General features: G+C 68.3%; 46 protein-coding genes (1 of these 46 running past the window's edge). 23 read left to right on the top strand and 23 right to left on the bottom strand.

The window, feature by feature from the left end; genetic code table 11:
• Positions 1-307 precede the first annotated feature (307 nt).
• Positions 308-2,029 carry a gamma-glutamyltransferase gene (ggt, locus tag WS57_RS07505; protein ID WP_009694475.1) on the top strand — a complete coding sequence of 574 codons (1,722 nt, stop codon included), beginning with the start codon at positions 308-310 and terminating at the stop codon, positions 2,027-2,029.
• A 97-nt stretch (positions 2,030-2,126) separates the two neighbouring features.
• Here ggt and WS57_RS07500 read toward each other — a convergent pair whose 3' ends face one another.
• The 6 genes from WS57_RS07500 to WS57_RS07475 form a co-directional block, all read right to left on the bottom strand.
• The gene (locus tag WS57_RS07500; protein ID WP_009694474.1) at positions 2,127-2,738 is read right to left on the bottom strand and encodes an ANTAR domain-containing response regulator; all 612 of its coding nucleotides are present in this window, start codon (positions 2,736-2,738) and stop codon (positions 2,127-2,129) included.
• A gap of 5 nt (positions 2,739-2,743) precedes the next feature.
• Positions 2,744-3,886 (bottom strand): transporter substrate-binding domain-containing protein, encoded by a 1,143-nt coding sequence (locus WS57_RS07495; protein WP_009694473.1) that lies wholly within the window; start codon positions 3,884-3,886, stop codon positions 2,744-2,746.
• A 31-nt stretch (positions 3,887-3,917) separates the two neighbouring features.
• Positions 3,918-5,474: a nitric oxide reductase activation protein gene (locus WS57_RS07490; RefSeq protein WP_069243980.1), complete on the bottom strand. Its 1,557-nt coding sequence runs from the start codon at positions 5,472-5,474 to the stop codon at positions 3,918-3,920.
• A complete protein-coding gene (locus WS57_RS07485) occupies positions 5,471-6,304 on the bottom strand; it encodes a CbbQ/NirQ/NorQ/GpvN family protein (RefSeq protein ID WP_059515796.1) in 834 nt (277 codons plus the stop codon). The genes WS57_RS07490 and WS57_RS07485 overlap by 4 nt, the downstream gene beginning before the upstream one ends.
• A complete protein-coding gene (locus WS57_RS07480; protein WP_059515711.1) occupies positions 6,304-6,786 on the bottom strand; it encodes an AmiS/UreI family transporter in 483 nt (160 codons plus the stop codon). The genes WS57_RS07485 and WS57_RS07480 overlap by 1 nt, the downstream gene beginning before the upstream one ends.
• Positions 6,787-6,848: 62 nt before the next feature.
• On the bottom strand, positions 6,849-7,886 hold the full coding sequence (locus tag WS57_RS07475; RefSeq protein ID WP_009692321.1) for an aliphatic amidase: 1,038 nt from the start codon (positions 7,884-7,886) through the stop codon (positions 6,849-6,851).
• Between the two features lie 678 nt (positions 7,887-8,564).
• Here WS57_RS07475 and ppk2 point away from each other — a divergent pair.
• Positions 8,565-9,515 carry a polyphosphate kinase 2 gene (gene ppk2, locus WS57_RS07470; protein WP_009692322.1) on the top strand — a complete coding sequence of 317 codons (951 nt, stop codon included), beginning with the start codon at positions 8,565-8,567 and terminating at the stop codon, positions 9,513-9,515.
• Positions 9,516-9,563: 48 nt separating this feature from the next.
• On the opposite strand, the gene WS57_RS07465 is transcribed toward ppk2, so the two are convergent.
• Positions 9,564-10,151, bottom strand: a complete 588-nt coding sequence (locus WS57_RS07465) for an IMPACT family protein (RefSeq protein ID WP_059515709.1) — start codon at positions 10,149-10,151, stop codon at positions 9,564-9,566.
• A 252-nt stretch (positions 10,152-10,403) separates the two neighbouring features.
• Here WS57_RS07465 and WS57_RS07460 point away from each other — a divergent pair, with 252 nt between their 5' ends.
• From WS57_RS07460 to WS57_RS07450, 3 genes are all read left to right on the top strand, one after another.
• Positions 10,404-11,198, top strand: a complete 795-nt coding sequence (locus WS57_RS07460) for a hypothetical protein (protein WP_059515707.1) — start codon at positions 10,404-10,406, stop codon at positions 11,196-11,198.
• Positions 11,199-11,209: 11 nt separating this feature from the next.
• Entirely contained in the window at positions 11,210-11,626 is a 417-nt protein-coding gene (locus WS57_RS07455; protein ID WP_155741165.1) for a DUF4087 domain-containing protein, read from the top strand.
• A gap of 198 nt (positions 11,627-11,824) precedes the next feature.
• Positions 11,825-13,375 carry a phospholipase D family protein gene (locus tag WS57_RS07450; RefSeq protein WP_059515703.1) on the top strand — a complete coding sequence of 517 codons (1,551 nt, stop codon included), beginning with the start codon at positions 11,825-11,827 and terminating at the stop codon, positions 13,373-13,375.
• 87 nt (positions 13,376-13,462) lie between these two features.
• On the opposite strand, the gene WS57_RS07445 is transcribed toward WS57_RS07450, so the two are convergent.
• Positions 13,463-15,664 (bottom strand): glycoside hydrolase family 3 C-terminal domain-containing protein, encoded by a 2,202-nt coding sequence (locus tag WS57_RS07445; protein ID WP_069244354.1) that lies wholly within the window; start codon positions 15,662-15,664, stop codon positions 13,463-13,465.
• Between the two features lie 861 nt (positions 15,665-16,525).
• On the opposite strand from WS57_RS07445, the gene WS57_RS07440 reads away from it, so the two are divergent.
• Positions 16,526-18,370, top strand: coding sequence for an alpha/beta hydrolase (locus WS57_RS07440; protein ID WP_069243979.1), 1,845 nt, complete (start codon positions 16,526-16,528; stop codon positions 18,368-18,370).
• Between the two features lie 115 nt (positions 18,371-18,485).
• Here WS57_RS07440 and WS57_RS07435 read toward each other — a convergent pair whose 3' ends face one another.
• Positions 18,486-18,926, bottom strand: a complete 441-nt coding sequence (locus tag WS57_RS07435; protein ID WP_009692331.1) for a hypothetical protein — start codon at positions 18,924-18,926, stop codon at positions 18,486-18,488.
• 125 nt (positions 18,927-19,051) lie between these two features.
• Here WS57_RS07435 and WS57_RS07430 point away from each other — a divergent pair, with 125 nt between their 5' ends.
• The 3 genes from WS57_RS07430 to WS57_RS07420 are packed head-to-tail and all read left to right on the top strand — an operon-like array spanning position 19,052 to position 23,863.
• On the top strand, positions 19,052-20,281 hold the full coding sequence (locus tag WS57_RS07430; protein WP_060249749.1) for a polysaccharide biosynthesis/export family protein: 1,230 nt from the start codon (positions 19,052-19,054) through the stop codon (positions 20,279-20,281).
• Between the two features lie 55 nt (positions 20,282-20,336).
• A complete protein-coding gene (locus WS57_RS07425) occupies positions 20,337-22,610 on the top strand; it encodes a GNVR domain-containing protein (protein ID WP_069243978.1) in 2,274 nt (757 codons plus the stop codon).
• A complete protein-coding gene (locus WS57_RS07420; protein ID WP_069243977.1) occupies positions 22,607-23,863 on the top strand; it encodes a right-handed parallel beta-helix repeat-containing protein in 1,257 nt (418 codons plus the stop codon). Before WS57_RS07425 ends, WS57_RS07420 begins: the two co-directional genes overlap by 4 nt.
• 75 nt (positions 23,864-23,938) lie before the next feature.
• Here the strand turns inward: WS57_RS07420 and WS57_RS07415 are convergent, their stop codons facing one another.
• Together WS57_RS07415 and WS57_RS07410 are read right to left on the bottom strand one after the other, a co-directional pair.
• Positions 23,939-25,528, bottom strand: a complete 1,590-nt coding sequence (locus WS57_RS07415) for a mannose-1-phosphate guanylyltransferase/mannose-6-phosphate isomerase (RefSeq protein WP_059515693.1) — start codon at positions 25,526-25,528, stop codon at positions 23,939-23,941.
• A complete protein-coding gene (locus WS57_RS07410; RefSeq protein WP_069243976.1) occupies positions 25,525-26,109 on the bottom strand; it encodes a drug:proton antiporter in 585 nt (194 codons plus the stop codon). The genes WS57_RS07415 and WS57_RS07410 overlap by 4 nt, the downstream gene beginning before the upstream one ends.
• 1,331 nt (positions 26,110-27,440) lie before the next feature.
• On the opposite strand from WS57_RS07410, the gene WS57_RS07405 reads away from it, so the two are divergent.
• Positions 27,441-28,832, top strand: coding sequence for a sigma-54 dependent transcriptional regulator (locus WS57_RS07405; RefSeq protein ID WP_040129444.1), 1,392 nt, complete (start codon positions 27,441-27,443; stop codon positions 28,830-28,832).
• A 33-nt stretch (positions 28,833-28,865) separates the two neighbouring features.
• Here WS57_RS07405 and WS57_RS07400 read toward each other — a convergent pair whose 3' ends face one another.
• The 6 genes from WS57_RS07400 to WS57_RS07375 all read right to left on the bottom strand — a co-directional run bounded on the left by WS57_RS07400 (position 28,866) and on the right by WS57_RS07375 (position 35,795).
• Positions 28,866-31,343, bottom strand: a complete 2,478-nt coding sequence (locus tag WS57_RS07400; RefSeq protein ID WP_069243975.1) for a glycoside hydrolase family 2 protein — start codon at positions 31,341-31,343, stop codon at positions 28,866-28,868.
• Positions 31,340-32,395, bottom strand: coding sequence for a DUF1839 family protein (locus tag WS57_RS07395; protein ID WP_009691752.1), 1,056 nt, complete (start codon positions 32,393-32,395; stop codon positions 31,340-31,342). Before WS57_RS07395 ends, WS57_RS07400 begins: the two co-directional genes overlap by 4 nt.
• Positions 32,392-33,366, bottom strand: a complete 975-nt coding sequence (locus WS57_RS07390) for an amino acid--[acyl-carrier-protein] ligase (RefSeq protein WP_060334386.1) — start codon at positions 33,364-33,366, stop codon at positions 32,392-32,394. Before WS57_RS07390 ends, WS57_RS07395 begins: the two co-directional genes overlap by 4 nt.
• Entirely contained in the window at positions 33,363-34,559 is a 1,197-nt protein-coding gene (locus WS57_RS07385) for an acyl-CoA dehydrogenase family protein (RefSeq protein WP_040129438.1), read from the bottom strand. The genes WS57_RS07390 and WS57_RS07385 overlap by 4 nt, the downstream gene beginning before the upstream one ends.
• Positions 34,556-34,807 (bottom strand): acyl carrier protein, encoded by a 252-nt coding sequence (locus WS57_RS07380; RefSeq protein ID WP_009691747.1) that lies wholly within the window; start codon positions 34,805-34,807, stop codon positions 34,556-34,558. Before WS57_RS07380 ends, WS57_RS07385 begins: the two co-directional genes overlap by 4 nt.
• A 205-nt stretch (positions 34,808-35,012) precedes the next feature.
• Entirely contained in the window at positions 35,013-35,795 is a 783-nt protein-coding gene (locus WS57_RS07375) for a Crp/Fnr family transcriptional regulator (RefSeq protein ID WP_009691746.1), read from the bottom strand.
• 921 nt (positions 35,796-36,716) lie between these two features.
• Between WS57_RS07375 and WS57_RS07370 the strand changes: the two genes are divergently transcribed.
• The 4 genes from WS57_RS07370 (at position 36,717) to polX (ending at position 41,552) form a co-directional block, all read left to right on the top strand.
• A complete protein-coding gene (locus WS57_RS07370; protein ID WP_009691745.1) occupies positions 36,717-37,499 on the top strand; it encodes a Crp/Fnr family transcriptional regulator in 783 nt (260 codons plus the stop codon).
• Positions 37,500-37,501: 2 nt separating this feature from the next.
• The gene (locus WS57_RS07365) at positions 37,502-38,917 is read left to right on the top strand and encodes an undecaprenyl-phosphate glucose phosphotransferase (RefSeq protein WP_081337588.1); all 1,416 of its coding nucleotides are present in this window, start codon (positions 37,502-37,504) and stop codon (positions 38,915-38,917) included.
• A gap of 332 nt (positions 38,918-39,249) precedes the next feature.
• Positions 39,250-39,642 (top strand): TraR/DksA family transcriptional regulator, encoded by a 393-nt coding sequence (locus tag WS57_RS07360; protein WP_009694664.1) that lies wholly within the window; start codon positions 39,250-39,252, stop codon positions 39,640-39,642.
• Positions 39,643-39,779: 137 nt separating this feature from the next.
• Positions 39,780-41,552: a DNA polymerase/3'-5' exonuclease PolX gene (gene polX / locus WS57_RS07355; protein ID WP_059515682.1), complete on the top strand. Its 1,773-nt coding sequence runs from the start codon at positions 39,780-39,782 to the stop codon at positions 41,550-41,552.
• Between the two features lie 37 nt (positions 41,553-41,589).
• On the opposite strand, the gene ald is transcribed toward polX, so the two are convergent.
• On the bottom strand, positions 41,590-42,705 hold the full coding sequence (gene ald / locus WS57_RS07350; protein ID WP_059515681.1) for an alanine dehydrogenase: 1,116 nt from the start codon (positions 42,703-42,705) through the stop codon (positions 41,590-41,592).
• Positions 42,706-42,767: 62 nt separating this feature from the next.
• Positions 42,768-43,163 (bottom strand): hypothetical protein, encoded by a 396-nt coding sequence (locus WS57_RS07345; protein WP_009694670.1) that lies wholly within the window; start codon positions 43,161-43,163, stop codon positions 42,768-42,770.
• Positions 43,164-43,533: 370 nt separating this feature from the next.
• Between WS57_RS07345 and WS57_RS07340 the strand changes: the two genes are divergently transcribed.
• From WS57_RS07340 to WS57_RS07320, 5 genes are all read left to right on the top strand, one after another.
• Entirely contained in the window at positions 43,534-43,950 is a 417-nt protein-coding gene (locus WS57_RS07340) for a DUF3995 domain-containing protein (protein ID WP_059515679.1), read from the top strand.
• Between the two features lie 587 nt (positions 43,951-44,537).
• The gene (locus tag WS57_RS07335; RefSeq protein WP_009687948.1) at positions 44,538-45,269 is read left to right on the top strand and encodes a gluconate 2-dehydrogenase subunit 3 family protein; all 732 of its coding nucleotides are present in this window, start codon (positions 44,538-44,540) and stop codon (positions 45,267-45,269) included.
• Positions 45,269-47,047 (top strand): GMC family oxidoreductase, encoded by a 1,779-nt coding sequence (locus WS57_RS07330; protein WP_059603012.1) that lies wholly within the window; start codon positions 45,269-45,271, stop codon positions 47,045-47,047. The genes WS57_RS07335 and WS57_RS07330 overlap by 1 nt, the downstream gene beginning before the upstream one ends.
• A complete protein-coding gene (locus WS57_RS07325) occupies positions 47,044-48,468 on the top strand; it encodes a cytochrome c (protein WP_059603009.1) in 1,425 nt (474 codons plus the stop codon). Before WS57_RS07330 ends, WS57_RS07325 begins: the two co-directional genes overlap by 4 nt.
• Positions 48,469-48,686: 218 nt before the next feature.
• Complete coding sequence (locus WS57_RS07320; protein ID WP_040129414.1) at positions 48,687-50,402, top strand: cation:proton antiporter; 1,716 nt, start codon at positions 48,687-48,689, stop codon at positions 50,400-50,402.
• Between the two features lie 39 nt (positions 50,403-50,441).
• Here WS57_RS07320 and WS57_RS07315 read toward each other — a convergent pair whose 3' ends face one another.
• The 3 genes from WS57_RS07315 to WS57_RS07305 all read right to left on the bottom strand — a co-directional run bounded on the left by WS57_RS07315 (position 50,442) and on the right by WS57_RS07305 (position 53,415).
• A complete protein-coding gene (locus WS57_RS07315) occupies positions 50,442-52,340 on the bottom strand; it encodes a peptidoglycan D,D-transpeptidase FtsI family protein (protein WP_069243973.1) in 1,899 nt (632 codons plus the stop codon).
• Positions 52,341-52,767: 427 nt separating this feature from the next.
• Entirely contained in the window at positions 52,768-53,115 is a 348-nt protein-coding gene (locus tag WS57_RS07310) for a DUF3564 family protein (RefSeq protein WP_069243972.1), read from the bottom strand.
• A gap of 87 nt (positions 53,116-53,202) precedes the next feature.
• Positions 53,203-53,415, bottom strand: coding sequence for a hypothetical protein (locus WS57_RS07305; RefSeq protein WP_069243971.1), 213 nt, complete (start codon positions 53,413-53,415; stop codon positions 53,203-53,205).
• Positions 53,416-53,702: 287 nt separating this feature from the next.
• Between WS57_RS07305 and WS57_RS07300 the strand changes: the two genes are divergently transcribed.
• Positions 53,703-54,923, top strand: a complete 1,221-nt coding sequence (locus WS57_RS07300; RefSeq protein ID WP_069243970.1) for an SDR family oxidoreductase — start codon at positions 53,703-53,705, stop codon at positions 54,921-54,923.
• A 71-nt stretch (positions 54,924-54,994) separates the two neighbouring features.
• Here WS57_RS07300 and hpaR read toward each other — a convergent pair whose 3' ends face one another.
• On the bottom strand, positions 54,995-55,438 hold the full coding sequence (gene hpaR / locus WS57_RS07295; protein WP_009691213.1) for a homoprotocatechuate degradation operon regulator HpaR: 444 nt from the start codon (positions 55,436-55,438) through the stop codon (positions 54,995-54,997).
• Between the two features lie 152 nt (positions 55,439-55,590).
• Here hpaR and WS57_RS07290 point away from each other — a divergent pair, with 152 nt between their 5' ends.
• The 3 genes in view from WS57_RS07290 to hpaE are tightly spaced (at most 22 nt apart) and all read left to right on the top strand, a layout consistent with a single transcriptional unit that may run on beyond the window.
• The gene (locus WS57_RS07290) at positions 55,591-56,280 is read left to right on the top strand and encodes a fumarylacetoacetate hydrolase family protein (RefSeq protein WP_059515672.1); all 690 of its coding nucleotides are present in this window, start codon (positions 55,591-55,593) and stop codon (positions 56,278-56,280) included.
• A complete protein-coding gene (locus WS57_RS07285) occupies positions 56,277-57,041 on the top strand; it encodes a fumarylacetoacetate hydrolase family protein (RefSeq protein ID WP_009691211.1) in 765 nt (254 codons plus the stop codon). The genes WS57_RS07290 and WS57_RS07285 overlap by 4 nt, the downstream gene beginning before the upstream one ends.
• A 22-nt stretch (positions 57,042-57,063) precedes the next feature.
• Positions 57,064-57,671 carry the beginning of a 5-carboxymethyl-2-hydroxymuconate semialdehyde dehydrogenase gene (hpaE, locus tag WS57_RS07280; protein WP_040129401.1) on the top strand. It continues 856 nt past the right edge of the window, so the window shows 608 of its 1,464 coding nt (coding positions 1-608); the start codon lies at positions 57,064-57,066; its stop codon lies beyond the right edge, outside the window.

Raw genomic sequence — 57,671 nt, 5'->3', positions numbered from 1 at the left:
GCGCTATCTTCGCAGATCGGTGCGCGCAGCGGAGCGCTTTCCCGCAGATTTTTTGCATGGGCTGCGGACCCGCCGCGCAGTTTGCAACTTTCGGTTTCGTGCACCGCGCCATCGCGCCGCAGCATGCGCGCGCCGGCGCCGGTGCGTGACCGGGCGCACACAATCGACGGCTTTTCGAGCGCGTCGCGTGTTCGACCCTTTTTGTGCCCCTATACTACGAAACCGGCGTATGGCTGTCGGCGCGCCAGCGGCCATAAACGGATCAGGCCCATTCCTGCCTGAAGGAGATCCATATGGGGGACATGCAATGACTACGCTGAATCGCTTCAAATCATCCGCTGTCGTGCTCGCGACGGCGGCCGGCATCGGTTTCCTGCCGAACGCGCCCGTCTACGCGAAAGGGCCGCAGCCGGCGGTCCTGACGAGTTCCGCGGTCGCGGTGGCCGACAAATACAGCGCGGATGCCGCGGAGCGGATCTTCAAGGAAGGCGGCAACGCGATCGACGCGGCCGTCGCGATCGCGTTCACGCTCGCCGTCACGTACCCGGAAGCCGGCAATATCGGCGGCGGCGGCTTCATGACGATCTACAAGGACGGCAAGCCTTACTTCATCGACTACCGCGAGCGCGCGCCGCTCGCCGCGACCAAGGACATGTACCTCGACAAGGACGGCAACGTCATCAAGGGCATGAGCCTCTACGGCCCGCGCGCGGCCGGCGTGCCGGGCACGGTCGCAGGCATGTGGGAAGCGCAGAAGCGCTTCGGCAAGCTGAAGTGGAAGCAGGTGCTCGCGCCGGCGATCCACTATGCGCGCGACGGCTTCATCGTCGACGAGCAGCTTGCGCAGCGCGGCGTCGACGCGTCGAAGGAGTTCGGCGGCAAGACCAACTTCGACAAGTACTTCTCCGGCCTGAAGGCCGGCGCGAACTTCAAGCAGCCCGATCTCGCCGACGTGCTGACGCGCATCGCGAACAACGGCGCGGAAGGCTTCTACAAGGGCAAGACGGCCGAGTTGATCGCCGCGTCGATGAAGACCGGCGACGGCAACGGGCTGATCACCACCGAGGATCTCGCGCAGTACCGCGCGGTCTGGCGCCAGCCGGTGCAGGCGAAATGGAACGGCTATGACGTGATCACCGCGCCGCCCCCGAGTTCGGGCGGCATCGGCCTCGTGCAGCTGCTGAAGATGAAGGCCGACCTCAAGCAGGATTTCGAAGGCGTGCCGCTGAATTCGCCGCAGTACATCCACCTGATCGCCGAAATCGAGAAGCGCGTGTTCGCCGATCGTGCGCAGTATCTCGGCGACCCCGACTTCTACAAGGTGCCGGTCGCGCAGCTGACCGACGACGCCTATATCGCGAAGCGCGCGGCCGAGGTCAATCCGACGCAGATCGCCGACACCAAGAGCGTGCAGCCGGGCCTCGGCACGACGATGCCGGAGAAGGCCGAGACGACGCACTTCTCGGTCGTCGACAAGTGGGGCAACGCGGTGTCGAACACCTACACGATCAACGGCTATTTCGGTTCGGGCGTGGTCGCCGACGGCACCGGCATCGTGCTGAACGACGAGATGGACGACTTCTCCGCGAAGCCGGGCGTCGCCAACATGTTCGGCGTGGTCGGCAGCGACGCGAACGCGATCGAACCGAAGAAGCGGCCGCTGTCGTCGATGTCGCCGACCATCATGACGAAGGACGGCAAGGTGTCGCTCGTGATCGGCACGCCGGGCGGCTCGCGGATCTTTACGTCGATCTTCCAGGTGATCAACAACGTGTACGACTTCAAGATGCCGTTGAAGGAGGCAGTCGGCGCGATGCGCTTCCATCACCAGCTGCTGCCGCCGAACACGATCTTCTGGGAGCCGTACCACCCGATCGAGGGCGAGCTTGCCAAGCAGATCGAGGCGCGCGGCTATACGCTGAAGGGGCAGGATTTCAGCGGCGACATCCAGGTGATCAAGATCGACGGCAATACGCCGGAAGCGGTGGCCGATCCGCGCGGGCGCGGCGTCACGCGGATCATCCGCTGAGGCGATACGTTCGCACGAGCATGCACGCGATCGCGTGAACGCGATGTTATGGACGCCGGGCCCGTGCCCGGCGTTTTTCATGATCGAGCGGCCGTCGTCACCGCTTCAGCAGCGCATGCGCGTGCACGATCTGCTCGGCGAGCTGGTTGATCGACACGCGCCGCTCCATCGCCTGCGAGCGGATCTGCTGGTAGGCCTCTTCCTCGCTGATGCCGTTGTGCTGCATCAGCAGCGTCTTCGCGTCCTGCAGCGTGCGCGCGGACATCACGCGCTGTTCGAGCTGCGCGATGCGGCGCCGGTACTCGTCGTGCCGACGGCTCTGGTGGCATGCGAGCGCCATCGCGCTCAGCAGCCCGAACGAGCGCACGGGTGTCGTGACCGCGCTCTGCGCGTCGATGCGCAGCATCAGTTCGAGGATGGTCGGGCTTTCGTAGGTCGTCACGGCGATCAGCGGCGGCCGCGCATCGTCCTCCAGCCACGGGATCGACAGGTGCAGCAGGTCGGGCCGCACCGCGAGGATCACGAGATCGACGCTCTCCGGCAGCGCGGCGGGCGGCGGCCAGCGCTGCTCGCTCGGGCAGCCGATGCGCGACAGTTGCTCGATGATCAGCAGGCCGTTGTCGTCGTCCGGGTAGTAAACCATCACGCGCAGCGAACGAAGTTCGGCGAGCAGGCGCGGCGTCGAGCGGATCGGGGTGCGGGCGCGCATCGTCGTCAGGCCTTCAGTTCGTCGGGCGTGTGCACGCGGTCGCCGAGCGAGTGCGTGACGAGATACGGATCGGGATGCACGCGCCGCGTCGCCTCGCGCACGATCGTGAAATCGCCGTCGGCCGTCGCGCAGCCGATGCGCGGATACAGGCACGTGTGCTGCGTGAGCCGGTCGATCTTCACGCGTCCCTGCGGCGCGTCGAATTCCGCATCGGCGAGATGCTCGACGAGGCGGTCGCGCTGGTCGGTGCCCGCGCGCGCGAGTGCATTCGCGAACAGATGAACCTGGAAATAGGCGGCCTCCCACGGTGCGGACGCGCGGGCGTCGTCGCCGAAGCGCGCCTTCAGCTGCGCGATGCAGCGCCGGTTTACGTCCGAATCGACGGTCTGGAAGTAGGGTGACGACGTGTAATGGCCGGCCGCCGCCGCGCCCATCTGATGGAGCTCGATCTCCGACGTCGTCAGGCTCGCGATCGGCATCCTGCGCGCATCGAGGCCCGCCTGCGCGTATGCGCGGTAGAACGCGGCGGTGCTGTCGCCGACCAGCGTGCTGAACACGAAGTCGGGCGCCTTCGCGCGGATGTCCGCGACGACCGGCGCGAAATCCTGTTCGGACGCGACGAGCGGCATGTACACCTCGCCGAGGATCTGGCCTTCCGGATGCTGCGTGACGAGATCGATCATGATGCGGTTCGACTCGTACGGGTAGATGTAGTCGGACCCGACGAGATACACGCGCGCGCCGAACTGCGCGGTCATGAACGCGGCGAGCTGCACGCTGTTCTGGTTCGGTGCGGCGCCCGTGTAGATCACGTTCGGCGAGAACTCGAAGCCTTCGTAGAGAGTCGGGTAGAACAGCAGCTTGTCCCACTTCTCGACGATCGGAATCAGCGCCTTGCGGCTGCTCGACATGTACGCGCCGAACAGCACGTTCACGCGCTCGGTCGCGATCAGTTCCTCCGCGAGCCGCGCGTAGACGGCCGGGTCCGAGCACGCGTCGCGCACGACCGGCACGATCTCGCAGCCGTTCGCGCCGCCGGCCTCGTTGATCTCGGCGATCGCCTGCAGCGTGCCGCGCAACTGGCTCTGGCCGAGGTGCGACGTGCATCCGCTCTGCGAGAACAATACGCCAACCTTCACACTCTTCATCGGGTCTGTCCTGTTTCTGCTGATGAGGCCGTCAGGCGGTCAGGCGCCCGGCCGTTCGCGCGACGATCGCGGGCAACGCGTCGCCGTTCGCCGCGTGCACGCAGTGCGGGCCGCCGCCGAGTATTGTAGACAAGCCGGGCGGCGCGCCGAACGACAGGCCCGCGATCGCGACGCCGCGCTGCCGGCCCTGGCGCGCGGCATGGCGTGCATCCTCGACGAGGTAGCGCGGATCGAACACGTCGATGTCGGCGGCCTCGCCGTCGCCGATCATCAGCACGGCGGCCCGTTCGGACGCCGTCTCGCGGCGCAGCAGCGCCAGCGCATGGCGCAAGGCCGCGCCGGTGCGCGTGCTCATGCCGGCGTCGGCCGTCAGCAGCGCCGTGCGGCGGCCTGCGTCGAACGCGTCGCCGAAATCCTTGAAGCGCGCGTAGTACACGCGATGCCGGCCGTCCGACGTATAGCCGTGCACGGCCCAGCGCCGGCGCTGCCGGTCGAACAGGTCGCCGAGCACGAATGCGGCGCGCTTCTCGAGCGCGGCGACCTGCGCGGCCGTCGACGCCGACAGGTCGAGCAGGATCAGCACCGGCCCGCGCGCATCGTGCGGCGCGCGGCGGCGGAACACGCGCGGATCGGCTGCATGCCCGGCGCGTCGGGCGATGCGCGCCGCGATTGCCTCATCGATGTCGAGCGCGTCGCCGTCGAGCTGGCGGCCGATGCGTCGCATCGGTTCCGACGCACGGGGGCTCGCGATGCGTTTCGCGGCGCGCCGGTCGGCGTCGATCAGCGCGGCCAGCGCAGGCGACGGCGCGGATGCGGTCGGCGCGCGTTCGACGATCGTCGTCCAGTCGGGCCGTTCGCGCTGCGTGTGGCAATTCCATTCCGGATAACGCGGCGCATCGGGCGCGGGCGGCGCTTCGTCGTCCTGCGTACCGCCCGCGCTACCGGTCGCGGCCGACGTCTCGATGCCTTCGTTGCCGGCGCGTTCGGCGGCAGCGGCCGGCTGCGCCCACAGCCGCGCGTTGTCGTCGCGATACGGCAGCCAGCTGCCGTCGTCGGGCTCGTAGCGCACGCGCATCTGGCCGAGATCGTTCGCGAGCCGCGACGCGATCGAGCGAAACGCGCGGTAGTCGTCGAGCGCGTCGCGCCGCGCGTCGAACAGCCGCGCGCCCTTGTCGACCCAAGGGTTGCCGTCGCGGTACGACGGATCGAACAGCGCCTTCGCAAGCCGCGCGCAGAGACGGCCGAACGTGAGTCCTTCGCGCTCGATCGGCGCGAACGCGGGCGCCCAGAAAGTCGCGAGCCCCGGCCACTCGGCGGCGAGCAGCGTTTCGACGCGCGCGTCCTCGATCAGCCCGGCGATCGCGACGCCGATCGGCGTCAGTGCGTCGACGGGCTCGCCCGACGGCGAATGGCGCCAGTGCGCCAGCGCGTGCGCGGCCGCCGCGACCCGGGCGTCGGGTGGCAACGCGCGCGGCACATGCAGGGCGGCATGGCCGAGCGTCGCGCGCGGCGCGGCATCGTCGAGCCGCACGTCGGTCTCGCGCGCGGTCATCCCGTGCAGGAAGCGGGCAAGCTGCAGCGCACTCATGTCGCGAAGTGCGCGGCGGCCATCGTGTGCAGCGCGGCGCGCGTGTCGGGATCGTCGGTGGCCGCGTCGCAGATCGCGATCCGGCACGCATCGAGCGGCGCGAGCCCCGCGACGATCAGCCGGGCCGCGTGCACGAGCAGGCGCGTCGATGCGCCTTCGTCGAGCCCGTTGCCGGCCAGCGCGCGCGTGCGCTGCGCGAGATCGACGAGCCGGCCCGCGGTGTCGCGGTCGGCGCCGCTTTCGCGCACGACGACGTCGGTTTCGTGCGCGGCATCCGGATAGCCGAAGTCGATCGCGACGAAGCGCTGCCGCGTGGACGGCTTCAGCCGCCGGTGCTCGCCGTGATAGCCGGGGTTGTACGAGATCACCAGATGGAAATCCGGATGCGCGTGCACGACCTCGCCGAGCCGGTCGAGCGGCAGCACGCGCCGCGAGTCGGTCAGCGGGTGGATCACGACCGTCGCGTCGGGGCGCGCCTCGACGATCTCGTCGAGATAGCAGATCGCGCCATGCCGCGCTGCGAGCGTGAGCGGCCCGTCGGCCCAGTAGGTGCCGTTGGCGTCGAGCAGGTGACGGCCCGTCAGGTCCGCGGCCGACGTATCGTCGTTGCACGCGACCTGGATCAGCGGCAGGCCCATGCGCCACGCCATGTACTCGACGAAACGGGTCTTGCCGCAGCCGGTCGGCCCTTTCAGCAGCACCGGCAGATGCTGGCGGCAGGCCGTCTCGAACCAGTCGGCCTCGGCGCCGGCCGACTGGTAGAACGGCGCGTCGGCGATGCGGTGACCGGCAAGCGGATCGGCAGCGAGCGGCGTATCGCGTGCGGTCATCACCACCTCCCCGTCATCATCAGCATCCCGGGCAGCCAGCAGGTGCCGACGCCGATCGCGATCGTGTAGCCGGGCAGGAAGCGCACGCGCCGCTTGAGTCCGAGCGCGACGAAGAACAGGAACCACAGGCTCGACCACAGCAGCCACATCGCGCCGAACCGCACGTCGTGCGACGTGCCCGCATAGACGAGCGCGCTGATCGCGACGAACAGGCAATACCAGCCGAGCCCCGCGCCTTGCAGCCCGCGCCACTGGACGGCCGCGAGATACAGGTAGGTGAACGCGAACAGCAGGCCGCCGGCGCTCGCGAAATACTGCGCCGGCGCGGACGCCTGCGCGAGGCCCGCGAGATTGATCAGCAGCGCAAGCAGCCCGACGAGCAGGTTCAGGCCGGCCGCATCGCGCGGCTCGATGCGGCCGGTCAGCGCAACGCCGTTGACGACCAGCACCGCGCCGATGAAGAAGAGAGCGACACCGAGCATGACGAAAACTCCGGAAAGGGCGGGCGCCGTTCGCGCTCGCGGCGCGAACGGACGGGCGGCGTTCAGCGATGCGCGGGCGCTTCGGACGGAATGCCGTCGATCGGGCATTCGGGCGTGCCGGGCGTCGCGCGCGTGAGCCGCTCGACGGCCTGGCGCGTGCCGTCGGGGTCGTTCACCCAGTTCGCATAGAACTCGAACGGGCACTGCGCGACGCCGTTCGGCGCTTCGCCGGAACCGATCTTGCCGGTGTAGCCGCGATGCAGCAGCTTGTACAGGTGGTTCTGCGACTGCATGTTGCGGCGCGCGTCGCGAATCAGGCTGACCGACAGCTCCGCATACTGCACGCCGTTCTCTTCCTCGCCGCATTCGCCGAGCGTGCGGCCGTCGAAGCCGACGATCGCCGAGTGGCCGAAATACGAGTACACGCCGTCGAATCCGGACGCGTTCGCGACCGCCACGTAGCAGTTGTTCATGAACGCCATCGCCTTCGACACGAGCACCTGCTGGTCCTTCGCCGGGTACATGTAGCCCTGGCAGCGCACGACCAGTTCGGCGCCGCGCATCACGCAGTCGCGCCAGATCTCCGGATAGTTACCGTCGTCGCAGATGATCAGGCTGATCTTCAGTCCCTTCGGCCCCTCGGCGACGTACGTGCAGTCGCCCGGATACCAGCCTTCGACGGGAACCCACGGCATGATCTTGCGGTACTTCTGCACGATCTCGCCGTGATTGTTGATCAGCACCAGCGTGTTGTAGGGCGCCTTGTTCGGGTGTTCCTCGTGACGTTCGCCCGTCAGCGAGAACACGCCCCACACGTTGGCCTTGCGGCACGCGGCCGCGAAGATGTCGGTTTCCTCGCCGGGGATCGTCGACGCGGTGTCGTACATCTCCTTCGCGTCGTACATGATCCCGTGCGTCGAATACTCGGGAAACACGATCAGGTCCATGCCGGGCAGGCCGCGCTTGATGCCGACGACGCGCTCTGCGATCTCGCGCGCGTTTGCGATCACGTCGGCGCGCGTATGCAGGCGCGGCATCTTGTACTGGACGACGGCGACGCCGACGGCGTCGTTGCTGCTGGAAATATCGCCATGACGCATGGTGTGCTCCTGGAACGGGTAACGCGTACGTTTTCGGAAAGCAAAAAAAGCCCTTGCCTCGACGAGCGAGGCAAGGGCTTCTTTGCCGGTTCGTTCATCCGACAACGCTGTCGGATAACGGGAATGCGGATCGGGGGCCTGTCAGGAGGCCGGCGAAGCGCGGCTGTCGGGCGCGCGCTGCGCACGATCGTGGGACGTCTTTGTCCGCCGGATCGATGGGATGCACTCTAAGCAAAGTTTTTTTCGGATGCAACATCGCGTATACCCCTGCACGGTGCGACAGTCGCGGGACGGGCAGTGCGATGTCCGGGCACGGTCGTTGCGCAATGGATGCCTGCGGGGCGGATGCGGCGATGCGCCGTTGCGATGCGTTGGCGCGACGGGACGGAAGGCGGGGCGTTTTTCGAAAACGTTGCGCACGCAACTTAACCGGGACACGCGAGTGCATGCGCGAATGGTCGTCGACTGCGCCCAGCCGGTCGGCCGGTCGCGGCCTGCTGTTGTCGGGACGAGGCGAGGTGTCCGCGAAGGTGAGGCGCACCCGGCGCTCCGTCTTCACCATCGGCGCGCACGACGGATCCCGCCGGCCGCCGCCGGCATGTGACATTCATCAAACTGACGCGTCGGGCTGAGATAATGTCGCGGTTTGGCTGCGACACTGTGATGGAAGGAGGCCCCATGGGCGACAACGACACGCGTACCGAGACCGACGACCGCTCCGACATGCAGGCGCTCGAGGCGCGCCGGCGCCGTTTCGAGGAGGATCTGGTCGATGCCTACGACGAAGAGCTCGAGATGGAGCTCGACGATCGTCGTTTCGACGGCGGCGAGGATCTGCTGTTCTCGCAGGAGCGCCGCGAGGCCCGCAAGCAGTATTTCCGCGAGCTGTTCCGGCTGCAGGGCGAACTCGTGAAGCTGCAGGACTGGGTCGTGAGCACCGGACACCGGCTCGTCGTCATCTTCGAGGGCCGCGACGCGGCCGGCAAGGGCGGCGTGATCAAGCGCATCACGCAGCGGCTGAACCCGCGCGTATGTCGCGTGGCGGCGCTGCCCGCGCCGAGCAACCGCGAACGCACGCAATGGTATTTCCAGCGCTATGTCGCACACCTGCCGGCCGGCGGCGAGATCGTGCTGTTCGACCGGAGCTGGTATAACCGCGCGGGCGTCGAGCGCGTGATGAACTTCTGCACCGACGACGAATACGAGGAGTTTTTCCGGTCGGTGCCCGAGTTCGAGAAGATGCTCGCGCGCAGCGGGATCCAGATCGTCAAGTACTGGTTCTCGATCACCGATCACGAGCAGGAGCTGCGTTTCCAGAGCCGGATCGAGGATCCGCTGAAGCAGTGGAAGCTGAGCCCGATGGACCTCGAGAGCCGCCGCCGCTGGGAAGCCTATACGGCCGCGAAGGAAGAGATGCTGCAGCGCACGCATATTCCGGAAGCGCCCTGGTGGGTCGTGCAGGCCGTCGACAAGAAGCGCGCGCGGCTGAACTGCATCCACCATCTGCTGAGCCAGGTGCCGTATCACGAGGTGCCGCGCGCACCGATCGACCTGCCGCAGCGCGAGCACCACGAGGACTACATTCGCCGGCCCGTGCCGGACGACATGATCGTGCCCGAGGTTTACTGAGCGTCGGCGCACGGTCGCGTCTGCATCGGCGCGCGACCGTGGCCGTCGTTACAGGTCCGGGAAACCCGAGCGCCCCTGGGTCAGGTCGAACAGCGCCGATTTCGCGTCGCTTTGGGCGGTCTCGGGCAGCTTGATCACGAGCTTCACCGTCATCCCGTATGCGCTGTCCACCAGTTCGTAACCGGCCTGTTCGATCCAGCGGCGCACGCGCGCCTCGTCGGGGTAGCCGATCTCGATCGCGAATCGCGTGTGCCGGATGCGCTCGACGCGCTCGGCATCGAGCAGCGCCGACGCGATCGCGTCCGTATAGGCGCGCACCAGGCCGCCTGCGCCGAGCTTGACGCCGCCGTAGTAGCGCACGACCGCGCCGAGGACGCCGTCGAGATCGTGGTGGCGCAGCACTTCGAGGATCGGCCGGCCCGCGGTGCCGGACGGCTCGCCGTCGTCCGACATGCCCGATTGCCCGCCCGCGAGCAGCGCCCAGCACACGTGCGTGGCCGTCGGATGCGCGTCGCGCAAGCGCTGCAGTTCCAGCATGGCGGCGTCGCGGTGTTCGACGGGGATCGCATGTGCGATGAAGCGGCTCTTGCGGATTTCGAGTTCCCGGATACAGGGGGCGGCAAGCGAATAGGTCATGGTCCGGGCGGTAAAGACGATAACGAAATCAATCGGGCAATGCGGTGGCGACGAATGAACCGCGCCCGCTCAAACGACGGGATTTTACAGCGGTGCGCGTACGCGCCTTGCAACGCGCCCGAAACGGTGTCCGGACAATCGACCCGGCAGCGAATTGAGTAGAATCGCCGATGCGCCGGAATGACGGGATGCGACGGCGCATGCCGATATCCAACGAATCCTTTCGAAAATCGCAGCGAGTGAGTCATCGTGATGGCGACGAGGCAATTCAAAAAAAGACATCTGCTGGCCGTTCTGCTCATTACGTTGGTGCTTGCCGCCTATTTCGGCTGGTCCCGATTCCCGGGCCTGCTTTCGGAAGTTCGGGCGCAGGCGTTTCCGAGCCCGCCTTCGGCGTCCGAGGCCGAGGCGTTCGCGCGCCAGGATGCGCTGCGCTACACGAGCGGCGAAGTGTGCGACGAATATCGCCGCTGGCCGGTCACTTACGATTTCGACGCGCCGGTGTACACGCAGACCAAATATACGCTGGCGCTGCTGGAGGCGCTGGCCGACATCGGCTTCGTCACCCGCAAGGTCGTGCCGAATCCGAATGCCGGGCCGGTACAGTTCTATCCGCATGAAAGGCGCATCTACGACCTTGCTCCGCGGGCGAAACCGTATGTGCGCGCCCAGGCCGGCGGGACGTCGAAGGCGCTGTGCTTCGGCCGCTATGTGTACGACGGCTTTACTTCGCTCGAGGCCGATTTCTTTGTCGGCGACTCGTCGGACCGGTCGCAGATCAACGGGAGCGTATACAAGGATCTCACCGGTTCGTACCGGACGGACGTCAGATATTCGATTCGGGTTGCGTCGGGTTTCGAGGACTGGGCCAACGCCATCGACATGACGCTGCACGGCCACAAGGTTCGTGACGCAGCCGAGTATGGTCCGTATCGCCGGCTCGGCAACCTGATGTTCTTCGGCGGTTATGACCAATCCAACGGGCGGGACCGGTACGTATCGCTGGAATACAGCGGGCGCGGCTGGAAGTTCGCTCCGAAATCCTGATCGAGGTGGCGATGCACGATAGCCGATGGCGGTTCGTTCTTCGTATCCGGCAATGGTGTGCCGTATCGTGTGCGGCGCTCGTATTGACGGGCCCGGCCGCCGCTCACGCGTCGGGCGATCGATGCGGCTGGCTGGATCTGTCGTCGGGCGGCGTGAGGGAGAACGAGGTCGTGTTTCGGGACGGCGAGCAGAACTGGAGGATCGACCGGAATGCGGGGCGCTGGCCCGTCATTCGGCAGTCGGACATGTATCCGAATACGACGCGATCGGAAGTGTATTCCGGTGTCCATAACGAGGACTATCTGACATGCGCGTGCATGGTGTTCGAATCCGTCGAATACAGTCACGTCAGCAAGATCAGCCATACACGCCTCGTTCCGATTGCCCGCTGCCTGAACGACAAGAAGCTGTGGCAACCGACGGACTAGGGGGCCGGCATTGCGTATCGCTGAACCGGACGCCCTCGGGAAAACACCGAGCGCTCGCCGCGCCGACATCAATCGAAGTATGCTTTGACGCGGCGCGATCGGCCTGCATACCGGTCGAACCCGACGGACAGCCGACCGGCGCGGCGATCCGGCGGCAACCAGAACAAACAGACTTTGCCCGACAGGGGAGCGGCAATCATGGCGACGCTGCGTTCGTGGAGTGCGATTCTTTCGCTGCTGGCGCTGGTCGCGTGTGCCAGCCTGCCGCCGCAGGCCGGCCGCACGCCGACACATGCGTTTACCGACACGGCGAACACGCGGCTGGGCGTCGCGTTCCGGCAGCAGGCACAGGCGCATCCGGGCGAGGATGCGTTCCACGTGCTGCGCGATCCGGTCGATGCGCTGGACGCGCGCGTGCTGCTTGCGGATCGCGCGGACCGTTCGCTCGACCTGCAGTACTACATCTGGCACGACGACCTGACCGGGCATCAGCTGGCCGATGCGATCATCCGCGCGGCAGACCGCGGCGTGCGCGTGCGCGTCCTGCTCGACGATCTCGGCACGAACGCGGACGATCGCAAGCTGCTCGAGATCAGCGCTCATCCGAACATCGGGATCCGGCTGTTCAATCCGGTCGCGACGCGGCACTTCAAGAAGCTCGGCGCCGTATTCGAGTTCGCGCGCATCAATCGGCGCATGCACAACAAGGCGATGGTCGCGGACAATCAGGCGGCGATCATCGGCGGCCGCAACATCGGCGACGAGTACTTCGGCGCCTCGTCGATGCTCGACTTCGGCGATCTGGACGTCGTGGTGCACGGGCCGGTCGTCAACGACATCTCCGACGAATTCGATACGTTCTGGAATTCCCCGTACGCGTATCCGGTGGATGCGCTGGTCGGGCACGAGGCGACGTCGGAAGGCCTGGACGAGGAGCGCGAACGGCTGCGCGACTACCTGAGGGCGATGGAGGACAATCCTTACGTCCTCAAGGCCCGCCAAAGGCTCGATCAGATCATCCACGGAGAGGGGACGGAGTTGTCGTGGGGGCATGCGACCGTGCTGTACGACGATCCGGCGAAGATCGCGCACAAGCCGAAGGACAGCGACGGGCATCTGCTGCCGAAGCTGCGTGCGCTTGCGCTGCAGCCGCAGCACGAGCTGCTGATCGTGTCGCCGTATTTCGTCCCCGGGAAGGACTTCATCGAGCGCCTGCGCGCAATGACGGCGCGCGGCGTGCGCGTGACGGTGCTGACCAATTCGCTTGCGTCGACCGACGTGGCCGCCGTGCATGCCGGGTACCGGCGCTATCGGCGCGACCTGGTCGAGGCCGGCGTGCGGCTCTACGAACGACGGCCGTCCGGCGACAGGAGCATCTCGAAGCAGGTCCTGATCGGGTCGTCGCGCGCATCGCTGCATGCGAAGACCTATGTGTTCGACCGCGAGAGCGTCTTCATCGGCTCGATGAACCTCGATCCGCGCTCGCTGAATCTCAATACGGAGATCGGCGTCTACTGCGAGAGCCCGGCGATCGCATCCGAGGTGGCGACGGATGTCGAGTCGCGGCTCGACCAGATTGCGTGGCGCGTCGAGCTGGGCACCGATGCGGCGGGCGCGCAGCGGCTCAAGTGGGTGCAGACCGATGCGGACGGGACGGTCACCGAGTTCGACCACGAACCGGAGGTGTCGGTGCCGCGCCGGATGGAGGTGTGGTTTCTCGGGCTGTTTCCGATCGAATCGCAACTGTGAGCGGCGGCTGGCGGAACGGCGCGACGCCGCTGTCTGCGCGGCGCAGGCGGTCGCGACCCGCCCGCGCCGCTTCATCGACCCGCTCGCTCAGCGTCCCTGCAGGCGGATATCGCGCGACGACGCGCCGACATATACCGTGGCGCCCGGCACATAGCGCCAGCCGTTGCGCGACGTATCCCAGACGCTCTGCATCCGCGGCGACACGGTCAGGCGAACGTGCCGCGCGTCGCCCGGATTGAGCCGGATCTTCTCCCAGCCAACCAGCCGCTTGGGCGGTTCGTCTTTATACGGCACGCCGAGATAGACCTGCGGCGTGTCCGTGCCGGCGACGCGGCCGTCGTTGCGCACGGTAAACGACACGCTCAGCGAGCCGTCCCCCTGCCGCGACACCGACAGCCCCGAATACGCGAAATGCGTATACGACAGCCCGTAGCCGAATTCGAACATCGGCTTGATGTTGCGCGCGTCGTACCAGCGATAGCCCATGTCGAGCTTTTCCGCATAGACGGGATCGTTGTCGAACGTGCCGTTCGCACCCCAGGTCGGCGTGTCCTGGTCGCGGGCCGGAAAGGTCACGGGCAGCCTGCCGGACGGATTGACCGCGCCGAACAGCACGTTCGCGATCGCCTTGCCGCCGCCTTCGCCCGGATACCACGCCTCGACGATCGCGGACACCTGGTCCTTCCACGGCATCAGCACCGGATTGCCGCTCTGCACGACGACGATCGTATGCGGATTCGCGCGCGCGACCGCTTCGACCAGCGCATCCTGGTTCGACGGGTTCGCGAGGCTCAGGCTTTGCAGATCGCCGAAATCCTCGCCGGCCGGCTGCGCGACCACGACGATCGCGACGTCCGAGCGGCCGGCGAGCGCCGCCGCCTGGTCGATCTCCTGCTGCGTGTATGCGCGAAACGGCGACTGCTGGTCGCTGTTGCCCGCGAACGTGACCTGCGCGGCCGGCGCGAGCGCACGGATCGCCGCGACGATCGGCACGTCGACCTTCAGCCACGGATTGCGCCACCAGCTGCAGCCGGTCGACGAGCCGAACGTCAGGCCGCCGCAGCCGGCGAACGATCCGGTGACCGGGTCGCGCGTATTGCCGGAGCCGCCGCCGGACATCACGGCCGCGTCCGCGTGGCCGCCGATCACCGCGATGCGCGACAGCGCCGACGCGGCGAGCGGCAACTGGTTGCCGTCGTTCTTCAGCAGCACGATCGACTGTTCGGCGACGGACTGTGCGAAGCGGTTCGCCGCCGCGAAATCGATCGTGCCGCCGCCGCGGGCCGGATCGTCCATCACGCCGACGCGAATCATCACCGCCAGCTTGCGCCGCACCATGTCGTCGAGGCGCGCGGTCGACACCGAGCCGTTCGCGATCGCCTGCTTGACGGCGGCCGGCGTCAGGTACACGGTCGGCCCGACGTCCTCTTCCTCGTCGAGCCCGGCGTTGATCGCGGCGGCCGTGCTGTGCGTTGCGCCCCAGTCGGACTGCACCTGGCCCTGGAACCCCCATTCGTTCTTCAGCACGTCGTTGAGCAGGTGCGTGTTCTCGCACGCATAGTCGCCGTTCAGCCGGTTGTAGCTGCACATCACGCTGCCGGGCTGCCCGCGCTTCGCGGCGATCTCGAACGGCAGCAGGTACAGCTCGCGCAGCGTGCGCTCGTCGATCTGCGAGTTGCCGCCCATCCGGCCGTGCTCCTGCTCGTTGCCCGCGTAGTGCTTGATGGTCGCGATGACCTTCTGACGCTGCGTGGCCAGCGTGCGCTCGGCGAGCAGGTCGCCGGCGAGCAGCGGATCCTCGCCGAGATACTCGAACAGCCGGCCGCCGCGCGGCTCGCGCGCGAGGTTGGTGCCGCCGCCGAGCCCCATCCCGAATCCTTGCGCGCGCAACTGGATCGCGACCTGCTTGCCGTAGTCGTACGACAGGCGCCGGTCCCAGCTCGCGGCGACCGCGATCGTCGCCGGAAAGGTCGTGCTGGGTTGCGACGTGCTGCCGGAGCCGGTCGCCGAATCGACCATGTTCAGGTCGGGAATGCCGAGCCTCGGCACGCCCTGGATATAGCCGGCGCCGCCGCCCGGCACGCTCGACATTTCGTATTTCGAATGAATGAACTGCAGCTTCTCGTCGAGCGTCATCTTGCGCACGAGCAGATCGGCGCGCCGCTGCGCGGCGGCCGACGCGAACGCATCGATGCTGTCGGTGGATGGCGTGAAATCGGCCGTGCCCGCATGGACATTGGCGCAGAGGGTCGCTGCCAGCACGGCGGCCGGCCAGAGTGTGTCCCGCATGTTGCTCTCCATGATCGTGTTGCCGGTTGTTCGGATGAAGTCTGGCGCTGCGCGCGTCCAGTGGATTCGCACCGGACGCACCAGGCTGGCAATGCGGGGTGTCTGCGGCGTCGGCATGCCAGGCCGTGCGGAGAATCGTTGCGGCCGGTTGGGCCCGACACGCATCGGCGGGCGCGGTGCACGGGCCGCCCGGCGTTGTCGAATCGGATGTAGCAATTCTCTGCAGCGACCAATGGTATGAATGTAGTCTGACTACAGCATCAGTGTTTCTACCGATTCCTGCGATCTTTGTGAAACGACGGTCGGGCCGTGTGGAAAAAGCGGTCAATCGTGCGTGTTCGGCGTGCGCGGCGCGGCAAGAACTACCGGTCGCGCGGCCTCGCGGCGATGTCGCGGCCGACGACGAAGCGTGCCGCGCGTCGCAAAAAATTGCTCGCGCACACGACGCGTTGCGTCGCCGCGCGATCGAATCCGTCTGTCATCTGGCGCACCGAAGCGCAAGCAGCATGAATGGTCTAATCGGCCATCGGTATTCGTCCGGTCGCATGCGCGAGCGTCCGACACCGCCGGCCCGGTGCAGCGCACGAACTGCACGGGAGCACCGGCGGAGCGGCCAGACGACACCGGCATGCACAAGCGTTCGGCGGCAGCATTCGTGCCGCACGAATGCAAACGACAACACGGGCCGTGCGATATCCGTGTCGATGCGCGTCTGCGCCGGCAGCGCCGCGCAGGCGACCGGCAGTGCGCCGGCAGATCCGCGGGAGGGCGCGCTATCGGCGCGTGCGGCCCGGACTTCGGTCGGACCAGCCGGAGCGATTTGCCGGTATTCGATAACAAGACTTATCCGAGGAGTACCGAGTGAAGCCGATAGCGTTTGACGGCTGTATGGGCTGGCTCCATGAAGGGCATGCGGAGCATGCCGTGATCATCTGCGAGTCGCTGGGCCACGAGGCCATCTGGACGCACAAGCTGACGCGTGCGCTCGCGGAGCAGCTCGCGGGCAAGGGCATCACGACGCTGCGTTTCAACTATCCCGGTTCCGGCGATTCGGCCGGCGACGAACTCGACGCGGGGCGGTTCGACGCCTGTGTCGCCAGCGTGCGTCGCGCGATCGAGCTGCTGCGTGCGCGGGACGGCATCAGGTCGCTGACGCTGGTCGGGATTCGCGCCGGCGTGCTGTTCGCGACGCTCGCCGCGGCCGAGGCCGGCGTCGATGGCGGGTCGCGCATCGACGCGATCGTCGCGCTGGCGCCGGTCGTGCGCGGGCGGGCGTATCTGCGCGAACTGTCGGTCGTGCACCGGCAGTGGGTCGACACGGCGCCGCCGGCGATCCGCGACGCGCAGCGCGAAGAGCCGTGCCTGAACGTGCTCGGACATCGCTTTCCCGCCGACTTCGTCGATGCGCTGAAGGCGATCGATCTGTGCAACGTCGTGCGCGACGCGGCATTCGTTCCGGACCGGATGCTGCTGATCGAGCCCGCGCAAGGGGACGGCCCCGCGTTGCGCGCGGCGCTGCATTCGCGTGGCGTGACTGTCGCGTTCCAGGCGTTCTCCGACTGGCCGACGACGATGCTGGACTGCACGCGTTCGCGCCTGCCGCGCGCGGCGATCGAAGCGATGGTGCGCTGGATCGGCGAGCAGGTGTCGGCGCTTCCCGCACCACCGGCAGCACCCGCACCGTGGGACGACCGCGCGGCGCCCACGCTCGCGCTGAACGGCATGACCGAGCGTATCGTCGCGGTGGGGCGCGACCGGCTGGTCGGCGTGCTGTGCGCACCCGCCGTGGCGGCTGCGCCGCAATCGGACGGCCCGGTCGTGCTGATCGTCAATACGTCCGCGAATCCGCGCAACGGCGAAGGCCAGTTCGGCGTGCGACTCGCGCGTGCGATGGCGCGGGTCGGCATCACGACGCTGCGCTTCGACATCGACGGCGTCGGCGACAGCGGGCCGTGCGCACCCGACGATCAATCAGGGGTCCTGTATTCCGATCGTGCGATCGACGACGTCGCCGCCGCGGCGGACTGGCTGCAGTCGCAAGGCTACCGCAACGTGATCTCGGCCGGCATCTGTTCGGGGGCCTATGCGGCGCTGCATGCGGCGACCCGCAGCACCGCGCTGACCGGCGTGATCGCGATCAACCTCGCGCGGTTCATCTGGCCGACGGGCGTGACGCTCGCCGAGGTGCAGAAGCAGCGGAACAATTCGGTGCGCGGCTATCTCGTGTCGGGGCGCGACTGGCGCAGATGGAAGCGGCTGTTCACCGAGCGGCGCGACCTGCGCCCGATCGTGCGCGCGCTGGCAAGCCAGTGCTTCGCACGCTTGCGCGTGCCGGCGATGGAAATCGCCGCACGCCTGGGCTGGACGCCGCCGCTCGACACGCCGCGCGGCCTGATGCGACATCTCGCGCAGCGCAATGTATGGACGCTGCTCGTGTACGGGGCGCTCGATCCCGGCATCGACGATGTCGGTCGTCACTTCGGCGCCGTCGGGCGCGCATTCCGCCGCTCGCGCCACGTGCGCCTGCATACGATAGCCCATCTCGATCATGCGTTGTTCGGCACGGCAGGTTCGGAGTCGGTGATCGAGCTGTGTATCGGCGCGGTCGGCGGCGATGCGGGTGACGCGCGGCGCCGGATCGCCGGCGGACCGTTATCGGACGGCGCGCGGCGGGCGTTCGACAACGTGTCCGTGCACGGGTCGTAACGGGGCGGCCGGGCGATTCCCCGGCGAAATGTGCGTTAGGTGAGGTCGCTCACAATCCGCCCGGGGCGCACGGTGTCCAATTTGTCATCGTCTTTCGCGACGCGGCCCGGCGGTATTACCGGGCGGCATCCGGCGAACGCGGATCGGCCGACGTCGCGTAGGGCGACGCATAGAGCGCGTCGCTGCGCCAGACGTTGCCGGTGGCGTTTTGCCGGGTGCGCGCGAGGTCGTCGATGCGCTGCGGCCGGATCAGCGACAACGGGCGGCGCAGTTTCTGGCGCGCGCGCAAGTCGGGATCAGCGGCGACGCGCGTGTCGGTTGCCGCATCGAGCGATGCATCCGCGGACGATGCGGGCGATGCGATGCCGGGGATGCCGGGGATGCCGGGCGCCGGCGGCTGCGCGGAGCGCTGGGGCGGCGGCACTGCCGGCACGATCGGCGCGGCGGAGAGGGACGGGGCGCGCACCGGCGTGTCGTCGACGAGGTTCTGCGCGTGGGCGGTTGTACAGGCTAGCGCTGCAAGCAGCGCGTACGCGATTGACGGGTAGCGGTTCATGTCGAATCGCACGGTGCGCCGTGCGAGGGTAAGGGTGGCGTGGCGACCCGGGCCGGGCCGCGGAAACAGAGTAATGCCGTAGTCCGTCGCGATCGGCGGGTTAGCGCACAGTTCAAGAGGGTGTCATGGTTTCAAGCACGCAAAACAATTCGACGCACGGGCCACGGCATGCCGCGTGCGGCACGGCCGGTGCAGGCCGCTTGCCGTGGCAGTCGCGCGCGGCAATGGCGCTCGCCGCGCTCGCGCTGAGCGCGTGCGCGTTTGCGCCGGGGATGACGTATCAGGCGCCGGCCGACAATGGCGCGAATGCGCGCGTCGGCGCGGACGCGGCTGGTTCCGGCGGGCTCGACGGCGTGCAGAACGTGTCGAGCGAGCAGCTGATCCAGATCACGCCCGAACTCGTCGAGCGCCAGCACATGACGCGCGGCGGACAGGTCGATGCGGAGATCGGCCGGCTGTTCGGCGTGCCGAAGCCGTACGTGATCGGGCCGGGCGACGTGCTGAACATCGTCGTCTGGGATCATCCGGAACTGAACATGCCGGGCACGCAGGGCGAAAGCGTCGCCGATACCAGCAGCAAGACCGTCACGACCGGTTATACGGTCGATGCGAACGGCTACGTGCAGTTCGCGTATGCGGGCCTCGTGCACGTCGCCGGCCTGACCGAGGCGCAGGCGCGCGACGCGCTGATGCGCCGGCTCGGCGAATACGTGCGCAAGCCGCAGCTCGCGCTGCGCGTCCAGGCGTATCGCAGCAAGCGCGTCTATCTCGACGGCGAGGTGCGCACGCCGGGGCTGCAGATCGTCAACGACCTGCCGATGACGCTGCCGGAGGCGATCGATCGCGCCGGCGGCTTCACGCCGACCGCGGACCGTTCGACGGTGACCGTCACGCGCGGCGACGAAACGGTGACGGTGAACCTGCCGGCGATGATCGCGTCGGGCGTGAATCCGTCGAAGATCCTGCTGCGCGACGGCGATCTGGTGCGCGTCCATCCGGCGACCGACAGCAAGGTATTCGTGCTCGGCGAAGTGACGCGGCCGGCGACGCTGACGCTGACCGACGGCCGCATGAGTCTCGGCGAAGCGCTCGGCGACACGGGCGGCGTCAGCCAGTACACGGCCGATGCGCGACAGGTGTATGTGGTGCGCCGCGGGCCCGGCAACCGTCCGCTCGTCTATCACCTCGACGCGAAATCGCCGACCTCGATGGCGCTGGCCGATCAATTCCCGCTCAGGCGTCACGACGTCGTGTTCGTCGATGCATCGTCGCTGGTTCGCTGGTCCCGCGTCGTCAACCTGCTGATTCCGTCGGCCGCGCAGGGCGCGTTGACGGCCAAGGCCATTTCACCGTGAACGTCGTTCCGGTCCTCGTCACCGCGACTCGTCGCGTCTTACGGAAACCTGTTGTATGAGCCATCTGACCATGCCTGAATCGCGCGGCGGGCCCACGGCCCGGCCGCCGCATCCGTTCCGCCGGTACTGGGGCATGCTGTACGGCGGCCGGCGAACGATCGTCGCCAGCGCGCTGATCTGCGTCGCGGCGGGCGCGTTGTATGCGCTGTGCGCGCGGCCCGTGTATCGAAGCGACGTGCTGTTCCAGGTCGAGCAGAGCCCGACGGACACGAAGCCGGCTTCGCCGACCGGCGATCCGTCGTCGATGTTCGATCTGAAGACCGATGCCGCGACCGAGATCGAGGTGCTGAAATCGCGCGCGGTGATGGCGCGCGCGGTCGACACCACGAAGCTGTACATCGAGGCGCGGCCGCGCTACGTGCCGCTGATCGGCTGGCGGCTGGTGAACGGTGCGGACGGCCTGTCGTCGCCGCTGCCGGGCGGATACGTGTACGGCACCGAGCGGATCGACGTGGCGGCGTTCGACGTGCCGAAACGCCTGTACGACAAGTCGTTCGCGTTGACGGTGGGGCGCGGCGGGGCGTACACGCTGCAGCGCACGGGCCTGTTCGGCCGGAAGGGGCCGGTATGGCAGGGGCGCATCGGCGAACCGCTGCACGCGGAGACGCCGGACGGAAACATCGACCTGCTGGTGCGCGGGATCGACGGCGAGCCGGGCGCGCGCTTCGACCTGACGCGCCACGGCGAGGCCGAGACCACCGCGTGGCTGCAGAAGAACGTGCTGATTTCGGAGCGCGGCAAGCAGTCCAACATCATCGGAGCGACGCTCGACGGCAGCGATGCCGCGCACATCAGCAGCATCCTGAACGCGGTCGGCGACGCGTATCTGGCGCAGAACACGCAGCGCAAGTCGGAGGCGGCGGACAAGCTGATCCGCTTCATGGATGCGCAGCTGCCGCAACTGAAGGCGCAGCTGGAAGCGGCCGAAGGGCGTTTCAACGCGTATCGCGCGTCGCACGGCTCGGTCAACACGAGCGACGAGGCGCTCGCATTGCGCCAGCAGTCGGTCGATATCGAAACGCGCATCCTGACGCTGCAGCAGCAGCGTCAGGAACTGCTGACGCGCTTCATGAACAAGCACCCGGCGGTGGTGGCGGTCGACGCGCAGCTCGCGGACGCACAGCGTTCGCTCGCGGCGGTGCGCGAGCAGATCCAGAAGCTGCCGGCGGTGGAGCAGGGCGTGCTGCAGCTCCAGCGCGACGTGACGGTCGATACCGCGCTGTACACGAACCTGCTCAACGCGCGGCAGCAGATGATGCTCGCACGCGCAAGCAAGACCGGCACGGTGCGGATCGTCGATCGCGCAAAGGTCGCCGACCTGCCGGTGCAGCCGCATCGCGGCGTGGCGGTCGTCGCCGCGCTGCTGCTGGGTGTGCTCGCGGCGGGCGCGTACCTGATGCTGCGGCAGCGGTTCGTCGGCACCGTTTCCGATCCCGGCGAAATCGAATGGACGACCGGCCTGCCGGTCATCGCGACGGTGCCGCGCGGCGAGTCGCCGCGGCTTGCGGGCGCCGACGCGCGCAACCGGCCGCATGCGTCCGCCGCGTCACGCGGCGGGCTGGCCGATCCGGCAATCGAAAGCCTGCGCAATTTCCGCACGACGCTGCAACTGTCGCTGCCGGACGCGCCGAATCGCATCGTGCTGATTTCGGGCCCGACGACCGGCGTCGGCAAGTCGTACATCGCATCGAACCTCGCTGCACTGGCGGCCGCGGCAAGCCAGCGCGTGTTGCTGATCGACGCGGATCTGCGCAAGGGCGCGCTGCACGATCACTTCCGTTACAGTCGCGCGCCGGGGCTGTCCGACGTCGTGATGGGCACGCACCGTCTCGACGAGGCGCTCAAGCGCGATGTCCGGCCCGGCCTCGATTTCCTGTCGATGGGCAGCATCGTCGCGGATCCGGGCGAGGTGCTGCTGCAGCCCGCGCTGGCGGAACTGATCGAGCGCCTGTCGTCGCAGTACCGGATGATCGTGATCGACGGCTCGCCGCTGCTGCCGGTTACCGACGGGCTGGCGCTCGGCCGTCTGGCCGGTATCGTGTTCCTCGTGGCGCGCAGCGGCGTGACGACGCTGACGGAAATCGACGAAAGCGTGCGCCGGCTGCAGGACGTGCAGGTCGACGTGCGCGGCGTGATCCTGAACGACTTCGCGCGCGGGCCGGGGCACGGCTATGGCTACGGGAATGCGGAAACCCATCAGGCCGCGTCGGGCTATGCGGGGATGATGGCGCACCGGCCGGCCGGTGCGGGCGGCAAGGGCGACCGATGAAAGCCGCCGGCGGCGGCGCGCGTATCCGTCGACTGGCCGCCGCGTGCGCGCTGGCCTTCGGTGTCGGCACGGCCGGCGGACTGCCCTCGACGAATGCGATGGCAGCCGCGGCGGCCTCCGGCGCAGGCGCGGCGGCGAGCCAGCCGAGCGTAGCGGACGCGCACGTGTCTCCCGCCCGCGACGGCGCCGATCAGGCCGACGCGCTGCAGCGCGCGCTGGATGCGCTGCAGCCGGGCCAGCGGCTGGTGTTTGCGCCGGGCCGCTATGTCGTCGGCCGTTCGCTGGTCGTGCGGCAGCCGCGTGTCGTGCTGTCGGGCTACGGCGCGACGCTGATCGCGACCGCCGACGAAGACCAGGTGATCGAGATGCGCGGCGCCGGCACGACGATCGCCGGCTTCACGCTGGTCGGGACCGGCACCACGCGCCTCTCGACGCCGGAGGCGGCGAAGCTCGAGGTGACCGGGCGCGACGTGCAGGTGCTCGACAATACGATCGACGGCGGCAGTTGCAGCGGCATCTTCGTATTCGGCGGGACCAACGTCGCGATCGTCGGCAACGAGGTCCGCTCGACGCTGGCGGATGCGATCCACATCACGCATGGCTCGCGCAACGTGCTGGTGCGCGGCAATGTCGTGCGCGGCGTGGGCGACGACATGATCGCGGTGGTCAGCTACGACAACGAACCCGAACTGACCCGCAACGTGCTGATTACCGGCAACGTGCTCGAAGGCAACTACTGGGGACGCGGCATCACGGTAGTCGGCGGCGCGGACGTGACGATCGAGAACAATATCGTGCGCAACGTGCAGGTGAGCGCCGGCGTGCTCGTCGCGCAGGAGGACAGCAACCACACCGCCGGCTCGTCCGGCGTGCTGGTCGAAGGCAACGTGATCGAGAACATCCAGACCGCGACCGACCGCACCGATCCGCGCCCGCTCACCCGGCAGGCCGCGATCGACATCAGCACGTGGTCGGGCACGGTGACGCGCGTGGCCGTGATCGGCAACCGCGTGTCGAATGCGCGCTTCGGCGGCATTCGCTTATGGGGAAACGTGTCCGCCGTCCGTCTGGCCGACAACCGCCTGTCGGGGATCGGCGGCATGCCGGTGCAGATCGGCGGCGCGCGCGATTGCGACGGGGCGGCGTGCGCGAAAGCGGCGATGCAGCTGTCGGCGTCCGACGTGGTCGGCGTCGACGCGACGCAGTTGCCGCGCGTGCGCGAATCGCTCAGGCAGTTGCGCGGCACCCGCTGACGGTGCGAGGCGAGGCGCGCGAAGGAGGGCGGCACGCGTCGCGCCTTCGTGCGCCGCAGCCGCCCTTCCCGTCATTTACCGAACGCCATCGCGCACCACCGCTTCGGCCGGTTCGTGCGCTTCGTCGTCGGGTGCCGCGGGCGGAGCCGGTCGGACCGGCGGCGTCTCGACCGCGCGGCCGTACTGGTCTTCGAAGCGCACGATATCGTCTTCGCCGAGGTAGTCGCCCGACTGCACCTCGATGATCTCGAGCGGAATGCGGCCGGGATTCTCGAGCCGATGCACCTCGCCGACCGCAATGTACGTCGATTCGTTTTCGCTCAGCAGGAACGTGTCGTCGCCGCGCGTGACCCGCGCGGTGCCGCGCACGACGATCCAGTGCTCGGCGCGGTGATAGTGCATCTGCAGCGACAGCCGCTTGCCGGGTTCGATGACGATGCGCTTGACCTGGAAGCGCGTGCCGACGTCGATCGAATCGTAGTGCCCCCACGGCCGCTGCACCTTGCGGTGTTCGCGCACCTGCGGGCGCTGATCCATCTTCAGGCGCGCGACGATGTCCTTCACGCGCTGCACGTCGTGCTTGTTCGCGACCAGCACGGCATCGGCCGTCTCGATCACGACCACGTCCTTCATCCCGATGCACGCGACGAGCCGCCCTTCGGAGCGCACGAGACTGTCCTGCGTATTCTCGAACACGATCGGGCCGCGTGCGACGTTGCCCTGGTGGTCCTTCGGCATGATTTCCCAGATCGCATCCCAGGTGCCGACGTCCGACCAGCCGGCCGCAAGCGGCACCACGATGCCCTCGATGCCGAGCTTGCCGCTGTCCGCGAGCCGCTCCATGACCGCGTAGTCGATCGAGTCGGACGGACACGCGTCGAACGCCGCCGCGTCGATCCGGAAGAACGGATCCTCGGCGACGCCCGCGCGCCATGCCGCTTCGCAGGCCGCATGAATGTCCGGCGCGAGCGCCTGGATCGCCTTGAGCCAGACCGACGCGCGCGTGATGAAGATGCCGCTGTTCCACCAGTAGTCGCCCGACTGCAGATAGCGCTCGGCGAGTGTGGCATCGGGCTTCTCGACGAAGCGGCCGATCGAATAGCCGCCCTGGCCGCCGTGGCGGCCCGCACGCGGCGCGCCGACCTGGATGTAGCCGTAGCCCGTTTCCGCACGGCGCGGCAGCACGCCGAGCGTAACGATCGCACCTTCCTGCGCGTAGCGCGCGGCGCGGCCGACGGCATCCTGGAACGCGGCGGCGTCGACGATCACGTGATCGGCCGGCATCACCGCGAGCACCGGGTCGTCGGCGTAGGCGCATGCGTCGAGCGCCGCCAGCGTGAGGGCCGGCGCCGTATTGCGCGCGCTCGGCTCGAGCAGGATGCGCGCGGGCGCGGCGCCTTGGCCGGCGACCTGCGCGGCGCTCATGAAGCGGTGCTGCTCGCCGCACACCAGCAGCAGGCGGTCGCCGAGCGACGCGTTCTCGATGCCGTTCAGGCGACGCGCCGTCGCCGACAGCGGCGACTCGTTCGAGATCAGCTCGATCAGCTGCTTAGGATGCTGTTCGCGCGACAGCGGCCAGAGCCGCGTACCGGAGCCGCCCGCGAGAATCACGGGCAGGATGCGCGGCAGATCCGGTTCGGGAACCGGGCGAAGGAGGCGGGTCATCGATTGGCTCCGGTGTCGGCCGGCTGCCGGCTGGACGCACGGCCCTCGGCATGCGTGTCGGCGCTGCCGGTTCCGGACGCGGTCACGACCCGGGACAGCAGCGTGCGCAGCGCACCTGCCGCGCGGTCCGCCGGCCGGACCATGCCGACGAACGGTGCGCCCTGTTCGAGATACGGACCGTAGGCCTTGCGGAATCCGAAGCGTTTGTAGAACGCCTGGCGCGACGCCGGCACGTGCGTGCGCACGGCGGTGTCCGGCCACGCGACGTGCGCGGCGGCGAGCGCGCGCTCCAGCAGCCGTTCGAGCGTGTCGTCGTCGCGGCACGCCTCGCTCGTCAGCACCTTGTCGATCACGACGTCGGGGTCGATATCGTCGCCGGGCAGGATGCGCGCGTAAGCGGCGACCTCGACGGCGTCGTCGTCGTGCACGCGTGCGTAGACGTGCAGCGCGCCGGCGTCCTTGCCGTCGATGTCGAGATGCGTGTGCGCATCCTCGACCACCAGCACCGCGTTGCGGGCGCGCAGGATCGCGTAGAGATCGACGGCGCCCAGATGTTCGAATTCACAACAATGCCATTCCATGATGCGGTCCTCGCGTGATGCCTTCAACCTGCCGCTTCCGTGAGGTTGCGGCGCGACTTCATGATGCGGATGCACCGCGCAACGGTCTGTTCGAAAGCCTACTCACGCTCCGGGTCCGCACGGCGGCGCTTCACGAGAATGGTGCAGTGTGAGGCAGCACACATCGGTGCCGCCGCGACTTTTCGATAATGAATGCATTCGAAGGGGGCGATGCGCTACGCGATTCGCCACCGGCGAACATGAATGAACGAACCGGGGATGCACTTGAAGATTGCGATCGTTCACGACGGGCCGCGCGTGCCGCGCGGCGCCATGCGGATGCCGGCGCGCCGACATGCATCGCGACGTGGCGCAGCCTGCCATCGCGAAAGCGTGGTCAGCCTGCAAGCCAACCGTCGGCATCGGGCGCGGGCGTTCGAGTTGCCGACCGTGCCGAACCGGTCGTTCGGAACGCTCCCCCGTATCGCCAGCCTCCCGATATCCCGCTCGCGCGCGCCGTTTTCGACGGACGGCGATGTTGCGTCGCGCAACGAAGCGCCCGGGCACGACGCTTGCGCGCCGGCTCGCGAAGCCCCTGACTCCTTGCAATCCGGCGGGCTAATGGCGGCCGACTCGGGCCGGCGACCCGCAGCCCAAGGGCCGGCATCGGTGCCGAGGTGGTTACGACGATGTAACGGCGGGTCGCCGCGCCGGTGTCCGGCGCGTGCCTGCGGCGCTGCGCAACAAGTGGGATTATTCGGCCGGCGGAACGGTTTTCGGCCGTTTCACACGATTCCGCCGTGAATCACGAGCAATGAACGCGGCCAAATACGCGGAAAAGTAGTATTTGCCACCGATTGACGCGAATGGTCGGAGATAATCAAATCTGAGTCGCTAAAGGGGGCGCTTCACGTATCGGCCGCTGACGTAATCGAATGATTCGATGTATTGCTTTTCGTAACAAACCACCCTGAAACGGGGTGTAGATTCAGGAACGGATGAAATCAGGCCGTCGCTCCGGAAACGGATGGGCGGCCGTCCGGTTCAGCATCGGGCGCGGCTGTCGTGTACGACGCGACGCAAATGCGGTCGGAATTCCCGTTTGCCGACGTGTGGCGAGTGGCTGCGCGTCGCATCAAAGCCGGAACGCCGTGGCTCCCGAGGCCGCGTGTTTCCTTCGAGTACGATGACAACGAGGCCGGATGACATCCGGCTCGACCTCCGGGGGCTCTCGCCGTGTGCATTTTCGATCTTCGCCAAAGCTGCGGAAACGCAGCGCGGACAGGCGGCCACGCACCGCCGCACGCAGCGCACGCGAGCGATTCGCGGAGTGGAGAAAGTGACGGTTCGTTATGAATATGCCAATAACGCGCGATAAGAGCGCCGGCGGGGGGAATGCGGCCGGGCAGCGCCCGTTGATCTACTGGACGCAGGCGCCATCCGTCATGCTGCGCAAGGAACTGGCTCGGCGCGACTGGAAAGTCTCGGTCGTTTCGCAAGCAAGCGAATTGCGCGACACCGCCAGCGAAATCACCTGCGGCATCCTCGACCTCAGCGGCGGGCATGCGGACGCAATCGGCAGCATCGCGTCCACCTGCGCGTCGATGCGCGACGTCGTGTGGGTCGCGCTCGTCGATGCGGGCCAGACCGCGTCGCCGAACGTGCGCGCGCTGTTGCGCGACTATTGCTTCGACTACATCACGCTGCCTGCGTCGCATCAGCGGATCGCGGATACGGTCGGTCACGCGTACGGCATGGAATGCCTGTTCGCGCGCGATCGCGAGCGGCTCGAATCCGACGAACACGGAATCGTCGGCACCTGCAGCGCGATGCTGCGGCTGTTCGATACGGTGCGTCGCTTCGCGCGCACGGACGCGCCCGTGTTCGTGTTCGGCGAAACGGGCACCGGCAAGGAGCTGACGGCGGTCGCGATCCATCGTCATTCGGAGCGGCGCAACGGGCCGTTCGTCGCGGTCAACTGTGCGGCGATTCCGCCGCATCTGCTGCAGTCCGAACTGTTCGGCTACGAGCGCGGCGCGTTTACCGGCGCGAACGCGCGCAAGATCGGCTACGTCGAGGCCGCCAACGGCGGCACGCTGCTGCTCGACGAAATCGGCGACCTGCCGCACGAGAGCCAGGCGAGCCTGCTGCGCTTCCTGCAGGAACGCGCGATTCACCGGCTGGGCGGCAGCGATCCGGTGCCGGTCGACGTCCGGATCGTGTCCGCGACGCACGTCGATCTGCGCGACGCGATGGAGGAAGGCCGGTTTCGCGCGGACCTGTTTCACCGGCTGTGCGTGATGCGCATCGACCAACCGCCGCTGCGCGCGCGCGGCAAGGACATCGAGCTGCTCGCGCATCACATGCTCGAGCGTTTCCGCGGCGATGCGCGCCATCGCGTGCGCGGCTTCTCGTCGGATGCGATCACCGCGCTCTACAAGCACGACTGGCCGGGCAACGTCCGCGAACTGATCAACCGCGTGCGCCGTGCGGTCGTGATGACGGAAGGGCGCCTGATCACCGCGCACGACCTCGAGCTCGAATACTGTCTCGACGCCGCGTCGCCGTCGGTGGCCGACATTCGCAAGTCGATCGAGCGCGAGGCAATCGAAACCGCGCTGCTGCGCACGCGCGGCCGCGTCGCGGCGTCCGCGCGCGAACTCGGCGTGTCGCGCGCGACGCTCTATCGCTGGATGGAGGCCTACGGGATCGAGCGGCCGCGCGGCACGGGCTCGTCGGACTGAAGACGGGCCGCCGCCTGCGGCCCGCTGCCGGCGTCAGTCGGCCTGCGTCGCGCGCACGGTGCGCGCGGCATTCACGGCGCGGATCTCGACGACCGGCGGCGCCCCGGATGCCGCACCGTCGTCGAGCGGCATCAGCGCGACGCGCGCGGGCGTGCCGGGCGCGAGATGGAACCAGTCGTCGCGCGGCACGAATCCCGGCGCGTCGATCTGCACGTGACGCGCGACGTGACGCGTGTCGATATCGACGTGCCAGACATCACCGCTGCGCGACACGCATGCCTCGAGCCCGAGTTCGCGCGGCGCGAACACCGCCGGATGCGTGCGAGACGGGAAATGGAACGCCTGCGACAGCAGCGTGCCGTCGTCGGCGCGCAGCGTCGCGACGACCGTGTCGTGCTCGCACGGGCCGAAGCGGTACGCATAGGTCCAGTCGAAGAAGCGGCCCAGCAGTTCGGCCGAGCCGAGCCGGACCGCATCGTGTGCGGCGATCCGGACCGGACATCCGGCCCGCGAGACCGGCGTGCGGCCATCGCGCAGCGCGACCAGTTCGACGGCCGCCGACAGCGGCGCGGGACGCTCGTTGATCACGTGCAGGTCCAGCCCGTTCAGGCCTTCGTCGACGAGCAGGACCTGCACCGGCTGCAGCACCTGGCGCAGCGCGTGCCAGGCCGATTTCGGCCGGTGCGTCGCTTCGATCACGCCCCATCCGGCGCCGGGCATCACGTCCTGCAACTGCCAGACGAGTGCGCCGGCGCAGCGCGAGCCGGTGCGTCGCCACTCGGCGAACGTCTCGCGCATCACGTCCGCGATCGCGGCGCGCGACAGCTCGAAGTAGCGCGCCGGATCCTCGCGCCGCAGCCGGTCGGGCGCCACGTCGTACAGCGCGCGCAGATAGTGGTCGCGAATGTCTTCGAAATCCCACGAGGTGCCGGGGTCGCGCGGCACCGCCGCCTTCCAGCGCGGCTCGTGCACGCCGGGCCGGCCGAGGCTGTCGAGCATCGCGTCGCTCGGCACGTTCGCGAACGCGAGGCATTCGCTCGCGAAGCGCACGTCCGCACGGCGCGCGTCGTCGAGCGGGCGCAGGTACGCGCCGACGCCGTAATAGTGCGACACGCGCTCGCGCGGCTGGAACGGCAGCACGCCGCCGTCGGGCGAGTCCGGCACGTAGACCGCATCGGGCCGTCGCGCCGCGGCATGACCGGCCAACCGGTCGGCGGTCAGTTCGAGAAAGCGCTGCTTCGGCCCGAGCCCCGACATCGCGGCCTGCTGCGCGATCTCGCTGCCGCCGCACAGCACCGCGAGCGACGGCGACGCGCGGTGGCGCATCAGGAACTGTTCGGCCTCGCGGTCGACCGCGTCCGCGAACGCGGGCTCGTCGAGCGCGTAATCGAAGTTCGCGAACATGAAGTCCTGCCAGACCAGCAGCCCGAGGCGGTCGCACCAGGCATGGAACGCGTCGGCTTCGTAGCTCATCGTGCCGCCGACGCGGATCATGTTGAAGCCGGCGTCGCGCGCGAGCGTGAGCAGCCGGCGGTAGGTCGCCTCGTCGGCATGCAGCGCGAGCGGCGCGGCGCTGCTCCAGCATGCGCCGCGCGCGAACACCGGCACGCCGTTCACGCGCAGGCCGAAGCCCTTGCCGTCGGCGCCCGGATCCGCTTCGATGGTCCGGAAGCCGGTGGCGCCGAGTGCGTGCCGTTCCGCGCCGATATGCAGCACGACATCGTAAAGCACCGGCTCGCCATGCGTATGCGGCCACCAGCGGCGCACGTTGGGTACCGCGACGGTCGCACGCAGGCGGTCGGCGGCGCTGCGTTCGAGCGTCGCGTGATGCTCGCCGCACGACAGCCGGGCGGCGAAGGAGTCGGGCAGCGGTGCGGCAAATGCGAGTTCCGCGTCGAGCCATCCGGTGTCGCCGTCGACGCGCGCATGCAGGTCGCAGTGGACGACGGCAGGGCCGCCGGCCGGGTCGATCACGTCGACGGGCCGCCACGGGCCGGCCGGCACGTAGGGCGGAAACCAGCCCGGCATGTGGCCGAACAGCGAGGTGCGCACGGTTCGCAGCGCGGCCGGTTCGGCGAGCCGCGTGCGCCAGCGCGCGCGGCGCGTGGCGCGCACGTCGCGCAGGTGCGGCGCGAGCGCGCGGAAGCAGAGCGTCAGCCGATGCGCGCCGTCGAGCGACACGGGCACGTCATGCGCGACGAACATGCTGTTCGAGCGGAGGATCGGCGTGTCGTCGAGCCACGCTTCGGCGAGCGTCGCGAGCCCGTGAAAGCGCAGCAGGCGCGCGCCGTGTCCGCGCAGGTCGAGCCGGTACCAATGGTCGCGCTCGTCGAGCGAGCCCGCTTCGTCGAGCCGGCCCGCGAGCATCAGCGCCAGTGCGACCGTGCCGGGCACGGGCGCGGCGATCCAGTCGGCGTCGGCGGGCAGTTCGCGCGGCCTGCGCACGGCGCCCGCGGCCGTCGCCAGCATCGACCATGCGGACGCGCCGGGCGCAGCGGCGGCGCGCGTCACCGCGCGAGCGGCGCGAACGCCGCGTCGTGGCGAAGCGGCGCCGCGTGCTGCAGCGGCGGCGCGATCTGCCGCGCACACGCGACGATATCCGCATAGGCGGCCTGGATCGCGTCGAGCGTCGAGTCGCCGCGTTCTTCCTTGCCGCGCGAGCATGCCCGCGCGAGCCGGAATTCCAGCACCATCGCCTCGGACGCGATGCGATCGCACGCGGCACGGATCTCGGCGAACGGTCCGATGCAGCCGCTTGCCTGCAGCCAGCGCACGTAGTGGCCGAACAGTTCGAAGTTCGCGCCGAGCTGCCGCACCGAATTGAACGAGTACGCGTGGAAGCGCTCGATCGGCGAGTCGGCGAGCGTCTTCGCGTCGCTGTACAGCTGCTGCCGGAACGCCGCGATCGGATCGACGACCGGCAGGCGCCGCAGGTGGCGTTGCAGCGCCGCGAGCGACACCTCGCACAGCGTGCGTTCGTCGAGCGGCGGGAAGCGCCGCTTCGCGCATTCGACGTACGGCGGCAGCGTCATCGGCGAACCGTCGCCGACCAGCCCGTCGTAGTCGACGCCCTCGGCCACGTAGTAGCCGCTGTTGTGGAAATAGCCGAGCTGGCGATGCGCGCGATCGATCGCGTCGATGCCGATCGTCGTCTTGGTGTGCTGGGTGCGATAGCTGATGCCGCGCGTATCGGGCAGGAACCACGCGTCGACTTCGACGATCATCAGGTGACCGCGCGCCACCTGCGTCTCGACGTGCCGGTCGAGCGGCTCGTAGATCGAGTGCTCCTGCACGACGATGCCGTAGAGTCGCTCCAGTTCGTCGTGCGGAAACTTGAAGAACGTGAACTGGTCGCCCTCGAAATCGAGCGCGATCGTAAACGGCAGCGCCGCGTACGGATTGAAGCCCCACCACCGGAGCACCTCGAGCCACATGTCGACATAGCAGTTGGTCTGCTTCCAGACCATCTCGTGGCCGTGCAGCGGATGCGGTCGATAGTGGCGTGCGCGGTGGCGCACGTCCTCGAACGACCGGTCTTCGCCGTCGCGCGAAACGAATTTCATGGCGATCCCCACAGCACGTCGCGCACGTCCTGCGGCCATGCGTCGATGTCGAAGCCGTGATGACGGAACAGCGCGAGCGTGAGGCGTTCGAGGCCGAAGCCGACGCAGCCGGTGTGCGCGACTTCGTCGGTCGCGGTGCGGATATTCCACAGCAGCCCGAAATGGTCCATGTGGTAGTTGAAGCTCAGGCATGCGGTCTGCCGGCCGTCGTGCTCGATCGGGATCAGCAGTTCGAACTTCAGGTTCTGCTCGCGCTGGCTGTTCGCGACGATCTTGCCGCCGCGCCCGAAGAACGGGTCGTTGGCGAGGTCGATCGCGTTCGGCAGGCGCAGCGCCTCGATCATCCGCGTGCCGCGTTCGATCCAGGTCTGGCGGAAGGCGACGATCTGCTCGGGCGTGCCGATCCGCACGTACTCGCGCATCCGGAACAGCTGCATGCGGGTCGGGTCGAGCGACGGCTCGTGGCGGAAGCAGTACGAGAACACGTCGACGATGCGGCCGTCGGCGGGCAGTGCGCCTTCGCGCGCGATGACCGGATAGACGGGATAGCAGGCGGCCGGCGTCATCACGACATAGGTCGGCTTCTGGTTTTCCGTCCAGTCCTCGCCGCGATCGAGGCATTGCAGCAGCCGCTGGTGCTGGCGCTCGTCGCCGCAGAACGAATGGACGCTGCCGGCAAGCTGCGGGAAGCTCTTCATGTATTCGCTGCGCTCGAACTCGAGGCGGCTGATCGCGGGCGGAAAGCGCAACACTTCGGCCTGCTGGTCGGCGCCGATGCGCGTGACGAACGCGTCGAGCGCCTCGACCACGCGCTCGAACGATTCGCTGCGGCCGAACAGGCCCTGGATGCCGGTCGAGACCAGCAGGCCGGCCTCGATCAGCTCGTCGCGCAGCGGGTTGACGCCGGCGCGGTCGAGCGGCGCATCGGCGGGGATGGAAGCGGCGGGGGGCACGGACAGGCGGTCGTTCACGTGAGTTTCTCCAGCGTCGCAGGACGCAGCGCGAGCAGCAGGCTCGAAGTGTTGGCGGCAATGCGGTCGTTGTTGATCATCAGCGGCGCCGCGTGCAGGTCGCGAATATGCCGGCCGACGCTGAACGGCGTGCCCTGCTTGTAGCCGGCCATCCCGCAGATCATCATCGCCTCGTGCGCGACTTCGAGCGCGGTCGTCGAGACGTAGGTCTTCAGCGTATTGATCTCGGCGGCCCAGGCCATGCCCGCCGACCACGAGCGCGCGGATGCATTCGCGTACAGGCGCAGCACGTTGTCGACGCGGGCCTGCATCGCCTGCATCAGCGCGAGCGATTCGGCGATGCGCCGCGCTGCCGGCGACGGCGCGCCGTCGGTCTGGCGCGCCTGCGCACGGAAGAACTGGTGTGCGCGATGGAACGCGTCGCCCGCGACGCCGATCCACACGGCAGCCCACAGGATGTGCGAGACGGGCACCATGGTCTGCTCGGCGATCTGCGCGAACGGCACCGGCAGGCACTGCACGGTGGCGCCCTGTGCGTCGAGCGTGAAGCCGTTGCTGCAGGTGCCGCGCATGCCGAGCGTGTCCCATTCGCCGCGGCGCGCCAGCGTATAGCCGTCGCGCATCAGCGTGACGAGCACCTGCTCGGAGGCGGGGGCCTGCGCGTCGCGTCGCGCGGTCGCGAGGATGCCGTCCGCGTACTCGCCGTACGAGATCGTCGGCGCGGACTTGTGCAGCCGGAATTCGCCGCCGTTGGTTTCCAGCGCGCACTGGCTCGCGCGCAGGTTGCCGCCGACGCCGTCCTCCGACGTGGCCGACGCGAGCAGCCACTGGTGGCGCACGAGTTGCTGCAGGAACAGTTTGTGCCAGCCGTGGTCGGCCGCGTGGTCGACGATGCATGCGACCTGGATCTGGTGCATCGCGAACACCATCGCCGACGATGCGCAGGCCTGGCCGAGGATCGAGCAGGCCGACGCGATGTCCGCCAGCGAGGCGCCCGCGCCGCCCAGCCGCGTCGGCACCATCGCGCTCAACAGGCGGCGCGCGCGCATCGCCTCGATCGCCTCGACGGGGCAGCGCGCGTCGCGATCGACCGCGTCCGCGTGGCGGGCGGCGATCTCCGCGACGGCGCGCGCGGCCTCGTCGAGCCGACGGGATTCGTCGTCGGCTGCGAGTTCCGGAAGCAGCGCGCTCATGCGGAATGCTCGGTGCGTTGCAGGGTGGCGATCGTGTCCGCGAGCGCGTCGATGCTGCGGAACAGATTGCGGTTCAGCATCTCGTCGGGAATCTCGATGTTGAACTGCTTTTCGATCGCCAGCATCAGCTGGATCGTGTCGAGCGACGACAGGCCCGCTTCGTAGAGGTCGTCGCCGTCGCCGATCGAATCGATCGCAGCTTCGAGATGGGCGACCTGCTTGAGGATGGTTCTGATTTCGTTTTTCACGTGCTGCTCCGGCGTGCGTGGTTTCGTCCATGCGGGCAGACACGGCGCAATGCGCTGACATCCCCCCGGCAGTCCGACATCAGTAGACCATTCGCCGCCGTTGCGTTCTGTTCGCCACCCTACAATCTGCTGACCTGCGCGGGCGTACGCGAGCGGGCGGGCCGCAGCGTCGCGTGCACCACGTGCACCACGTGCACGACGTGGGTCATGCGCGCGCGGCCGCCGGCACGCCCGTGTCGGCCGACAGGATGCGCTTCATTTCGTCGCGCACGATCGCGCGGCAGCCGCAGGACATCGTCTCGAGGCCGGCGAGATCCGCGAGCACGATCGAGCTGCGGTACTGCCGGATCAGCCCGAGCTTCTGGATTTCGCCGGCGGCATCCGTGACCGTCTCGCGCCGCACGCCGAGCATCTGCGCGAGCATGCTGTGCGTGACCTGGATCTCGATGCTGCGCGAGCGGTCGTATGCGAGCAGGAACCATCTGCATAACTGATGTTTGAGCACGTGATGGCGGCTGCAGAAGGTGATTTGCGACACCTGCGCCATCAGCAGCCGCACGCAGACGAACACGAGATGGCGAATCACCGGCGACGTGTCGAACGCGGCGGCGAACACGCGCCGGTCGAGGCGGTACACGAATCCGTCGCGGCACGCGACCGCGCGGCACGGCATCCGGCCGCTGCCGCCGATCACGTCGTCGCAAACCACGCTCTCGCTGCCGATCTGCGCGACCTCCAGCGTCATGCCGCCGGACGACACGTACTGCAGCGAGATCGCGGTCGTGACGGGCAGGTAGACCGCGGCGAGCATCTCGCCGGGTTCGCACAGCACCTGCCCGGATTTCAGGTGGACGAGCTGCAGTTGCGGGATCAGCGTCGCGCGGTCGTCGCGATCGAGCGCAGCGAGAAACCGGTTGGCGTCGAAACTGTGGGACAGCTCGATCATGCCGTTCGCGCGGGCGACGGCGTCGTTGGCCTGTAAGGTCACGTCACATCCTCGTATGGTGACAGTCGCACAGCGTCTCGCCGGGATTCCGCAACGGGAATTCGCACGAGCGTGCGGACTCGTGGTTCGTGAATATTTGAAAGCGTGCAGTGCGCAAAGGCTAGCACGGCATCGAAATTCGCCAATCCCACATTATGTCATTTCACAGTGTTTGACGATTTCGACGTGAATGCAAACGTTATCAGAAACGCTGTTTCCGAGGCTTTGCGGAATTAATCATCCTGGTTTGGAATGACGCGATGAGAATGTATTCGACGACGCTCGCTCATCAATCGACGCGCTCCATCACGATAGTCGAAAAACAAAAAAGCAACATCAAACATTATTTGACATTTGTGTGGCGGTGTCGATTTTCCTCAATCAAATCACCGGCTTGCGATGTCTTTGTGCGGCAGATAACAAACTGCGGCATTAGAGTGTCGATTCAATTTTGAGACAGTTTCAAACGACTGTGCGAGCGGGGTGAAGCGAGTCGGGCGGCCGCCTCGAACGTCACGGAAACGATTGAAAATCATATGTAAGTATTTGAACGAAAAGCCTGTCGCGCCGATCGGCGGGCTCGCTAAGGGTGCTTACGTATTGATCAGTCGAATGGGCCGATGTGTCGACCGCGACGGCGAGTGTCCGGAAATGAGACGCTTTTTTGGCTCTGCTCAGACTTATTCGGACGGCCTAAATCGCTCGTGATTTACATATTAAGGATGAGCCGCTATTGGCACGTAAATCGCTTAATGAGGCCGGCGTGTCGAAACGGAGTGATCGACCGGAATCAGACTTGACAAGCAGCCGTCAGGCTGGGTTCGGGGTTGTTGGCCGCAACCGCCGGTCATCCCCGACACGCATGACGAAAACGAATTCCGCCGACCGGCAGCACGCGGCGCGGACAATAAGAGGGATACAGACATGCTTCATCTTCAATCGAGCTACTCGGCGAACGCCATCCTCGACGCGCTGCCGGAGGACAGCATTCGTGCGATTGCACCGCATCTCGAACTGGTCAGGATCAAGCCCGGCATGCTGGACCGCGTCGGCGAGCCGATGCGCCACCTGCATTTCCCGACGACCGCGATGATGTCGGTGCAGCAGTTGATGGAGGACGGCGCGATGGTCGAGGTGGCGGTCGTCGGCCGGGAAGGCGTGGTCGGTCTTGCGACGCTGGTGGGTGGCGTCGCGATGTCGAATCGTATCGAGGTGCGTATCGGCGGGATGGCGTACCGGGTGCCGACCTGCGTGATGCGCACGGAGTTCGAGCGCTCGCCGGCGACCTACCGGCTGCTGCTCAACTACTGCCAGGCGGTGATGGCGCAGATCTCCCGCAGCGCGCTGTGCAACCGGCATCATTCGGTCAGCGAACAACTGAGCCGCTGGCTGTTGCTAGCGCATGACCGCATCGACGGTGACGAGCTGACCGTCACGCAGCAGACGATCGCGAACATGCTCGGCGTGCGCCGCGAAGGCGTGACCGAGGCGGCCGGCAGCCTGCAGGATGCCGGGCTGATCCGCCAGCGGCGCGGACGCATCACGGTACTCGACCGTCACGGCCTCGAACATCACGCGTGCGAATGCTACGACATGATTCGCGCCGACTACCGCAGGCTGCTCGGCGCGCGCGACAGCGCGCCGTCGGTGCCGGTTCGCCCCCGCGTGGCGGAGGTGCGTTACGGATTCCACGCGCATGGTGCGTGACGATGCGGGCGCTCGCGGGAGGAACGAGTGCGATGCGGCGCGCCGCGATCGCGGCGGCCGACGTCGCGCTCGTGCTGACCGGCGCGCTCGCGGCGCAGGCGGCGGCCGGGCTCGCATGGAGCGAACTGTCGGATGCGCGGCGCGGCGCGATCGCGCTGCTGTGCGTGTTGACCGTCGCGCTGCTGCCGCATCGCCTGCGCGACCCGCGGGCCGGCGCGCAGGCCGATGAAGGCGCGCATGCGCTGACGCGCGTGGCGGTCGCCGTCGTATGCGCGAGCGGGCTGACGGTGGCCGGCGCGATGTGGATCATGAACCGCGGCGGCACGATCACGCTGCGCTGGATCGTCGAGACGGTGTTGGCCGGCGACGCGGCGCTGCTGCTCGGGCGCACGGCGCTGCTGGCGATCGTGCTGAAGCGCGTCGACGCGCGCGCGCGGCAGCGCCGCGTCGCCGTGGTCGGCGCGACCGCGTACGGGCGCGTCGCGATCGAACGGATGCGCGTTGCGCCGCACGGCCCGTACGCGGCGGCGTGCGTGTTCGACGACGCTGCGCCGGGGGCGGCGGGCGACATCGGCGGCGTGCCGGTGATCGACGACTGGCATGCATTGCGGCAGATGATTCGCAACGGCGAGATCGACGAGGTGTGGCTCACGCTGCCGATGTCGCACGAGTGGCGAATCCAGCGCATCGTGCGCGAGTTGCGCGACGAGTTCGTCGAGTTGCGGCTGCTGCCCGACGTCCGGCAGATGGCCGTCGTCGATCGCTCGGCAACCGACGTGCTCGGCATGCCGGCGATCAATCTCGCGACGACGCCGCGCTCGGCGCCCGAGCTGTGGGCGAAGTTCGCATTCGACCGGCTGTTCGCGATCGGCGTGCTGATTCCGCTGCTGCCGCTGCTCGCGGCGCTGGCGATCGCCGTGAAGCTGTCGTCGCCGGGGCCGGTGCTGTTCAGGCAGCGCCGCAAGGGCGTCGACGGCCGCGAATTCGACATCCTGAAGTTCCGGACCATGCGCGTGCATCGCGAACAGCCCGGCGTGTTGCGACAGGCGTCGCGCAACGATACGCGCATCACGCCCGTGGGCGCTTTCCTGAGGCGCACGTCGCTCGACGAACTGCCGCAGTTCTTCAACGTGCTGTTCGGGCAGATGTCGGTGGTCGGCCCGCGCCCGCATGCGATCGAGCACGACGACTTCTACCGTCAGCTGATCGACTGTTACATGTATCGCTATCGCGTGCGCCCCGGCATCACCGGATGGGCGCAGGTGAACGGCTATCGCGGCGAGACGCGCAAGGTCGAGGCGATGGCCGCGCGCGTGAAGTTCGATCTGTTCTACATGCAGAACTGGAGCTTCTGGTTCGACATGAAGATCATCCTGCTGACGATCGTGCGCGGTTTCATCGGGCGCAATGCGTTCTGAGTCGTTCTGAGCGGAAGCGCGCGGTGGCGATGCGCGGTCAGCGAATCGCGAACGCGTCGGGATAGGCGGTGCTGTCGGCCGTGTCGCGCGTGCTTTCACCCGCCCATCCGTTCCCCCTTTATTTCCCGCTTCCACGCATGTTGCGCCGCGTCTGACGTCGCTCAACACACGCGTGGCGGTTGGGTTTATGCTGCGTCGAATGCGCCTGGCGCTTTCCAGCCGGGCGGACATCCGGAAACGGCGGCGCAGGTCGGGCCTGCACGCCGGGCACCGGTACGGCCGACGCGCGTCGCCTGTGTTTCGCGCGGAACCCGAAAACAGGAGAGACGGCAATGGCGCTCGACGAACGGCAACGGCAGACGCTGCAGCAGCGGCTGGATGAAAGCGAGCGCGCGCTGCGCGCGGAGATTCGCACGAGCGAGGACCAGCGCGCATCGGAGTCCTATGCGGATCTCGCCGGCGCGTCGCCGGACGAGGGCGACGAGGCGAACGCGGATCTGTTCGTCGACGTCGATCACGCGCTGATCGGGATGAAGCTGACCGAGCTGCGCGCGATCGCGCGCGCACGGCAGCGGATGCGCGACGGCAGCTACGGCGAGTGCATCGACTGCGATGCGCCGGTCGGCTACGAGCGACTGCTCGCGCGACCGACCGCCGAACGCTGCACGCATTGCCAGGCAATCTACGAGCGCCGGTACGCGACGACGCCGCGCGCGTCGCTCTGACAGGCCCGGCAGGGCCGTCGCGGCGTTCCGGCGCTGCGCGCGTCGCGCGGTCGGCGTACGATGACGAACGGGCGTCCGGCGTCGGCGACATGCGCCGATGCGGACGATGCGCGGCGTCATCCATGCGGAAGGGAGCCATGCCGATCCACAATGCCGAGTGTGCGGCCGTGTTCGCCGAAATTGCCGACATGCTCGAAATCCAGGGCGCCAACCCGTTTCGGGTGCGCGCGTATCGCAATGCCGCGCGCACGATCGCCGACTACGGGCGCGACATTCCGTCGATGATCGCGAGCGGCGGCGATCTCGGCCAGATTCCGTCGATCGGGCCCGATCTCGCGTCGAAGCTGCGCGAGATCGCCGCGACCGGCACCTGCGAACTGCAGCAGACGCTGCGCCACGCGTTGCCGGGCGCGATCGTCGAACTGCTCGACGTGCCGGGGCTCGGCGCGAAACGCGTGAAGGCGCTGCACGACGCGCTGCACGTCGATACGCTCGAACAGTTGCGCGCGGAAGCGAAGAACGGGCATGTGCGCGCGCTGCCCGGCTTCGGCGCGAAAACCGAAGCCCATCTGCTCGAAGCGCTCGACGAGCGCCTGCAGCGCACGCCGCAGCGATTCCTGCTGCCGGTCGCGACGCAATCGCTGATGCCGCTGCTCGACGGCCTGCGCGCGGTAGCCGGCGTCGGCGACGCGGTGGCGGCCGGCAGCTTCCGCCGGCGCCGCGAAACGGTCGGCGATCTCGACATCCTCGTCACCGCGCGCGATGCAGCCGCGGTGGCCGATGCGTTCGTCGGCTACCGCGACGTCGCGCGCGTGCTCGCGCACGGCAAGACGCGTTCGAGCATCGTGCTGGCAAGCGGCTTGCAGGTCGACCTGCGCGTGGTCGATGCCGAGGCGTTCGGCGCGGCGCTCGTCTATTTCACCGGCTCGAAGGCGCACAACATTGCGTTGCGCCGGATCGCACAGGCCGGCGGCCTGAAGATCAACGAATACGGCGTGTTTCGCGGCGACGAACGGATCGCCGGCGAGACGGAAGCGTCGGTCTACGAGGCGATCGGCCTGCGCTGGGTGCCGCCCGAGCTGCGCGAGGATCGCGGCGAGATCGAAGCGTCGCGCGGCGGCACGCTGCCGACGCTCGTCGAACGCAAGCATCTCCATGGCGACCTGCACGCACATACCGATGCGTCCGGCGGTCGCGACGGCCTGCGCGCGCTGGCGGACGCCGCACGCTCGCGCGGGCTCGCGTATCTGGCCGTCACCGATCGCGTGCCGGCTGGCGGTGGGCAGCGCCCGGCCGGATTAGACTGGCTGGTTCGGCAGAGCGACGAGATCGACCGCATCAACGCAGCGCTCGACGACTTCGTGCTGCTGAAAGGCGTCGAGGCCGCGATACGCGAGGACGGCAGCCTCGACGTGCCCGACGACGTGCTCGGCCGGCTCGATCTGGTCGTCGGCGCGGTGCACGACGGTTTCGACCTGTCGCGCGATGCGCAGACCGAACGCATGCTGCGCGCGATGGATCATCCGTATTTCACGATCCTCGCGCATCCGACCGGCCGCCTGCTCGGCGAACGCGACGCGTGCGAGCTCGACGTGCCGCGCGTGATCGCGCGGGCGGCCGAACGCGGCTGTTTCGTCGAACTCGACGCGCAGCCGCAGCGGCTCGATCTCGCGGATGTCTGGTGTCGCGAGGCGGCGAAGGCCGGCGTGCCGGTGGCAATCGGCTCGGATGCGCACGGCGCGGATGAACTCGACAACCTCGCTTACGGCGTCGATCAGGCACGGCGCGGCTGGCTGACGCGGCAGGACGTGCTCAATACGCGCACGCTCGCGCAACTGCGGCCGCTGCTGGCGCGTACGATGGGCGCGAGCGGCGCGGCGAAGCGGGCGCGACCGAAGAAGGGGGCGTGACGGCGAACGTGACGCCGGCTGCGCCCGCCGCCGCGCGCTACGCGAGCATGTCGGTGGCGGGCACGTAGGCTCGCCCGAGCGCCTGCGCAACCGCTTCGTAGGTGATGTGGCCGTCGCAGACGTTCAGGCCCGCGCGCAGGTGCGGATCGTCGGCCATCGCGCGTTTCCAGCCCTTGTCGGCGAGCGCGAGCGCGTGGCCGAGCGTCGCGTTGTTCAGCGCGAAAGTCGACGTGCGCGCGACGGCGCCCGGCATGTTCGCGACGCAGTAGTGCACGACGCCGTCGACGACATAGGTCGGCGCCGCGTGCGTCGTCGCATGCGAGGTCTCGAAGCAGCCGCCCTGGTCGATCGCGACGTCGACGACGACGGCGCCTGCGCGCATCGTCGCGATCATGTCGCGCGTGACGAGCCGCGGCGCCGACGCGCCCGGCACCAGCACCGCGCCGATCACGACGTCGGCGTCGCGCACGGCTTCGTCGATCGTCTGCGCGTTCGAGCAGACGGTCGCGATCCGGTTCGCGAAGATCAGGTCGAGCTGCCGCAGCCGGCCGACGTTGGTGTCGAGCACGGTAACGCGCGCGCCGAGGCCGACCGCCATCTGCAGCGCGCCGGTGCCGACGACGCCCGCGCCGAGCACGACCACGTGCGCGGCCGGCACACCCGGCACGCCGGCCATCAGCATGCCGCGGCCGCCGCGCGGGCTTTCGAGGTGGGTCGCCGCGACCTGGATCGACATGCGTCCCGCGACCTCGCTCATCGGCGCGAGCAGCGGCAGGCCGCCGCCGGGGCCGGTCACGGTTTCGTACGCGATGCAGACCGCGCCGGACTTGACGAGCGCGGCTGCCTGTTCGGGATCGGGCGCGAGATGAAGGTAGGCATAGAGGATCTGGCCGCGCCGCAGCATCGCGCATTCGGCCGGCTGCGGCTCCTTGACCTTGATGATCATGTCGGCGCGCGCGAACAGCTCGTCGGCGCCGTCGCACAGTGCCGCGCCGGCGGCCGTGTAGTCGTCGTCGAGCAGGCCGATCGCGGTGCCGGCGCCGCGCTGCACGAGCACCTTGTGGCCGTGGCGCGTCAGCTCGCGTGCGCCGGCCGGCGTGAGACCGACGCGGTATTCGTGGTTCTTGATCTCCTTGGGCACACCGATCAGCATGAGTCACCTCCATGGGCCTTCGTTATCGTTGTGTTGCCGGCGCGTCGTGCTTGCCATGTACGTCAGGTGGCCGACGACGATGGCTCCGCGGGCCGGATGCCGGCGCCGAACCACGGCACGTCGCCCGCGAGCGATGCCGCATAGCGCGCCCAGCCAAGCGGATTGCCGGCGAACAGGTGGGCGCAGACCGGCATGGCGAGCGCATCGCGATCGAGCGATGCGTCTAGCAACAGCCGCGGCCACAGGCAGAACGCGTGCGGCACGGCGTCGGTGAATTCGCGCACCGTCATTCGCGCGAACACGTGCTCGAGCAACGGCAGGTCAGACAGCATCGGACGCGTCGCGACCAGCTCGCCGACGAACGCATCGTCGCGCTCGTTCTCGAGCAGGCAGCTGACCGTACGCAGCACGTCGCCCAGATGCAGCAGCAGCGCACGGCGTTCATGGGCTTCGGTCATCGACGGCTCCTTCGGCAGGCGACACGGCCGATCGAGCGAAACGGCGCACCGACTGCAGCACTGGAATAAAAGGGTAGTGGTGCGCGAACGGAAGTCAAGCGGGGCGGCGCGACGATGGCGAATGTGCCGCGGCGCTTGCTGCCATGCAGCGTCGCGACGCGCGATCGCGCGCGACGGGCGCGCGCACCGTCGCAGGTGTGCCGCGCCCGGTCCTCACCGCGCCGCACCACGCCGCGCGTCCGATTGCGACAGGGCGTCGCAATGCACGCGCTGCGCGGTTTCGGTATCGTGTTGCGTGGCGCGGCGCAGAGGCCGCGCGCCGGCGCGCTTCCGGCGACAGACAAACAATGATCCGAGGAGCCTTATCGACATGAGCGGTGCGTATTTCAGCGTGCCGACGCTTTGCATGCTTGCACTCGTGCACGTCTACTGGGCGTGCGGCGGCCGGCTCGGCAAGCGCGCGGCGATTCCGGAGCAGGACGGCGTACCGCTGCTGAAACCGAGTGCCGTCGGCACGCTGGCCGTCGCTGCGGCGCTGCTGGGCGGCGCGTGCGTGGTGGCGGCCCGCGCCGGCTGGCTGCGGGCGGACCTGCATCCCGGCGCGATCGGCTTCGCGATCGCGGTGCTCGCACTGATCTTCGCGGTGCGGGCCGTCGGCGATTTCCGCTATGTCGGCTTCTTCAAGCGGATTCGCGGATCGCGCTTCGCGCGGATGGACACGCTGTGCTACTCGCCGCTTTGCGCGGCGCTGGCGCTGTCCATCGCTTCGATGGTCTGGCCGGGGTAAAGGGCAGCGCGCGGCAGCGGTTTGCTCGCCGGCTCCACCGCCATACGAAGCGGCGCGCTTTCGGCGCACGCCGGGCGTCGACGAATCGCCGGTGCAATCGGGCCGGCACCCCGCCAGCCCGCAGCAGCAGCCTGCGTATCTTTGCGCATCTCGACATCCCGGTTTTCCCATTGTTGCGGTTTTCGATGCAATGAATTGCGTCCCGGCCATACCGAAATGGAACCGGTTCCATTTATAATGCGCGGCACCTGTCGCCAGACCCGGAATGAGGGTCGTGCACGTTGCGCTTGCCGTCGGCAGACGCGGCGTCTAAGTTGAACTAGGGGTCATGGCGACAGCGGACGGATGCCGGCCGACAGGCCGCGACCGCCCGCACGACCAGACCCGCGAAGAGGTCGATCCGCCGGCGCCTCCGGATCAGGCGCATCGGCGGCTGCATGACGGCGCCGCCGCGCCTCGCGGTCGGCGCCTGTATCGAGGTTGTTCGCAACACATGAAAGAACAGGGCGGCCGATGGCCGTTACGCCGGACACACTGCGACGCATGCGTGTGTGCGAACCACGATCCCCAACGATCAACATCCGACCATGTCTACTGACCAACCCAACTCGCGCCGTCGGTTCCTGCGCACGTCGGTCGCGCTCGTGCCGATCGCGTCGGTCGCCGGCTGCGACCTGCGCTCGTCGTCGCCGTCCGCGACGACGGCCGGCAATGCGTCCGCGGCGGCCGACGCCGAACGCGCGCCGTACAAGCCGACCTTCTTCGATGCCAAGGAATGGGCGTTCGTCCAGGCCGCCGTCGACCGCCTGATTCCGGCCGATGCCGAAGGCCCCGGCGCGCTCGAAGCCGGCGTGCCCGAATTCATCGATCGCCAGATGGAAACGCCTTACGCGCACGGCGCGACCTGGTACATGCAGGGACCGTTCCAGCAGGGCGTGCCCGAGCTCGGCTATCAGCTGAAGCTGGTGCCGCGCGACGTCTACCGGCTCGGCATCGCGGCCGTCAACCGCTATTGCGAGAAGGCGCACGGCAAGGCGTTCGCCGATCTCGACGCGCCGACCCGCGACGCAGTGCTCGGCGATCTCGAAAAAGGCGCCGCGCAGATCGACGACGTGCCGCCCGGCGTGTTCTTCGGCCAGTTGCTGCAGAACACGCGCGAAGGCTATTTCTGCGATCCGGTGCACGGCGGCAATCGCGGGATGGCCGCGTGGAAGATGATCGGCTTTCCGGGCGCGCGCGCGGATTTCATGGATTTCGTCAACCAGAACGGCAAGCCGTATCCGTACGGCCCGGTCTCGATCAACGGGGAGCGCAGCTGATGGCCGCAGAGAAAAAGCCGCATGTCGATGCGGTAATCGTCGGCTTCGGCTGGACCGGCGCGATTCTCGCGAAGGAGCTGACCGAAGCGGGACTGAAGGTCGTCGCGCTCGAACGCGGCGAGTATCGCGACACCTATCCGGACGGCGCGTATCCGAACACGATCGACGAGCTGACCTACAACATCCGCAAGAAGCTGTTCCTCGACCTGTCGAAGACGACCGTGTCGATCCGCCACGGCGTGAACGACACCGCGCTGCCGTACCGGCAGCTCGCGGCGTTCCTGCCGGGCGAGGGCGTCGGCGGCGCGGGGCTGCACTGGTCGGGCGTGCATTTCCGCATCACGCCGGAAGAGCTGCGCCTGCGCAGCCACTATGAAGAGCGCTACGGCAGGAAATTCATCCCCGAAGGGATGACGATCCAGGACACGGGCGTCAGCTACGACGAGCTCGAACCGCATTTCGACTTCGCCGAGAAGGTGTTCGGCACGTCGGGCCAGGCCTACAAGGTCGGCGGCAAGGTGGTCGGCGACGGCAACGTGTTCGAGGCCAACCGCAGCGACCACTTCCCGCTGCCGGCGCAGCTCAATACCTATTCGGCGCAGCGCTTCTTCGACGCGGCCAGGTCGCTCGGGCTGCATCCGTACCGGCTGCCGTCGGCGAACACGTCGGGCCCGTACACGAACCCGTACGGCGTGCAGATGGGGCCGTGCAACTTCTGCGGCTACTGCAGCGGCTACGCGTGCTACATGTACTCGAAGGCGTCGCCGAACCTGAACATCCTGCCCGCGCTGAAGCAGGCGCCGAACTTCGAGCTGCGCTCGAAGTGCCACGTGCTGCGCGTCGACCTCGACGATACGAAGAAGCGCGCGACCGGCGTCACCTACGTCGACCCGGCCGGCCGCGAAGTGCAGCAGCCGGCCGATCTCGTGATCGTCGCCGCGTTCCAGTATCACAACGTGCACCTGCTGCTGCTGTCGGGCATCGGCAAGCCGTACGACCCGATCTCGGGCGAAGGCGTGGTGGGCCGCAATTTCGCGTACCAGAACCTGTCGACGATCAAGGCGTTCTTCGACAAGGACACGTTCACCAATCCGTTCATCGGCGCGGGCGGCAACGGCGTCGCGGTCGACGACTTCAACGCCGACAACTTCGACCACGGCCCGCTCGGCTTCGTCGGCGGTTCGCCGCTGTGGGTGAACCAGGCCGGCGTGAAGCCGATCAGCGGCATCGCGACGCCGCCCGGCACGCCGCAGTGGGGCTCGGCGTGGAAGAAGTCCGTCAAGGATTACTACGCGCATACGGTGTCGATGGACGCGCACGGCACCAACATGTCGTACCGCGACGTGTATCTCGACCTCGATCCGACCTATCGCGATTCGTACGGCCAGCCGCTGCTGCGCATGACGTTCGACTGGAAGGACAACGACATCCGCATGGCGCAGTACGTGACCGGGCAGATGAAGAAGATCGCCGAGGCGATGGGGCCGAAGGCGATCAGCGTATCGACGCGCGAGTTCGGCAAGCACTTCGATTCGCGCGCCTACCAGACGACCCACCTCGTCGGCGGCGCGGTGATGGGCACGGATCCGAAGACGAGCGTGCTCAACCGCTACCTGCAATGCTGGGACGTGCACAACGTGTTCGTGATGGGCGCGTCGGCGTTGCCGCAGGGGATCGGCTACAACCCGACCGGGATCGTCGCGGCGCTGGCCTACTGGTCCGCGCGCGCGATCCGCGAGCAATACCTGAAAAATCCCGCCCCGCTGGTGACCGTATGAAGAGGATCGTGAATCACACTGCCGCGCGCCGCTTTTCCCCGCTGCAGCGCGTACTGGCGACGGGCGCGGCCTGGGCCGCGTTCGGACTCGCGAGCGGCGCGGCCGGCGCGCAGCCGGCGGCGACGCCTGGCGCGGCATCCGGCCCGGCGGCCGCGCCCGCGACGCAGTCCGCCGACGCCGATCTCGTCAAGCGCGGCGAGTACCTCGCGCGCGCAGGCGACTGCATCGCGTGCCACACCGCGAGCGGCGGCAAGCCGTTCGCGGGCGGCCTGAAATTCGACACGCCGATCGGCGCGATCTATTCGACCAACATCACGCCGGACCCGAAAACGGGGCTGGGCGGATGGACGTACGAGGACTTCACGCGCGCGGTGCGCGAGGGCGTGCGCAAGAACGGCGACACGATGTATCCGGCCATGCCGTTCCCGTCCTATTCGCGGCTGACAGACGACGACATGAAGGCGCTGTACGCGTACTTCATGCACGGCGTCGCGCCGGTCGAGCACGAGAACCGCGCAGTCGACATCGTATGGCCGCTGTCGATGCGCTGGCCGCTCGCGTTCTGGCGCAAGCTGTTCGCGCCGTCGCCGAAGCCGTTCGATGCGGCGTCGTACAGCGATCCCGTGATCGCGCGCGGCGCGTATCTGGTGCAGGGGCTCGGCCACTGCGGCGCGTGCCATACGCCGCGCGCGCCGACGATGCAGGAACGCGGGCTGACCGATGCGGACGGCCCCGATTTCCTCGCGGGCGGCGGCGCGATCGACGGCTGGGTGCCGACGAGCCTGCGCGGCGAGCCGCGCACGGGGCTCGGCACCTGGACCGAAGCCGAGATCGTGCAGTTCCTGAAGACGGGCCGCACGCTGCGCACGGCCGCGTTCGGCGGAATGACGGACGTGGTCGGCCACAGCATGCAGCACATGAGCGACGACGACCTGAACGCGATCGCGCGCTACCTGAAGACGCTGCCGCCGCGCGTGCCGGGCGAGCAGCCCCACGTGTACGACGCGGCCGCCGCGAAGGCGCTGCAGACCGGCGACGCGAGCAAGCCGGGCGCGGCCGTCTATCGCGACAACTGCATGGCCTGCCACCGCAGCGACGGCCACGGCTACACGCGCGTGTTCCCGGCGCTCGCCGGCAATCCGGTCGTGCAGGGCGACGATCCGACCTCGCTGATCCACGTCGTGCTGGAAGGCAGCGCACTGGAGGGTACGCATACGGCGCCGTCCACGTTCACGATGCCGCCGTTCGGCTGGCGGCTGTCGGACCAGGAAGTCGCCGACGTGTCGAACTTCGTGCGCACGAGCTGGGGCAACACGGGGGCGACCGTGACGGCCGCACAGGTCGCGAAGGTGCGCAAGAGCGTGCCGTCGACGCGGCCGGAGCCGCCGCCGGGCGCGCGCTTCCCGCAAGCCGCGCGCTGACGGAAGCGGGCGGGGCGCCGGTGTATCGGCGCGCCGTTCCGGACCGTCGAATCGCGGCGGCGCATCGCCGATGCGCCGCCGTCCTGCCGGCCGGGGTTGTACCCCGGCCATCGCGCCACCGCGTGAATTTTTCGCGGTGGCGTGCCATTTGCCCGCCTCATCCCTTATCCTTTCGTTCTTGAACCTTACTAAATAGTTACAAGACCTTGGGAGGGGGGATGCCTCATGACGTCAGCCTGATTGCACTGCTCGCGGCCGGTTTCGGTCTCGCGATGATCTTCGGCTATCTCGCATCGCTGCTGAAAATGCCGCCGCTCGTCGGCTACCTGCTGGCCGGGATCGTGATCGGTCCGGGCACGCCCGGCTTCGTCGGCGACCTGTCGCTGTCGCAGCAGCTCGCCGAGGTCGGCGTGATGCTGCTGATGTTCGGCGTCGGCCTGCATTTCTCGCTCGGCGATCTGCTCGCGGTGCGCAAGATCGCGCTGCCGGGCGCGATCGTGCAGATCACCGTGGCGACGCTGCTCGGTGGCGGCCTCGCGCTCACGTGGGGCTGGAGCGTCGGCGCGGCGCTCGTGTTCGGGCTGGCGCTGTCGGTCGCGAGCACGGTCGTGCTGCTGCGCGCGCTCGAAGGGCGCGGGCTCGTCGAGACGGTCAACGGGCGCATCGCGGTCGGCTGGCTCGTCGTCGAGGATCTCGTGATGGTGCTCGTTCTCGTGCTGCTGCCGCCCGTCGCGGGGCTGCTCGGCGGCACGCTGCCGGGCGGCGAGCACGCGGCCGGCGGCAATCTCTGGAGCGCGCTCGGCATCACGATGCTGAAGGTCGCGGCGTTCATCGCGCTGATGCTGGTGGTCGGCAAGCGCGTGTTTCCGCGCATTCTGTGGCTCGTCGCGCGCACCGGCTCGCGCGAGCTGTTCACGCTGTGCATGATCGCGGCCGCGGTCGGCATCGCGTTCGGCGCGGCCAAGCTGTTCGACGTCTCGTTCGCGCTCGGCGCGTTCTTTGCCGGCATGATGATGCGCGAGTCGGAGTTCAGCCGGCGCGCGGCCGACGAGACCTTGCCGCTGCGCGACGCATTCTCGGTGCTGTTCTTCATTTCGGTCGGCATGCTGTTCGACCCGAAGGTGCTGCTGGACGAACCGCTGCACGTGATCGAAGTCGCGGCGATCGTGCTGATCGGCAAGACGCTCGCCGCCGTCGCGCTGGTGGTCGCGTTCCGCTATCCGCTCAACACCGCGCTGATCGTCGGCGCGGGGCTCGCGCAGATCGGCGAATTCTCGTTCATCCTCGCCGGGCTCGGGCACTCGCTCGGCCTGTTGTCGTCCGAAGGGCAGAACCTGATTCTCGCGGTCGCGCTGATCTCGATCGCGCTGAACTCGGTCGCGTTCGCGGCGATCGAGCCCGGGCTCGCGTGGATCCGCAAGCGCTCGGCATTCGCGCGCCGGCTCGAGGCGCGCGACGATCCGCTCGCCGCACTGCCGATGTCGACGCCGCACACGCACCTGACGGGGCAGGTCGTGATCGTCGGCTACGGCAAGGTCGGCACGCGCATCGCGCATGCGCTCGACGAGCACGGGATCGCGTACGTGGTGGTCGAGCAGAACCGCGAGATCGTCGAGAAGCTGCGCGCGGGCGGCGTCGCGGCCGTGTCGGGCGACGCGATCGAGCCGATCGTGCTGGTGCAGGCGCACATTGCACGGGCGGGCATGCTGGTCGTCACGTTGCCCGACGTGTTCGACGTGCGGCAGATCGTCGAGATCTCGCGCACGCTCAATCCGGCGCTCGAGGTCGTGCTGTGCACGAACAGCGGCGACGAAGCCGCGCTGCTGGCGAGCGAAGGGATCGGCACCGTGTTCATGAGCGAGACCGAACTCGCGCGCGGGATGACCGAGCACGTGCTCGGCCGGATGGCGAAGCCGGTCGCGGCGTCGCATTGACGGCGCGCGGCATCGCGCCGCGTGCCGGGCGGCGTGGCCTCAGCCCGCCGCCGTTTTCTTCTGCACGGCCGCGCCGGATTGCGCGGCCGTTTCGACCGGCGCAGTGGGCTTCGCGGCGCCTGCGGTTTTGGCGGGCGCGCTCGCCTTCGGCGCGGCGACCGTCTTCTGCGGCGCCGGCCCCTTTCTGGGCGGCGCATCCTTATCGGCTTCGACCGGCGCATCGGGCGGCACGCCGAGCAGCTGCAGCGAGCCGCTCGTGACTGACGAGAACACCGGCCCGGCCACCGTGCCGCCATAGTAGCCCTTGCCGCGCGGCTCGTCGATCATCACCGCGACGATCAGGCGCGGGTTGCTCATCGGCGCCATGCCGGCGAACAGCGCGCGGTACTTGCCCTTCGCATAGCTCGCGCCGACCTGCTTGCGCGCGGTGCCGGTCTTGCCGCCGATCCGGTAGCCGTCGACGCGCGCGCGGCGCCCCGTGCCGCCTTCGCCGACCGCCATCTCCAGCATCGAGCGAATCGCGGCGGCCGTCTGCGGCGACGTCACGCGATGGCCGCGATGCGCGTCGATCGTCTGCTGGTCGGTGCCGTTCTTCAGCAGCGACACCGGATGCAGCGTGCCGTCGCCCGCATAGGCGGTGTAGGTCTGCGCGATCTGCAGCAGCGACATCGACAGCCCGTAGCCGTACGCCATCGTCGCCTGCTCGATCGGGCGCCAGCGCTTGTAGCTGCGCAGCCGGCCCGACGCGACGCCGGGGAAGGTCAGCTCCGGCGCGCGGCCGATCCCGTATTCCTGATATTTGTTCCAGATCGTTTCGGCCGGCAGGTTCAGGGCCAGTTTCGCGAGCGCGACGTTGCTCGACTTCTGCAGCGCCTGCGCCACGGTCAGCGAGCCGTGGTTCGACGTGTCGTGGATCACGGCCGGGCCGATCTTGTAGGTGCCCGGCGACGTATTGATGATCGTGTTCGGCGTGACCTTGCGCTCGTCGATCGACAGCGCGACGACGAGCGGCTTGATCGTCGAACCGGGCTCGAACGTGTCGATCACCGCACGGTTGCGCAGCTGCTGGCCGGTCAGGCGTGCCCGGTCGTTCGGATCGAAGGTCGGGTAGTTCGCGAGCGCGAGAATCTCGCCGTTCTGCGCATCGAGCACGACGACGCTGCCGGCCAGCGCGTTGTTCTCGATCACCGCCGCCTTCAGCTGGCTGAACGCGAGCTGCTGGATGCGCCGGTCGATCGTCAGCTCGATCGTCGCGCCGTGCTGCGCGGGCACCAGCGGGCGCGTGTCCGACACGATGCGGCCGAGCCGGTCGCGGATCACCTCGCGCTGGCCGGACATGCCCGACAGGCGCTGGTTCGCCGCGAGCTCGACGCCTTCCTGGCCCTGGTCCTCGACGTTCGTGAAGCCGACCACGTGCGCGGCCGATTCGCCTTCCGGATAGAAGCGCTTGGAATCGGCGATCTGCGTGATGCCGTCGATCGCGAGCTTGTCGAGCCGGCCCGCGGTATCGGCGTCGACCTGGCGCTTGAGCAGCACGAAGGTCTTGTCGTTGCCGAGCCGCCGCTTCACTTCGGCGAGCGGCATGTCGAGCAGCTTCGCGATCTGCGGGTAGTCGGTGTCGGCGACCTGCTTCGGGTTCGCCCAGATTTCATAGGTCGACAGGCTGACCGCCAGCATCGCGCCGTTGCGGTCGACGATGCGCCCGCGCATCGCGTCGAGCTCGATCGTGCGCTGGTAGCGCTTCTGGCCCTGGCCGACGTAGAAGTCCTGGTTTGCGACCTGTACCCAGAATGCGCGCGCGATCAGCGCGGCGAACGCCAGGAACACGATGATCACGATCAGCTTCGAGCGCCACATCGGCAGGCGCGATGCGAGCATCGGATGCTTGGTCGCGGTCGCGTACGGATCGGCGGGGTGGGTCTTCTTTTTTACGCTCATGCAATGGCCGGGTCGGGCCGCCCGTCGGCGGTGGTTCATTCGGAATAATGCGATTGTAATAAACGAGTAAACATCGTGTGGGGAAAGTGTGTTTCGGCGCGCATCGATTTCGCGCGGGGGCCGGCCAGGCGATCGTTGCGGAAAAGCAGGGAAAGCGGGTTGGGCGGCGCGATTCGGTCGGCCGGGTTGCGAATCGCCGACGTGCGCGTTCGCGGCGATCGAGGGCCGATGGACGGGGCCCGGACGCAGTTTTCCCGTACCGAAGCGGCCGCGGCCGAGTGGGGGATCGAGTTCCGTCCCCGAATAGCATTAAATCGAAAAATAAAAAAAGCGCCCCGCAGCGGGACGCTTTTTTATATTGAATATCGAAAAGAATATTTCCGATACCGGAATAACCCGAAACCCGCAGACGATTTACGTCGGGGAATTATCGGGCAACCGAAATGAATTCGTGATATTCCGGCTGGGTCGTGCAGCGATCGACTTCCTGCAGCCGCCACGCGCCGTCGGGATGGTCGCCGGCGAGCACTGCGGCACCCTGTTCGCGCTGCGTCGCACCGAACGACAGCCCTTGCAGCTGGCAGACGGCATTGCCGCCGTCGGCCGCGCAGAGCGCCATCGCACCCTCGACGTCGCGGACCTTGCCCCAGGTTGGAAGATCGATGCCCTGATGTGCCTCGCGCGACCACAGCCCTTCGTCGGTGTCGACCCACAGTACCGCGAAGGATTGCGGGGTCGCCGATTCGCTGCCATTAATTCGAATGGTGAGGCGCATTGGATCGTCTCCTATAAGAAATGAAAAATTCGCTCGATTTGACTTGAACAGTCTAGATAGACTGCGCTGAAACGCAAGCGATAATCCTCAATAAATCTGCATCGCGTTCATGGGCGTTTCATATGAAACGATGTCTGACGATGCGCGCGCGTGGCTCGCCGAACGATGGATGCCGGTGGGCATGGGGCCGTCGGGCAACATGCGCCGCGACGCCGCTTCGAGACATCGGACGACCCGGCGGGGCGCGTCGATCGGTCGCGGTCGCCGAAATCGATCGCGGCGCGCCGCATCGACGTCCATGACAGACTCCGACAATCGCGTACAAATCCACACACTTTCACGAAACTTTCGGGACAGACTTGCATTCGATCGGGCCCCACACTGGGAATTTCCCGATCCTGCGCCGTGGACCGCGTCCGCGGCGGCGGCCGCCTCGTGCCAGAGACGCGATCGACGCGATCGCGGGCCGCCTGCCCGGTCGGGACAGCGCCGGGGGCGCGCATCGTCCCCGGCCCGGCCGACTGGCGGGGGCAACCCGCATCCGGGCTCATCGTGCCGCCGGGCCGATTCTTCGAAGGAGACCTATCGTGCTGATCTGGAAAACCGCGCTGTCGCTCAACTGGCGCACGAGCCTCGTGTCGCCGGCCAGCGCACCGGTCGCAGCGGCGAACGTCGAACGGCTGGTGCTGACCGGCGCGACCGGCTTCATCGGCAGCACCGTGTTGACCGCGCTCGTCAACGCGGGGCTGCTCGAGCGCATCGTGTGCGTGGTGCGCGCGCAGGATCGCGGCCATGCGGTCGCGCGGCTGCGCGAAGCGGCGCTGCGCGCCGGGCTCGCGCCGTACTGGGCGTCGCGCCTGGGCGACGCGAACGTGATCGTCGGCGCGCTCGGCGAGGTCTGGCGCGGTGCCGACGCGGCGCGCCTCGCGGGCGCGACGCACGTGATCCACTGCGCGGGCCACGCGTCGCCGGCCGACGGCGCGCACCTGCAGGCCGACCTCGCCGATGCGCTGGGCTTCGCCGAACGGTTCGCGCGCTCGCCGCGCCTGCAGCGCTTCGTCTACGTCGGCACCGCGTTCGCCCACGCGGGCCGCGGCGGGATCGTCCACGAACAGCCGGCCGACGATGCGGCCGCGGCCACGGCCGACACGACCGGCGACGGCGCACGGCTGCCGGGCGCCGTGCTCGCGGCCGGCTATCTGCATGCGAAGGCGGAAACGGAGCGGCGTCTGCGCGCGCTCGGGCTGCCGCTCGTCGTCGTGCGGCCGTCGCATGTGGTCGGCCATACGGTGCTCGGCACGCGGCCCGCGCCGAATTCGTTCTGGATGTTCCGGGTCGCACATGCGGCGCGCCGCTTCACCGCGCGGCCGATGACGCGCATCGACATCGTGGCGGTGGACGACGTCGCGCGCGCGACGATGCTGCTGGCCGTCAAGCCGACGCTCGCACACGACGTCTACCACGTGTCGGCCGGCGACGAGGCGCCGCAGGTCGCGCAGATCGTGCGGGCGATGGACGAGGCGGCCGGCATGACGGGGGCGCCGCGCTACGCGGCGTGCGCGCCGGCCGACCTGCCGCTGGTGGTGCGCGACGTGCTGGGCCGTCGCGATCCGGCGCTCGAACGCGTGATCGGCAAGGCGCTGCGCCGTTTCGCGGAATTCTCGACGGTCGATCGCGTATTCGACAACCGCCGCGTGCGCGACGAAATCGATTTCGAGCCGCTGCCGTTCATCGATTACGTCGAGGAATGCATGCGCACGTCACGCGGGATCGCGGTGACCGAACTGATGCGCGGCGCGCTGCACTGAGCGCGCGCGATGCGAAGCCCGTTCCCGCCGGCAGGGCGCGTGCCGCCGGCGCGCGAACGGGCGTCGTCGCGTCAGGGCGTGCTGCTGCCGAGTTCGATCAGCCGGTCGAGCGCGCGGTAGATGTCGTCGAGGCCGTCCTGGCCGAAGCGCGCCTCGAGCTGCCGGTATTGCTCGTCGATGCGCGGACCGATTTCCGTGACGAGCTTCCTGCTTTGCGGCGTCAGGCTGACCAGCAGCCGGCGTTGATCCTCCTGCGCGCGCGTGCGCGTGATCAGGCCGTCGCGCTCCATGCGTTCGAGCACGCCCGTGAGGCTCGGGCTCAGGATGCAGCAGCGCCGCGCGATCTGGCCGGCTTCGAGCGCTTCCGACGGTTCGCCGTCCAGCACGCGGATGATCCGCCATTGCTGTTCGGTCAGTGCGAATTCCTTGAGAATGGGGCGGAACATGCCCATCAGCGTTTCGCGGGCCTCGAGCAGCAGCATGGCGAGATTGCGATGGTCGAGCGTACGGTTCATCGGGGTCGGATGTGGTCGGGGATGCCTGAATCTTAGCAGCCGGCGGTGGCTCGATTCGCGTATCAGGGTAATCGAGGTTGTCAGCGAGCGATTGTTTACTTAAGATATTAACTATTGACGATACGCCGCGACGCGCGGCAGGGGAATGACGCATGGAGCTGTGTTGCACGACCGCCGCGGCGCCGCCGCTGCCGGTGGCGATCGGTACCGTCTACGGTGCGCTGCTCAACGAGCGCGCCGCACTCGACGCGCTCGGGGAAGCCGTCCACGCGGCGCCTTACGGCCGCCCGCCGCAGGCGCCGATCCTTTACATCAAGCCGGCCAACACGCATGCGGCCGACGGCGCGGCCGTCGTCGTGCCGGCGGGCGTCGATGCGCTGGAGATCGGCGCGTCGGTGGCCGTCGTGTTCGCGCGCCGCGCGACGCGCGTGCCGGCCGCGCACGCGCTCGACTACGTGCACGGCTTCACGCTCGCGAGCGACGTGTCGGTGCCGCATCCCGACTATTACCGTCCGGCCGTGCGCTTCAAGTGCCGCGACGGCTTTTGCCCGCTGGGCCCGGCCATCGTGCCGGCCGCCGCGCTGGCCGACGTCGATGCGATCGGGCTGACCGTGCGGATCGACGGCGAAGTCGCGGCATCCGCGTCGACCGCCACGCTGATCCGTCCGGTGCGCGAGTTGATCGCCGACATCACGTCGTTCATGTCGTTCGACGCGGGCGACGTGCTGCTGCTCGGCGTCGCCGGCGGTGCGCCGCGCGCCCGCGCGGGCAGTACGATCGAGATCGCCGCCGACGGCATCGGCACGCTGCGGCACACGCTGATCGAGGAGGGCGCACGATGAAAACCGCACGCGTGATCTACAACGGCGCATTGCATGCGGCCGAGCCGGCCGGCGACGGCGCGATCCGTCTCGATACGGGGCGCGTGCTCGCCGAGGACGCCGTCGCGTGGCTGCCGCCCGTCGCGCCGCGCACGACCTTCGCGCTCGGCCTGAACTACGCGGACCACGCGAAGGAACTCGCGTTCAAGGCGCCGAGCGAGCCGCTGATCTTCCTGAAGGGGCCGAACACGTTCATCGGTCACCGGTCGCGCACCGTGCGGCCGGCCGACGCGACGCACATGCACTACGAGTGCGAGCTGGCCGTCGTGATCGGCCGGCCTGCGCGCAACGTGCGCCGCGCGCAGGCGCTCGATTACGTCGCCGGCTACACGGTCGCGAACGACTACGCGATTCGCGACTATCTCGAGAACTACTACCGGCCGAACCTGCGCGTGAAGAACCGCGACACCTGCACGCCGCTCGGGCCGTGGTTCGTCAGCCGCGACGAAATCGGCGATGCGGGCGATCTCACGTTGCGCACGACGGTCAACGGCGAGGAGACGCAGCGCGGCAGCACGCGCGACATGATCTTCGACGTGCCGGCGCTGATCGAGCACATCAGCGGCTTCATGACGCTCGCGCCGGGCGACCTGATCCTGACCGGCACGCCGGAAGGGCTGGCCGATACGAAGCCGGGCGACGAGGTCGTCACCGAGATCGAAGGCATCGGCCGGCTCGTGAACACGATCGTCGGCGAGCACGACTACTATCGCGCCGGCTGAGCCCGTCGCACAAGGAGAGCAGATGACCATCAAGCACTGGATCGACGGCCGCGAGGTCGACAGCCGAGAGACCTTCACGACGCTGAATCCCGCGACCGGCGAAGCGATCACCGAGGTTGCGTCGGGCGGCGAGGCCGAAGTCGACGCGGCCGTGCGCGCGGCGAAGGAAGCGTTCCCGAAGTGGGCCAATACGCCCGCGAAGGAGCGCGCGAAGCTGATGCGCAAGCTCGGCGAGCTGATCGAGAAGAACGTGCCGACGCTCGCGGCGCTGGAAACGCAGGACACCGGCCTGCCGATCGCGCAGACCAGCAAGCAGCTGATTCCGCGCGCGTCGGAGAACTTCAACTTCTTTGCGGAAGTCTGCGTGCAGATGAACGGCCGCACCTATCCGGTCGACGACCAGATGCTGAACTACACGCTGTACCAGCCGGTCGGCGTGTGCGCGCTGGTGTCGCCGTGGAACGTGCCGTTCATGACCGCGACGTGGAAAACGGCGCCGTGCCTCGCACTCGGCAACACGGCCGTGCTGAAGATGTCCGAGCTGTCGCCGCTGACGGCCGACCAGCTCGGCCGCCTCGCGCTCGAGGCGGGCATTCCGCGCGGCGTGCTGAACGTCGTGCAGGGCTACGG

It is taken from the genome of Burkholderia pseudomultivorans, assembly GCF_001718415.1.
In the GTDB taxonomy this organism is placed as follows: domain Bacteria; phylum Pseudomonadota; class Gammaproteobacteria; order Burkholderiales; family Burkholderiaceae; genus Burkholderia; species Burkholderia pseudomultivorans_A.
The sequence above is the reverse complement of the archived record's forward strand: the minus strand, read 5'-3'. Positions and strand labels throughout refer to the sequence as shown.

What these genes read in the sequence shown, in the direction of transcription:
- ggt (WP_009694475.1), top strand. Translation starts at nt 308, where the DNA reads ATGACTACGCTGAATCGCTTCAAATCATCCGCTGTCGTGCTCGCGACG.
- WS57_RS07500 (WP_009694474.1), bottom strand. Translation starts at nt 2,738, where the DNA reads ATGCGCGCCCGCACCCCGATCCGCTCGACGCCGCGCCTGCTCGCCGAA.
- WS57_RS07495 (WP_009694473.1), bottom strand. Translation starts at nt 3,886, where the DNA reads ATGAAGAGTGTGAAGGTTGGCGTATTGTTCTCGCAGAGCGGATGCACG.
- WS57_RS07490 (WP_069243980.1), bottom strand. Translation starts at nt 5,474, where the DNA reads ATGAGTGCGCTGCAGCTTGCCCGCTTCCTGCACGGGATGACCGCGCGC.
- WS57_RS07485 (WP_059515796.1), bottom strand. Translation starts at nt 6,304, where the DNA reads ATGACCGCACGCGATACGCCGCTCGCTGCCGATCCGCTTGCCGGTCAC.
- WS57_RS07480 (WP_059515711.1), bottom strand. Translation starts at nt 6,786, where the DNA reads ATGCTCGGTGTCGCTCTCTTCTTCATCGGCGCGGTGCTGGTCGTCAAC.
- WS57_RS07475 (WP_009692321.1), bottom strand. Translation starts at nt 7,886, where the DNA reads ATGCGTCATGGCGATATTTCCAGCAGCAACGACGCCGTCGGCGTCGCC.
- ppk2 (WP_009692322.1), top strand. Translation starts at nt 8,565, where the DNA reads ATGGGCGACAACGACACGCGTACCGAGACCGACGACCGCTCCGACATG.
- WS57_RS07465 (WP_059515709.1), bottom strand. Translation starts at nt 10,151, where the DNA reads ATGACCTATTCGCTTGCCGCCCCCTGTATCCGGGAACTCGAAATCCGC.
- WS57_RS07460 (WP_059515707.1), top strand. Translation starts at nt 10,404, where the DNA reads ATGGCGACGAGGCAATTCAAAAAAAGACATCTGCTGGCCGTTCTGCTC.
- WS57_RS07455 (WP_155741165.1), top strand. Translation starts at nt 11,210, where the DNA reads ATGCACGATAGCCGATGGCGGTTCGTTCTTCGTATCCGGCAATGGTGT.
- WS57_RS07450 (WP_059515703.1), top strand. Translation starts at nt 11,825, where the DNA reads ATGGCGACGCTGCGTTCGTGGAGTGCGATTCTTTCGCTGCTGGCGCTG.
- WS57_RS07445 (WP_069244354.1), bottom strand. Translation starts at nt 15,664, where the DNA reads ATGCGGGACACACTCTGGCCGGCCGCCGTGCTGGCAGCGACCCTCTGC.
- WS57_RS07435 (WP_009692331.1), bottom strand. Translation starts at nt 18,926, where the DNA reads ATGAACCGCTACCCGTCAATCGCGTACGCGCTGCTTGCAGCGCTAGCC.
- WS57_RS07430 (WP_060249749.1), top strand. Translation starts at nt 19,052, where the DNA reads ATGGTTTCAAGCACGCAAAACAATTCGACGCACGGGCCACGGCATGCC.
- WS57_RS07425 (WP_069243978.1), top strand. Translation starts at nt 20,337, where the DNA reads ATGAGCCATCTGACCATGCCTGAATCGCGCGGCGGGCCCACGGCCCGG.
- WS57_RS07420 (WP_069243977.1), top strand. Translation starts at nt 22,607, where the DNA reads ATGAAAGCCGCCGGCGGCGGCGCGCGTATCCGTCGACTGGCCGCCGCG.
- WS57_RS07415 (WP_059515693.1), bottom strand. Translation starts at nt 25,528, where the DNA reads ATGACCCGCCTCCTTCGCCCGGTTCCCGAACCGGATCTGCCGCGCATC.
- WS57_RS07410 (WP_069243976.1), bottom strand. Translation starts at nt 26,109, where the DNA reads ATGGAATGGCATTGTTGTGAATTCGAACATCTGGGCGCCGTCGATCTC.
- WS57_RS07405 (WP_040129444.1), top strand. Translation starts at nt 27,441, where the DNA reads ATGAATATGCCAATAACGCGCGATAAGAGCGCCGGCGGGGGGAATGCG.
- WS57_RS07395 (WP_009691752.1), bottom strand. Translation starts at nt 32,395, where the DNA reads ATGAAATTCGTTTCGCGCGACGGCGAAGACCGGTCGTTCGAGGACGTG.
- WS57_RS07385 (WP_040129438.1), bottom strand. Translation starts at nt 34,559, where the DNA reads ATGAGCGCGCTGCTTCCGGAACTCGCAGCCGACGACGAATCCCGTCGG.
- WS57_RS07370 (WP_009691745.1), top strand. Translation starts at nt 36,717, where the DNA reads ATGCTTCATCTTCAATCGAGCTACTCGGCGAACGCCATCCTCGACGCG.
- WS57_RS07365 (WP_081337588.1), top strand. Translation starts at nt 37,502, where the DNA reads ATGCGGGCGCTCGCGGGAGGAACGAGTGCGATGCGGCGCGCCGCGATC.
- WS57_RS07360 (WP_009694664.1), top strand. Translation starts at nt 39,250, where the DNA reads ATGGCGCTCGACGAACGGCAACGGCAGACGCTGCAGCAGCGGCTGGAT.
- polX (WP_059515682.1), top strand. Translation starts at nt 39,780, where the DNA reads ATGCCGATCCACAATGCCGAGTGTGCGGCCGTGTTCGCCGAAATTGCC.
- ald (WP_059515681.1), bottom strand. Translation starts at nt 42,705, where the DNA reads ATGCTGATCGGTGTGCCCAAGGAGATCAAGAACCACGAATACCGCGTC.
- WS57_RS07345 (WP_009694670.1), bottom strand. Translation starts at nt 43,163, where the DNA reads ATGACCGAAGCCCATGAACGCCGTGCGCTGCTGCTGCATCTGGGCGAC.
- WS57_RS07340 (WP_059515679.1), top strand. Translation starts at nt 43,534, where the DNA reads ATGAGCGGTGCGTATTTCAGCGTGCCGACGCTTTGCATGCTTGCACTC.
- WS57_RS07335 (WP_009687948.1), top strand. Translation starts at nt 44,538, where the DNA reads ATGTCTACTGACCAACCCAACTCGCGCCGTCGGTTCCTGCGCACGTCG.
- WS57_RS07330 (WP_059603012.1), top strand. Translation starts at nt 45,269, where the DNA reads ATGGCCGCAGAGAAAAAGCCGCATGTCGATGCGGTAATCGTCGGCTTC.
- WS57_RS07325 (WP_059603009.1), top strand. Translation starts at nt 47,044, where the DNA reads ATGAAGAGGATCGTGAATCACACTGCCGCGCGCCGCTTTTCCCCGCTG.
- WS57_RS07320 (WP_040129414.1), top strand. Translation starts at nt 48,687, where the DNA reads ATGCCTCATGACGTCAGCCTGATTGCACTGCTCGCGGCCGGTTTCGGT.
- WS57_RS07315 (WP_069243973.1), bottom strand. Translation starts at nt 52,340, where the DNA reads ATGAGCGTAAAAAAGAAGACCCACCCCGCCGATCCGTACGCGACCGCG.
- WS57_RS07310 (WP_069243972.1), bottom strand. Translation starts at nt 53,115, where the DNA reads ATGCGCCTCACCATTCGAATTAATGGCAGCGAATCGGCGACCCCGCAA.
- WS57_RS07305 (WP_069243971.1), bottom strand. Translation starts at nt 53,415, where the DNA reads ATGGACGTCGATGCGGCGCGCCGCGATCGATTTCGGCGACCGCGACCG.
- hpaR (WP_009691213.1), bottom strand. Translation starts at nt 55,438, where the DNA reads ATGAACCGTACGCTCGACCATCGCAATCTCGCCATGCTGCTGCTCGAG.
- WS57_RS07290 (WP_059515672.1), top strand. Translation starts at nt 55,591, where the DNA reads ATGGAGCTGTGTTGCACGACCGCCGCGGCGCCGCCGCTGCCGGTGGCG.
- WS57_RS07285 (WP_009691211.1), top strand. Translation starts at nt 56,277, where the DNA reads ATGAAAACCGCACGCGTGATCTACAACGGCGCATTGCATGCGGCCGAG.